Annotated in this window: 58 protein-coding genes and 1 pseudogene (1 of these 59 running past the window's edge); 39 read left to right on the forward strand and 20 right to left on the reverse strand. The window is 70.6% G+C overall.

The window, feature by feature from the left end; genetic code table 11:
* The first annotated feature begins 106 nt into the window (after window positions 1-106).
* The 4 genes from ACIBHX_RS44260 (at window position 107) to ACIBHX_RS44275 (ending at window position 3,735) form a co-directional block, all read left to right on the forward strand.
* Window positions 107-412: a hypothetical protein gene (locus ACIBHX_RS44260; protein WP_397073981.1), complete on the forward strand. Its 306-nt coding sequence runs from the start codon at window positions 107-109 to the stop codon at window positions 410-412.
* Between the two features lie 206 nt (window positions 413-618).
* Window positions 619-1,497, forward strand: a complete 879-nt coding sequence (locus ACIBHX_RS44265; protein ID WP_397073983.1) for a VOC family protein — start codon at window positions 619-621, stop codon at window positions 1,495-1,497.
* 3 nt (window positions 1,498-1,500) lie between these two features.
* Window positions 1,501-2,733, forward strand: a complete 1,233-nt coding sequence (locus ACIBHX_RS44270; RefSeq protein WP_397073985.1) for a carboxylesterase family protein — start codon at window positions 1,501-1,503, stop codon at window positions 2,731-2,733.
* A 21-nt stretch (window positions 2,734-2,754) separates the two neighbouring features.
* Complete coding sequence (locus ACIBHX_RS44275; protein ID WP_397073987.1) at window positions 2,755-3,735, forward strand: Lrp/AsnC family transcriptional regulator; 981 nt, start codon at window positions 2,755-2,757, stop codon at window positions 3,733-3,735.
* A 246-nt stretch (window positions 3,736-3,981) separates the two neighbouring features.
* Here ACIBHX_RS44275 and ACIBHX_RS44280 read toward each other — a convergent pair whose 3' ends face one another.
* Complete coding sequence (locus ACIBHX_RS44280) at window positions 3,982-4,317, reverse strand: hypothetical protein (protein ID WP_397073988.1); 336 nt, start codon at window positions 4,315-4,317, stop codon at window positions 3,982-3,984.
* Between the two features lie 197 nt (window positions 4,318-4,514).
* Window positions 4,515-5,090, reverse strand: coding sequence for a TetR/AcrR family transcriptional regulator (locus ACIBHX_RS44285; RefSeq protein ID WP_397073990.1), 576 nt, complete (start codon window positions 5,088-5,090; stop codon window positions 4,515-4,517).
* Between the two features lie 75 nt (window positions 5,091-5,165).
* Between ACIBHX_RS44285 and ACIBHX_RS44290 the strand changes: the two genes are divergently transcribed.
* Together ACIBHX_RS44290 and ACIBHX_RS44295 are read left to right on the forward strand one after the other, a co-directional pair.
* On the forward strand, window positions 5,166-6,122 hold the full coding sequence (locus tag ACIBHX_RS44290) for an alpha/beta hydrolase (protein ID WP_397073991.1): 957 nt from the start codon (window positions 5,166-5,168) through the stop codon (window positions 6,120-6,122).
* 344 nt (window positions 6,123-6,466) lie between these two features.
* Window positions 6,467-6,952: a hemerythrin domain-containing protein gene (locus ACIBHX_RS44295; RefSeq protein WP_397073993.1), complete on the forward strand. Its 486-nt coding sequence runs from the start codon at window positions 6,467-6,469 to the stop codon at window positions 6,950-6,952.
* Window positions 6,953-7,186: 234 nt separating this feature from the next.
* On the opposite strand, the gene ACIBHX_RS44300 is transcribed toward ACIBHX_RS44295, so the two are convergent.
* The 5 genes from ACIBHX_RS44300 to ACIBHX_RS44320 form a co-directional block, all read right to left on the reverse strand.
* Window positions 7,187-7,516: a hypothetical protein gene (locus ACIBHX_RS44300; RefSeq protein WP_397073995.1), complete on the reverse strand. Its 330-nt coding sequence runs from the start codon at window positions 7,514-7,516 to the stop codon at window positions 7,187-7,189.
* Between the two features lie 246 nt (window positions 7,517-7,762).
* Entirely contained in the window at window positions 7,763-8,605 is an 843-nt protein-coding gene (locus ACIBHX_RS44305) for a fumarylacetoacetate hydrolase family protein (RefSeq protein WP_397073997.1), read from the reverse strand.
* Complete coding sequence (locus ACIBHX_RS44310; RefSeq protein ID WP_397073998.1) at window positions 8,598-9,494, reverse strand: 3,4-dihydroxyphenylacetate 2,3-dioxygenase; 897 nt, start codon at window positions 9,492-9,494, stop codon at window positions 8,598-8,600. The genes ACIBHX_RS44305 and ACIBHX_RS44310 overlap by 8 nt, the downstream gene beginning before the upstream one ends.
* The gene (locus ACIBHX_RS44315) at window positions 9,482-10,906 is read right to left on the reverse strand and encodes an aldehyde dehydrogenase (protein WP_397073999.1); all 1,425 of its coding nucleotides are present in this window, start codon (window positions 10,904-10,906) and stop codon (window positions 9,482-9,484) included. The genes ACIBHX_RS44310 and ACIBHX_RS44315 overlap by 13 nt, the downstream gene beginning before the upstream one ends.
* Window positions 10,903-11,709 carry an acetoacetate decarboxylase family protein gene (locus ACIBHX_RS44320; RefSeq protein WP_397074000.1) on the reverse strand — a complete coding sequence of 269 codons (807 nt, stop codon included), beginning with the start codon at window positions 11,707-11,709 and terminating at the stop codon, window positions 10,903-10,905. The genes ACIBHX_RS44315 and ACIBHX_RS44320 overlap by 4 nt, the downstream gene beginning before the upstream one ends.
* A 98-nt stretch (window positions 11,710-11,807) precedes the next feature.
* On the opposite strand from ACIBHX_RS44320, the gene ACIBHX_RS44325 reads away from it, so the two are divergent.
* Together ACIBHX_RS44325 and ACIBHX_RS44330 are read left to right on the forward strand one after the other, a co-directional pair.
* A complete protein-coding gene (locus ACIBHX_RS44325; protein ID WP_397074001.1) occupies window positions 11,808-13,115 on the forward strand; it encodes a glutamine synthetase family protein in 1,308 nt (435 codons plus the stop codon).
* Window positions 13,093-14,319, forward strand: a complete 1,227-nt coding sequence (locus tag ACIBHX_RS44330; RefSeq protein WP_397074002.1) for a cytochrome P450 — start codon at window positions 13,093-13,095, stop codon at window positions 14,317-14,319. Before ACIBHX_RS44325 ends, ACIBHX_RS44330 begins: the two co-directional genes overlap by 23 nt.
* Before the next feature lies 1 nt (window position 14,320).
* On the opposite strand, the gene ACIBHX_RS44335 is transcribed toward ACIBHX_RS44330, so the two are convergent.
* Window positions 14,321-14,824 (reverse strand): MarR family winged helix-turn-helix transcriptional regulator, encoded by a 504-nt coding sequence (locus ACIBHX_RS44335; protein ID WP_397074003.1) that lies wholly within the window; start codon window positions 14,822-14,824, stop codon window positions 14,321-14,323.
* Between the two features lie 155 nt (window positions 14,825-14,979).
* Here ACIBHX_RS44335 and ACIBHX_RS44340 point away from each other — a divergent pair, with 155 nt between their 5' ends.
* Window positions 14,980-15,900 carry a TIGR03619 family F420-dependent LLM class oxidoreductase gene (locus ACIBHX_RS44340; RefSeq protein WP_397074004.1) on the forward strand — a complete coding sequence of 307 codons (921 nt, stop codon included), beginning with the start codon at window positions 14,980-14,982 and terminating at the stop codon, window positions 15,898-15,900.
* Here ACIBHX_RS44340 and ACIBHX_RS44345 read toward each other — a convergent pair.
* Complete coding sequence (locus tag ACIBHX_RS44345; RefSeq protein ID WP_397074005.1) at window positions 15,897-16,079, reverse strand: hypothetical protein; 183 nt, start codon at window positions 16,077-16,079, stop codon at window positions 15,897-15,899. The genes ACIBHX_RS44340 and ACIBHX_RS44345 overlap by 4 nt on opposite strands.
* A 67-nt stretch (window positions 16,080-16,146) precedes the next feature.
* On the opposite strand from ACIBHX_RS44345, the gene ACIBHX_RS44350 reads away from it, so the two are divergent.
* Window positions 16,147-16,968, forward strand: coding sequence for an SDR family NAD(P)-dependent oxidoreductase (locus ACIBHX_RS44350; RefSeq protein ID WP_397074007.1), 822 nt, complete (start codon window positions 16,147-16,149; stop codon window positions 16,966-16,968).
* A 6-nt stretch (window positions 16,969-16,974) separates the two neighbouring features.
* Here the strand turns inward: ACIBHX_RS44350 and ACIBHX_RS44355 are convergent, their stop codons facing one another.
* Entirely contained in the window at window positions 16,975-17,481 is a 507-nt protein-coding gene (locus ACIBHX_RS44355) for a GNAT family N-acetyltransferase (RefSeq protein ID WP_397074009.1), read from the reverse strand.
* Between the two features lie 76 nt (window positions 17,482-17,557).
* Window positions 17,558-17,731 carry an aldehyde dehydrogenase family protein gene (locus tag ACIBHX_RS44360; RefSeq protein ID WP_397074010.1) on the reverse strand — a complete coding sequence of 58 codons (174 nt, stop codon included), beginning with the start codon at window positions 17,729-17,731 and terminating at the stop codon, window positions 17,558-17,560.
* Between ACIBHX_RS44360 and ACIBHX_RS44365 the strand changes: the two genes are divergently transcribed.
* From ACIBHX_RS44365 to ACIBHX_RS44380, 4 genes and pseudogenes are all read left to right on the forward strand, one after another.
* On the forward strand, window positions 17,715-18,035 hold the full coding sequence (locus ACIBHX_RS44365) for an aldehyde dehydrogenase family protein (protein WP_397074012.1): 321 nt from the start codon (window positions 17,715-17,717) through the stop codon (window positions 18,033-18,035). The genes ACIBHX_RS44360 and ACIBHX_RS44365 overlap by 17 nt on opposite strands.
* A pseudogene (locus tag ACIBHX_RS44370) lies at window positions 18,035-18,415 on the forward strand (3,4-dihydroxyphenylacetate 2,3-dioxygenase); the annotation flags it as partial. The gene ACIBHX_RS44365 and the pseudogene ACIBHX_RS44370, both read left to right, overlap by 1 nt.
* Window positions 18,416-18,471: 56 nt before the next feature.
* Window positions 18,472-18,717, forward strand: coding sequence for a hypothetical protein (locus ACIBHX_RS44375; protein ID WP_397074189.1), 246 nt, complete (start codon window positions 18,472-18,474; stop codon window positions 18,715-18,717).
* 92 nt (window positions 18,718-18,809) lie between these two features.
* Complete coding sequence (locus ACIBHX_RS44380; protein WP_397074013.1) at window positions 18,810-19,478, forward strand: GntR family transcriptional regulator; 669 nt, start codon at window positions 18,810-18,812, stop codon at window positions 19,476-19,478.
* Window positions 19,479-19,675: 197 nt separating this feature from the next.
* On the opposite strand, the gene ACIBHX_RS44385 is transcribed toward ACIBHX_RS44380, so the two are convergent.
* The 3 genes from ACIBHX_RS44385 to ACIBHX_RS44395 form a co-directional block, all read right to left on the reverse strand.
* Window positions 19,676-20,068, reverse strand: coding sequence for a DUF6345 domain-containing protein (locus ACIBHX_RS44385; RefSeq protein ID WP_397074184.1), 393 nt, complete (start codon window positions 20,066-20,068; stop codon window positions 19,676-19,678).
* Window positions 20,069-20,078: 10 nt separating this feature from the next.
* Entirely contained in the window at window positions 20,079-20,411 is a 333-nt protein-coding gene (locus tag ACIBHX_RS44390; RefSeq protein WP_397074015.1) for a hypothetical protein, read from the reverse strand.
* Window positions 20,412-20,537: 126 nt separating this feature from the next.
* Entirely contained in the window at window positions 20,538-21,713 is a 1,176-nt protein-coding gene (locus ACIBHX_RS44395; RefSeq protein WP_397074017.1) for an MFS transporter, read from the reverse strand.
* A 63-nt stretch (window positions 21,714-21,776) separates the two neighbouring features.
* Here ACIBHX_RS44395 and ACIBHX_RS44400 point away from each other — a divergent pair, with 63 nt between their 5' ends.
* Genes ACIBHX_RS44400 through boxB form a run of 4 tightly spaced genes read left to right on the forward strand, consistent with a single transcriptional unit; the run spans window position 21,777 to window position 26,439 of the window.
* Window positions 21,777-22,703: a LysR substrate-binding domain-containing protein gene (locus ACIBHX_RS44400; RefSeq protein ID WP_397074019.1), complete on the forward strand. Its 927-nt coding sequence runs from the start codon at window positions 21,777-21,779 to the stop codon at window positions 22,701-22,703.
* Window positions 22,700-23,443, forward strand: a complete 744-nt coding sequence (locus tag ACIBHX_RS44405; protein ID WP_397074021.1) for an NUDIX domain-containing protein — start codon at window positions 22,700-22,702, stop codon at window positions 23,441-23,443. Before ACIBHX_RS44400 ends, ACIBHX_RS44405 begins: the two co-directional genes overlap by 4 nt.
* Before the next feature lie 31 nt (window positions 23,444-23,474).
* The gene (boxC, locus tag ACIBHX_RS44410) at window positions 23,475-25,034 is read left to right on the forward strand and encodes a 2,3-epoxybenzoyl-CoA dihydrolase (RefSeq protein ID WP_397074023.1); all 1,560 of its coding nucleotides are present in this window, start codon (window positions 23,475-23,477) and stop codon (window positions 25,032-25,034) included.
* Window positions 25,035-25,038: 4 nt separating this feature from the next.
* Window positions 25,039-26,439 carry a benzoyl-CoA 2,3-epoxidase subunit BoxB gene (gene boxB / locus ACIBHX_RS44415; protein ID WP_397074025.1) on the forward strand — a complete coding sequence of 467 codons (1,401 nt, stop codon included), beginning with the start codon at window positions 25,039-25,041 and terminating at the stop codon, window positions 26,437-26,439.
* A gap of 75 nt (window positions 26,440-26,514) precedes the next feature.
* Here boxB and ACIBHX_RS44420 read toward each other — a convergent pair whose 3' ends face one another.
* On the reverse strand, window positions 26,515-26,766 hold the full coding sequence (locus ACIBHX_RS44420; RefSeq protein ID WP_397074027.1) for a hypothetical protein: 252 nt from the start codon (window positions 26,764-26,766) through the stop codon (window positions 26,515-26,517).
* 380 nt (window positions 26,767-27,146) lie between these two features.
* Between ACIBHX_RS44420 and ACIBHX_RS44425 the strand changes: the two genes are divergently transcribed.
* The 4 genes from ACIBHX_RS44425 to ACIBHX_RS44440 are packed head-to-tail and all read left to right on the forward strand — an operon-like array spanning window position 27,147 to window position 31,469.
* Window positions 27,147-28,193, forward strand: coding sequence for a hypothetical protein (locus ACIBHX_RS44425; RefSeq protein WP_397074029.1), 1,047 nt, complete (start codon window positions 27,147-27,149; stop codon window positions 28,191-28,193).
* Window positions 28,184-29,353, forward strand: a complete 1,170-nt coding sequence (locus ACIBHX_RS44430) for a hypothetical protein (protein ID WP_397074031.1) — start codon at window positions 28,184-28,186, stop codon at window positions 29,351-29,353. The genes ACIBHX_RS44425 and ACIBHX_RS44430 overlap by 10 nt, the downstream gene beginning before the upstream one ends.
* 56 nt (window positions 29,354-29,409) lie before the next feature.
* A complete protein-coding gene (locus ACIBHX_RS44435) occupies window positions 29,410-29,949 on the forward strand; it encodes a GNAT family N-acetyltransferase (RefSeq protein WP_397074186.1) in 540 nt (179 codons plus the stop codon).
* Window positions 29,950-29,960: 11 nt separating this feature from the next.
* On the forward strand, window positions 29,961-31,469 hold the full coding sequence (locus ACIBHX_RS44440) for an acyl-CoA synthetase (protein WP_397074033.1): 1,509 nt from the start codon (window positions 29,961-29,963) through the stop codon (window positions 31,467-31,469).
* Here ACIBHX_RS44440 and ACIBHX_RS44445 read toward each other — a convergent pair.
* Window positions 31,466-32,980, reverse strand: a complete 1,515-nt coding sequence (locus ACIBHX_RS44445; RefSeq protein WP_397074035.1) for a benzoate-CoA ligase family protein — start codon at window positions 32,978-32,980, stop codon at window positions 31,466-31,468. The two genes, ACIBHX_RS44440 and ACIBHX_RS44445, sit on opposite strands and share 4 nt — an antisense overlap.
* Window positions 32,981-33,060: 80 nt before the next feature.
* Here ACIBHX_RS44445 and ACIBHX_RS44450 point away from each other — a divergent pair, with 80 nt between their 5' ends.
* Both ACIBHX_RS44450 and ACIBHX_RS44455 read left to right on the forward strand, forming a co-directional pair.
* Window positions 33,061-33,861, forward strand: coding sequence for a PaaX family transcriptional regulator C-terminal domain-containing protein (locus tag ACIBHX_RS44450; protein ID WP_397074037.1), 801 nt, complete (start codon window positions 33,061-33,063; stop codon window positions 33,859-33,861).
* A gap of 17 nt (window positions 33,862-33,878) precedes the next feature.
* Window positions 33,879-34,064: a hypothetical protein gene (locus ACIBHX_RS44455; RefSeq protein WP_397074038.1), complete on the forward strand. Its 186-nt coding sequence runs from the start codon at window positions 33,879-33,881 to the stop codon at window positions 34,062-34,064.
* A gap of 62 nt (window positions 34,065-34,126) precedes the next feature.
* Here ACIBHX_RS44455 and ACIBHX_RS44460 read toward each other — a convergent pair whose 3' ends face one another.
* Together ACIBHX_RS44460 and ACIBHX_RS44465 are read right to left on the reverse strand one after the other, a co-directional pair.
* Window positions 34,127-35,077 carry an adenylate/guanylate cyclase domain-containing protein gene (locus tag ACIBHX_RS44460; protein WP_397074039.1) on the reverse strand — a complete coding sequence of 317 codons (951 nt, stop codon included), beginning with the start codon at window positions 35,075-35,077 and terminating at the stop codon, window positions 34,127-34,129.
* Between the two features lie 40 nt (window positions 35,078-35,117).
* Window positions 35,118-35,873 (reverse strand): FadR/GntR family transcriptional regulator, encoded by a 756-nt coding sequence (locus ACIBHX_RS44465; protein WP_397074041.1) that lies wholly within the window; start codon window positions 35,871-35,873, stop codon window positions 35,118-35,120.
* A 91-nt stretch (window positions 35,874-35,964) separates the two neighbouring features.
* Between ACIBHX_RS44465 and ACIBHX_RS44470 the strand changes: the two genes are divergently transcribed.
* The 10 genes from ACIBHX_RS44470 to ACIBHX_RS44515 all read left to right on the forward strand — a co-directional run bounded on the left by ACIBHX_RS44470 (window position 35,965) and on the right by ACIBHX_RS44515 (window position 47,033).
* Window positions 35,965-37,458 (forward strand): ABC transporter substrate-binding protein, encoded by a 1,494-nt coding sequence (locus tag ACIBHX_RS44470; RefSeq protein ID WP_397074043.1) that lies wholly within the window; start codon window positions 35,965-35,967, stop codon window positions 37,456-37,458.
* Complete coding sequence (locus ACIBHX_RS44475) at window positions 37,455-38,393, forward strand: ABC transporter permease (RefSeq protein WP_397074044.1); 939 nt, start codon at window positions 37,455-37,457, stop codon at window positions 38,391-38,393. Before ACIBHX_RS44470 ends, ACIBHX_RS44475 begins: the two co-directional genes overlap by 4 nt.
* Entirely contained in the window at window positions 38,390-39,223 is an 834-nt protein-coding gene (locus ACIBHX_RS44480; protein WP_397074046.1) for an ABC transporter permease, read from the forward strand. The genes ACIBHX_RS44475 and ACIBHX_RS44480 overlap by 4 nt, the downstream gene beginning before the upstream one ends.
* On the forward strand, window positions 39,210-40,124 hold the full coding sequence (locus ACIBHX_RS44485) for an ABC transporter ATP-binding protein (protein ID WP_397074048.1): 915 nt from the start codon (window positions 39,210-39,212) through the stop codon (window positions 40,122-40,124). Before ACIBHX_RS44480 ends, ACIBHX_RS44485 begins: the two co-directional genes overlap by 14 nt.
* Window positions 40,093-40,905 (forward strand): ATP-binding cassette domain-containing protein, encoded by an 813-nt coding sequence (locus ACIBHX_RS44490; protein ID WP_397074050.1) that lies wholly within the window; start codon window positions 40,093-40,095, stop codon window positions 40,903-40,905. Before ACIBHX_RS44485 ends, ACIBHX_RS44490 begins: the two co-directional genes overlap by 32 nt.
* Window positions 40,902-42,077, forward strand: coding sequence for a M20 family metallopeptidase (locus ACIBHX_RS44495; RefSeq protein WP_397074051.1), 1,176 nt, complete (start codon window positions 40,902-40,904; stop codon window positions 42,075-42,077). Before ACIBHX_RS44490 ends, ACIBHX_RS44495 begins: the two co-directional genes overlap by 4 nt.
* Complete coding sequence (locus ACIBHX_RS44500; protein WP_397074053.1) at window positions 42,074-43,111, forward strand: P1 family peptidase; 1,038 nt, start codon at window positions 42,074-42,076, stop codon at window positions 43,109-43,111. Before ACIBHX_RS44495 ends, ACIBHX_RS44500 begins: the two co-directional genes overlap by 4 nt.
* Window positions 43,108-44,544, forward strand: coding sequence for an aldehyde dehydrogenase family protein (locus ACIBHX_RS44505; protein ID WP_397074054.1), 1,437 nt, complete (start codon window positions 43,108-43,110; stop codon window positions 44,542-44,544). The genes ACIBHX_RS44500 and ACIBHX_RS44505 overlap by 4 nt, the downstream gene beginning before the upstream one ends.
* A gap of 144 nt (window positions 44,545-44,688) precedes the next feature.
* Window positions 44,689-45,450 carry an SDR family NAD(P)-dependent oxidoreductase gene (locus ACIBHX_RS44510; protein ID WP_397074056.1) on the forward strand — a complete coding sequence of 254 codons (762 nt, stop codon included), beginning with the start codon at window positions 44,689-44,691 and terminating at the stop codon, window positions 45,448-45,450.
* A 98-nt stretch (window positions 45,451-45,548) separates the two neighbouring features.
* Window positions 45,549-47,033: a carbohydrate binding domain-containing protein gene (locus ACIBHX_RS44515; RefSeq protein ID WP_397074058.1), complete on the forward strand. Its 1,485-nt coding sequence runs from the start codon at window positions 45,549-45,551 to the stop codon at window positions 47,031-47,033.
* Here ACIBHX_RS44515 and ACIBHX_RS44520 read toward each other — a convergent pair.
* The gene (locus ACIBHX_RS44520) at window positions 47,020-50,049 is read right to left on the reverse strand and encodes a chondroitinase family polysaccharide lyase (protein ID WP_397074059.1); all 3,030 of its coding nucleotides are present in this window, start codon (window positions 50,047-50,049) and stop codon (window positions 47,020-47,022) included. The genes ACIBHX_RS44515 and ACIBHX_RS44520 overlap by 14 nt on opposite strands.
* A gap of 71 nt (window positions 50,050-50,120) precedes the next feature.
* Here ACIBHX_RS44520 and selD point away from each other — a divergent pair, with 71 nt between their 5' ends.
* Window positions 50,121-51,113 (forward strand): selenide, water dikinase SelD, encoded by a 993-nt coding sequence (gene selD / locus ACIBHX_RS44525; RefSeq protein WP_397074061.1) that lies wholly within the window; start codon window positions 50,121-50,123, stop codon window positions 51,111-51,113.
* Between the two features lie 10 nt (window positions 51,114-51,123).
* Here selD and ACIBHX_RS44530 read toward each other — a convergent pair whose 3' ends face one another.
* Window positions 51,124-51,537: an organic hydroperoxide resistance protein gene (locus ACIBHX_RS44530; RefSeq protein ID WP_397074063.1), complete on the reverse strand. Its 414-nt coding sequence runs from the start codon at window positions 51,535-51,537 to the stop codon at window positions 51,124-51,126.
* A 79-nt stretch (window positions 51,538-51,616) separates the two neighbouring features.
* Between ACIBHX_RS44530 and ACIBHX_RS44535 the strand changes: the two genes are divergently transcribed.
* The 4 genes from ACIBHX_RS44535 to ACIBHX_RS44550 form a co-directional block, all read left to right on the forward strand.
* Window positions 51,617-52,150, forward strand: a complete 534-nt coding sequence (locus tag ACIBHX_RS44535; RefSeq protein WP_397074064.1) for a TetR/AcrR family transcriptional regulator — start codon at window positions 51,617-51,619, stop codon at window positions 52,148-52,150.
* Between the two features lie 295 nt (window positions 52,151-52,445).
* Window positions 52,446-53,336: an AEC family transporter gene (locus ACIBHX_RS44540; RefSeq protein WP_397074065.1), complete on the forward strand. Its 891-nt coding sequence runs from the start codon at window positions 52,446-52,448 to the stop codon at window positions 53,334-53,336.
* 19 nt (window positions 53,337-53,355) lie between these two features.
* Window positions 53,356-53,523 (forward strand): methyltransferase family protein, encoded by a 168-nt coding sequence (locus ACIBHX_RS44545; protein WP_397074067.1) that lies wholly within the window; start codon window positions 53,356-53,358, stop codon window positions 53,521-53,523.
* Between the two features lie 181 nt (window positions 53,524-53,704).
* Window positions 53,705-54,623, forward strand: partial view of a hypothetical protein gene (locus tag ACIBHX_RS44550; protein WP_397074068.1) — the start only. The gene runs 2,999 nt beyond the window's last position; the window shows 919 of its 3,918 coding nt (coding positions 1-919); its start codon is at window positions 53,705-53,707; the stop codon falls past the right edge of the window.

Here is a 54,623-nt window from a genome sequence, read left to right on the forward strand (position 1 = left end):
CATCCGCACAGCTTGGCGCACACGCGCCGTCCAGAGCATCCGCCGGACGGCGCGTCACATCACAACGAGGCAAACATTGCCTGATGCGGCACTAGAGGCCCGGCGCGTGCAACGGAACACCGACGAGTTGCTCGCCGAGCCGGCACCGATGTTCGCCCGGGTCGAGCCCCGCCTGCAGGCCGCCAAGTACATCCGTGCCGTCATGTCCGACCTGCCCAAACGCAACGGATGGACGATCGCCGAGCACGATGGGGACCGCTCGCCTGCCCCCACCCTGCGGCTGCTGAACCGGGCCCGCTGGGACACCGCCAACGCCATCAGCGTGGTGCGCCGCTTCGCCGTTGCCCGCGGTCGTCCTGGCGGGTTTCGGGATCGGCCCGGGCCTGCTCGATGTGTATCACCTCGGAGCTGATCGTGGCGTCCGACAGGCCGGCAGCCGCGGGCCATCTCCGGAGCCTCCGATGCCACCGAATTCCAGACGCCCTGACGAACTCGAAGCGCGACAACAAGCGCATGGTCTGCGATGGATTCCAACACTGCATGTCGTGATATGTCGGAATCCATCATTCAGATCTCGGTAGCTGGAATGAACTCCAGCTCAAAAGCAGTCTGTGAGGCATGACCGATCGCGACATCGACAGGATCGACCACTCCGTTCTCTACACCACCGACATGGACACCACCGCGCGGACGTACGAGCGGCTTGGCTTCACGCTCAGCCCACTGTCCATGCATATGGGCTCCGATCGCCCCGGCAGCGAGCGTAAGCCGATGGGGGCCGGCAACCGGTGTGCCCTGTTTGGCCGGACGTACCTGGAGCTGCTCGGTCTGTTCGGGGATGGCTCGGTCGACCCGTGGAACATCCGCCCGCTGATCGCCCAGTACGAGGGCCTGCACGGGTGTTCGTTCGGCTGCGGCGACGCCGAGACCGTCGAGAAGCGGCTGCGCGAGACAGGGTTGTCGTCGTCCGGGGTGCTGCCGTTGCAACGGGACGTGGAGACCCCTGACGGTGTGGCGACGGCGCGGTTCCAGGCGGTTCACCTCGACCGCGCGCTCACCCCGGAAGGCCTGATCCACATAGCGCGCCACCTGACGCCCGAACTGATCCACCAGCCCCGCTACCTGGAGCACGCCAATGGCGCCACCCACCTGCACAGTGTGCTGCTGGTGGTGGATGACGCCGAACTGGAGGCCACCGTCGCCCGCTACGCTCGCACCCTGGGCACCGGGCCGGTCGCCGAGGGGCTCCGCCACATCCTTCCCCTCACGGTGGGTCAGATGGAGATCGTCGCGGTCTCCGCTTTCGGGGAGGTCCTGCCCGGCGAGCCGGTGCCCGCGCTGCCGTACCTTGCAGGGCAGGCCGTCGCTGTCAAGAACGTCAGTACAGCCCGTGCCCTGGTGGAAGGCAACGGCTTCACCGTCCGCGAGCTGTCGGGCGGGTTCTTCGTCGGTGCCCGCGAGGCCTGCGGTGCGGCAATCGCCTTTCTGGAGGTCTGAAAGATGACCATCCTTGTTCATGCGCCCGCCGGCGCACTGCGCGGTGTTTCCACCGGAACGGTCACGGCGTTTCTCGGTATCCCGTACGGCAGCGCCGGGCGATTCGCCGCGCCGCGACAGGCTCCCGCCTGGGAGGGGGTGCGGGACGCCGATCGGCCGGGTCAGGCGGCCCCGCAGCATTCCTCCCGGTTGGAACGGGTCATGGGGCCGGGCAGCGGTCTCGTCCAGGATGAGGACTGCCTGTCCCTGAACGTCTGGACTCCGGGCGGCGCCGGGCTGCCGGTGCTGGTCTGGCTGCACGGTGGCGGTTTCTCCAGCGGTTCGGGCGCGGAAGCCTGGTACAACGGCGCCCTGCTGGCCGAGCGCGGCCGGATGGTGGTCGTCACGGTCAACTACCGGCTGGGCGCCCTGGGATATCTGTACCTGTCGCCGGAGTTCGGCCCGGCCAACCTCGGCCTGCTCGACCAGATCGCCGCGTTGGGCTGGGTACTGGAGAACATCGCCGCGTTCGGCGGCGACCCCGGTCGCGTCACGCTGGCCGGTCAGTCCGCCGGGGCGCTGTCCGCGCTCGCACTGTTGGGCCATCCGGCCGGTGCCGGCCTGTTCCAGCAGGTCATCATGCAGAGCACGCCGACCGGGGTCCGACCGTACGGCCAGCGGGAGGCGACCGAGATCGGCCGACGTCTACTGGAGATCCTCGGCCTGCACCCCGACGAAGCGGGGCAACTGCGGACCCTGCCGGTCTCCCGCCTGCTGGCCGCCCAAGGAGAGCTCGCACGGCGCATGGCTGCGCCGTTCACGGTGACCCCACCCTTCCAACTGGTCGCCGACAGCGGCGTGCCCGCCGACCTGCTCGCCGAGGCCTCTGGCGACATGCCCATGCTGATCGGCACCACACGCGAGGAGGCCTGGGCGTTCTTCCCCGGCGCCCCGGCGGATGTGACCGGGCGGCTCTTCGGCGACGGCAGTCTGCAACTGGCCCAGCAGGCCCGTTCGTCCTTCGCCTACCAGTTCGATTGGTCGTCGCCCGGCAGCGCGTTCGGCGCCTGCCACTGCATCGAACTGCCCTTCGTGTTCGGCGACCTGAGCGCCTGGCATGCAGCACCGATGCTGGCCGGCGCTGACCCCACCGACTTACGGCGGCTGATGGAGGAGGTGCAGCGGGCCTGGACGGACTTCGTCCACACTGCCTCGCCCGGCTGGCCATCGTTCCCGCACGTCAGGCACTTCGCCTAGGGTCCGATTACCCTGACGCGGGTGAGTTCCCTGGTCCTGGACGAGCTCGACCGCTCGATCGTCCACGCACTGCACATCGACGGGCGCGCGCCCTTCAGCCGCATCGCGTCGGTGTTGAGCGTGTCCGATCAGACGGTCGCACGGCGTTATCGCAGACTTCGGTCTGCCGGATCACTCAAGGTGGTCGGCCTGCCGAACGCTCGACGGCTGGGCTGGGTGGAGTGGTTCGTCCGGATCCAGGCGACACCCGACGCGGCGGTGCCCGTCGCCGACGCACTGGCTCGCAGGCCGGACACCTCCTGGGTCTGCCTCACCTCCGGCGGTACAGAGATCGTCTGTGTCACTCGGGCGCGCAGTGCCCACGAACGCGACGCGCTGCTGCTCGGACAACTGCCCAGGACACCGCGAGTTACCGGTGTCACGGCGCACTGCCTGCTACGCACGTTCGCAGGCGGTCCGTCCGGCTGGCACGGCAGAGCCGACTCGCTCACCCCCGATCAGGTCGGTGCCCTCGCCCCCGAACCACCCCACCACTCACTGGAACAGGTCTTCCTGCAGGAAGGCGACGAACAGCTGCTGGCCATCCTGGCCCGCGACGGCCGCACAACCTACCCCGATATCGCCAAAGCGACCGGCTGGTCGGAGATGACGGCCAAACGAAGACTGGCGCAGCTACGCCGGCGCGGCGCGCTCTTCTTCGACGTGGACATCGATCCGGTGCTGCTGGGATTCGAGACGCTAGCCATACTCTGGCTGACCGCTGATCCGGCCCAGATGCGCCCGACAGCCGAGGCCATCGCCGCGCATCCCGATGTGGCCTTCGCCGCCGCCACCACCGGCCCGACCAACCTACTGGTCTTCGTCGCCTGCCGCGATGTGGATGCACTGTACGACTTCCTTGAGCGCGGAATAGGAAGCCTGCCGGGAATCCGCCAGTTGGAGAGCGCACCCGTCATCCGCAACAGCAAGCGTGTCGGTGCGGCCCAGACACCCGGTCCATGAGCCAGAAACGCCGCGTCCCCCGCCATGCTCCGCCCGCGACGGGCAAACCAATGACTCCACAGGGTTGAGCCGGTGCCGGATAGACCAACCGCCGTGGCAAGGTCGGTGAGCCGGACCGGGCCGGGGAGCATCCGTGGCAGTACCTCCATGGCGGCTGTCAGCCCGGGGTTACATCGAGCGGGGGAAGCGCTCCAGCCCTCGACGAGCGCCGCCGGCGTTTGCGTTTGAGGAGATGGCGGCAGCATGTCATGGGCGGCGGCGATCCAGTCGTCCGCGCGGGGCGCCGGAGAGCTCGTCTGCCAGGCGGCGGGCTGGAGCGCTGTCCGAGTCGAGATAGAGCATGGTGGCAATGGCGTCGGCATCGCCATGCACGGCGTGCGGGGTGCGGGTGGGGATGACCGCGGTCCGGAACGGTCGGCGGGTGCCGTGGGCGTCGGACAGTTCGACGTGCCCCGCGGTCACGATGGGGACCTGCACCGCGGCGTGGGCGTGGGCGTCGGTGGTGCCCACAGAGCCGGCGAAGGCGAGCCAGCCGGGTCGCAGCATGGTGCTGCCCCGCCACGTTTCCGTGGGCGTGGTCATGGCAACGCTCCGGCGGAGGTGGATTGAGGCGGCTCGATCGCCTGCTCGATGGTCATGTGATCCAGAGCGTCCCGTACTACCCCGTCGGGGTTTACGGTGGTGGCCAGGGTGACGCCCACGTCGGCGAGTGGTGTCGCCTTCACCGGGCGGGCCGGGCAGGCCAGGCCGTCGACCTGGTCGAACGGAAGCCGCGAGGTCTAGGTCAGACCGGCACCGTCGTCGAAGTGCAGCAGAACCATCTCGACCAGTGCGGCGACGTCGGCGTCGACCATCGGCTCGCCGGTCATGCCCATCCGGTGGAGCAGGGTTCCGACGACGGCGTCGATGAAGAACAGGACCCGGTTCTCCGGCTCGCCGAGCGCTTCCTGGAGCGTGAGCCGGTACGGGTCCTGCAAGCGCGTGGACAGCACCTCGCGCAGGGCCGGATCGCTGACGGCGTCACTGAACACACCTGCGAACGCGTCGCCCACCCCCGGCTCGCTGATCTTCGCTGCGATCCAGTGGATGGCCGAAGACATGAGCTCGGCCCGGCTGGTGCCCTCCAGCGGCACCGGGCCGAACGCGTCCAGGAGGCAGTCCACGATCAGCGCGCCCTTGGACGGCCAGCGACGGTAGATCGTCGTCTTCGCGACGCCGGCCGCGGCGGCGATGCGGTCGACGGTGGCACGCGCGTAGCCGAGCTCCTGGACCGTGCTCAGCGTCGCGGCGAAGACCACGTCGTTGACGCCGGAGCGCGGGCGACCGGGTGGTCTGGCGGATGTGGCCGATGTCATACCTACACGATACCCATTTCCGCTACCTTGAGTATCGATACCTCCGGTAGTGAAACTGTCTGACGAGGAGAAGACATGAGCGAGGTCACCAATACGGAGTCGTGGCGGCAGGCCCCGGGAGGGGAGCCGGACTGGTTGGCGATGACGGCCGAGGAACTGGTCGCGTACCGCGACGCGGAGAACCGCAGGCGGGCGTCCCCTGAGGCCCGGGCGATCACCGGGTTTCCGGATCCCGGCGCCGCGATCCAGTGGCAGGAGGTGGCGCTGCCCGGCCGCGAGCTTCAGGTCCGGGTGTACCGGCCGTCGCATGGGCGCGACGACCTGCCACTCGTGCTCCACGTGCACGGAGGCGGGTTCGTGGGTACAGCGGTGCAGTGCGACTGGGTCAACAGCCACCTCGCCGCCCAGCTGCCCGCGGTCGTCGTCTCCGTCGAGCACCGCCTCCTCGACCCGGAGACTCCGCTGTCGGCGGCCGTGGACGACGCCTGGGACGTGCTCCGGCACGTGGGGCAGCACGCCGCGCAGTGGGGTGTCGACCCGGGGCGGACCGCGGTCTTCGGCGAGAGCTGCGGCGCGTTGATCAGCGCCCTGGCCGCGATCCGGGCCAAAGCGGCCGGCCTGCACCTCAAGGCGCAGGTGCTGGTCAACCCCGCTGTCGATGTGACCGAGACGATGTTCGACCACGCCTCGTTCACCGAGCACGCGCACACCCCCACCCTCACCGTGCCGGTGCTGCGGCTGTTCCACCGGTTCGCTGTTCCACCGGGAACCGATCCTCGTGCACTGTCGCCGCTGTATGCCGACGACCTGAACGGGCTGGCCCCAGCGCTCGTGGTGGTGCCGACCGCTGATCCGCTGGCCGATCACGGCCGCGCTTACGCCGAACGACTGCGAGCGGCCGGGACGCCCGCCAGGCTCACCGAATACCCCGGAGTGGGTCACGCGTTCCTCAGCATGCCGGGGGTGGTGCCGCAGGCGAAGGCCGCGGGGGCGGAGATCCTCGAGTTCCTCCGAGAGGCACTCTCCGGGTGACGGGTTTCGGCCTGCCGGTTTGTGTTGGACATCGTTGCCGCCACGGACGAGATGACTGCGGGTTGATCGACACAGCCGGTGGGCCGACCCGGGAATAGGATCGTCGGCTCCACCACGGACGCCCGACCCGGCCGCCTCCGAAGTCGTATCGTTCCCGGTCCACGCGGACGACCTCGCCGGCATGCGATCTTGTCGCGCATCCCATGAGCGGTCGAGTCGTCGCGGGGACACCGGGCGGCCGATCCCTTCAAACCGCTACAGAGCCGAAAACCCCGGTATCTCCTGGTCTTTGGACCCTACGAGTAACCGAAACCAAACCCGCCGACAGCGTGAGGAACCCTCCGATGCCCAACCAGCCGCACACCGCCACCACCGCCGACCACTCCCGACTGACCGCCTTCGGCGACCATCTGATCGCCCTTCACGACGATCTCCGCCGCGACATCGCCGCCCTGCGCAAGGAAGCATCACAGCTCCCCGCCGACGGCGACAACCTCGACCCGCTCGTCCTGCCCGAACGGCTCCACAGCCACTGTCTGTCCTTCTGCGAGGCACTGGACGCCCACCACACCACCGAGGACCAGTCGATCTTCCCCTTCCTGGCCCAGGAACATCCCGAACTGTCCGAGGTGCTGGACCGTCTAGCCTCCGACCACCGCACCATGGCGACCCTCCTGACCGACCTCCGCAAACTCGCCGCAACCCCCTCCGCCCCCGACTTCCACGCGGATCTGGAACGCCTGTCGGTCGAACTCCTCACCCACCTCGACCGCGAGGAGCACTACCTCGTCCCGGTCCTCAACTCCCTGACGCACTTTCCCGGACACTGACGTGCCACCGGCTCGCCACGCAGCTGCGGCAGCCCGTCAGCGAGCAAGCTCCGACCAGGCGGTGAGGTAGGCCGGTCGGCCCGGCCACCATTGGGAGCCGGTGCAGGGCAGGCCGCCCGTGCGGCTGCACGACTCCGCCATGGGGCCGCCTCGCTGATACTGGCCGCCGGAGTCGATCTGAAGGTCGTGCAAGGATCTTTTATCGGCTAATCCCTCTCCACGGGGTGGAAGTACCTACAGGTCTGCGTAGGTCGCCACTTGATCCTCACGAGGAGGCCGGATGTCCGCCTTCATTCCCCACCTCGACAGCCGGATGTCATCAACGGTCCGGAACCGCTCGTCGCCGTCCACGAGGCCCGGAGCGACGACCGGTTCGTCGTAGGAGCTCCGGCATCGGCGTACGAGCTGGTCCTGGCCGAGCCACAGCCGCCACTCCACCGGGAGCTTCGCGTACTTACCGGTAGGTCTGGTGTTGAGCGGGATCCGGACCTCGGGGTTCACCTTGTACAGTTCGCCCAGGGTGATCCGGCCCTGATAGAGGGTGGTGCGCACTTTGTCGTACATCCCTGCCGGACGCTTGACGGCGGCCGTCGCCAGGACGGCCTTTCGCGAAGCGCGGTCACGGACCCGGGGGTGGGCTCCCGAGGGGCATCCACCTGGCCACGGTCTCGGGTGGGCGTTAAAAGTCAAGAGCGCCCGAGCGATAGCGAGGTCCTTTCATCAGGGTGGGCTCCCGGGGAGCAACCACCTGGGCACGGTCTTGGGCGGGCGTTCAGAGTCAAGAGCGCCCGGGCGATGGCGAGGGTCTTTTCAGTGGGGTGGGCGGATGCCGCGGTGTTCCCAGTCGCCGCCGAGGGCGGTGGAGAGGACCTGCTCCGAGGCGGTCGGCTGGGCGCCGTACTCCTGGGGGATGGGGGTGGGGCCCTCGACCACGTGGTTGGTGAGGGTGCCCAGGCCCTCGACCTCCACCTGCACCACGTCGCCAGGCTCGACGGGGCGGGAGTTGGCCGGGGTTCCCGACAGCAGGACGTCGCCGGGGTTGAGGGTGATGGTGCGGGCGATGTCGGCGACCAGGTAGTGCATGTCCCAGGTCATCTCGTCCGTCGAGCCGTCCTGGGCCACGACGCCGTTGACGTAGGTTCTGATGCGCCTGCCGCGGAAGTCCCAGTCGTCCACCAGCCCGGGACCCAGCGGGCACAGCGTGTCGGAGCCCTTGACCCGCAGCATCGACCCGGCGTCCGTGTCGCGGAAGTCGTGCAGGCCGAAGTCGTTGCCGATGGTGTACCCGGCGATGTACGCGCCCGCCTCGGCGGGTGTGATGCCGCGTGCCGTACGGCCGATGACGATCGCCACCTCGCCCTCGTAGTTGAGGTAGGAGCACCCTGCCGGCCGAACCACCGCGCCCCCGTGGGCGTTCAGCGAAGACGTGGGCTTGTGGAAATACGTGGGCGCCGCGGGCAGGCGAGCCTGGAACTCCGAAACCCGGCTGCGGTGGTTCAGATGCACCGCGACGATCTTGGTGGGCTCGCAGGGCGGCAGGTGCACGGCCTCGTCCACGGCAACGGTCCGGCCGTCACCGCCGACGAGCACGTCACCTTCGCGCCGCATCGGAGTGACGGCGCCGTCGAGCAGGATCCTGCGGTACTCAGGCATGGGTCTCCTTCGGCGCGGGGAAGCCGCCCTCCGGGCGGTCGAACCACAGGTGGGCCTGCCCGGTTCCGACGGAGTTCTCGTAGGAGCCGAACAGCCGCCCGCGCGCCATGCACGACTCCTCGCCAAGCGCCCCCAGCATCATGAGGTAGTGCCCGAAGCCCGCCTCGGGGCGGTACTTCATGAACTCCGGCATGGTGGCCAGCACCCGCGCGTGGTCCCCGGCCTCCAGCCAGGCGATCCGCTCCAGGTCTGCCGCGCGGGCCTGCGGCGTGCGGATGTGCGCCGGGTCGGAGGACTCGTGCGCGCGCAGCTCCCGTAGCGGCCAGAACGTGTGCGACATCGCCCCCGAGGCGATCAGCAGCACCCGCCGGTCGCTGTCGCGGATCGCCTCCCCGAGCGCCCGCCCCAGCCGCAGGTGGTCCTCCGCGTCGCCCGTCTGGCACACCCCGATCGACAGCCACGGCCGCTCCGGCACGCCCAGGTAGGTCCACAGGTTGACCGTCGCGTAGTGGACCGGCAGGTAGGGGTCGTCGATCGCGGTGATCCACGTCCCGTGCCGCTCGGCCCGCGCCTCGATCATCCGCGCCAGCCCAGGATCCCCCGGGAAGTCGTACGGCATGCGGCACATCCCGCGCGGCAGCTCGTCGGAGGTGAACAGCCCGGCCCTGCGCGCCTGGGCGGCCACCACGAACTCGACGGTCGTGGCCCAGTGCGAGTCCAGCACGACCACCGTGTCGTAGGAGCCGGAGTCGAACACCTCGGCCCGCAGCCGGCGCAGCCCGGTGACCAGGCTGATCTCGCGGCCCTCGTTCAGCTCCCGCCGGGTCTGCTCCGGCAGCACGATCGTGGGCACGTGGGCCAGCAGGCCCGCCCCGATCACCTCGCCCATGGCGCGCTCACGGTGTTCTTGACGTCGCAGTAGAAGTCGAAGCTCCAGTCGCCGCCCTCGCGGCCGACCCCCGACCGGCGGGCGCCGCCGAAGGGGGCCCGCAGGTCGCGGACGAAGAAGCAGTTCACCCAGACCGTGCCCGCCACCAGGCAGGCGGAGACGCGCTCGGCCCGCGCGGGAGAACCGGTGACCAGGGTGGCGGCCAGGCCGTAGTCGGTGGAGTTGGCCATCGCGACCGCCTCCTCCTCGTCGGCGAACGTCTGCAGCGTCAGCACGGGACCGAAGACCTCCTCAGTGAGGATCTCGCTGCCGGGCTTGGTGCCGGTCAGCAGTGTCGGTTGGTAGTAGAGGCCGCCGAGGTCCCGGTTGGGGCCGCCGCCGAGCACCGGGGAGGCGCCTTCCGCGACGGCACGCCGTACGAAGGCGTCGATCTTGTCGAACTGGCGGGGGTGGATCTGCGGGCCGAGGTCGGTGTCCGGATCGCGCGGGTCGCCCTGGCGCAGCGCGGACGCCCTGGCCAGGAAGCGTTCCTGGAAGTCCGCGGCCACGGACTCCTCGACCAGCAGGCGGACGGCGGCCAGGCACACCTGCCCGGCGTTGTCGTACTGCTCCACGGCCAGGTCGGCGGCCAGGTCCAGGTCGCTGTCCGCGAACACCAGCAGCGGCGACTTGCCGCCCAGCTCGAGCGACAGCGGGGTGAGGTTGGGCGCGGCCGAGGCGGCGATCGTCCTGGCCGTGGCGACCGAGCCGGTGAAGCTGATCCTGCGCACCCCGGGGTGCCCGGTCAGCGACGGCCCGACCTCGGCGCCGTATCCCTGGACCACGTTGAAGACCCCGTCCGGCAGGCCCGCCTCGGCCGTGATGTCCGCCAGCAGCGAGGCGGTCAGCGGGCTCCACTCGGCGGGCTTGAGCACCACCGTGTTCCCCGCCGCCAGGGCCGGCGCGATCTTCCACGTGGCCAGCATCAACGGCGCGTTCCACGGCGTGATCAGTACGGCGACGCCGGCCGGATCCCAGCTGACGTGGTTGGCGTGCCCGCGGGTGTCGAAGTCGTCGCGCCCCAGCCCGAGCAGCCAGTCGGCGAAGAAGCGGAAGTTGTGCGCCACCCTCGGCATGACGCCGCGCAAGTGCGAGCGCAGCAGCGCGCCGTTGTCGGTGGTCTCCACCATGGCCAGCTCCCGCGTGCGGCGCTCGACCCCGTCGGCGATGGCGTGCAGCAGCCGAGCCCGCTCCTCGCGCGAGGTCCGCGCCCAGGCGGGGAACGCGTCCGCCGCCGCCCTGACCGCCAACGCGGCCTCGTCAATGCCGCCCCTGGCCACGTGGGCGAGCACGCTGCCGTCGATGGGGGAGTGGTCCTCGAAGCGTTCGGCGGAGGGCACGCGCTCGCCGCCTATCCAGTGGTCGACGTTCATGAGCCCTCCGCTTCGCTGGTGCCCGACTCCAGCAGCGCGCCGCCGTTCCACGTCACCCCTAGCTGCCGGTAGTAGCCGCCGACGACCTCCTCCACGGTCAGCGCCGCCAGCTCCTCGGTGGGCGCCTCGAACAGCTCGAGCGTGGCCTGTCCCGCCCAGGCCTGCCCGCCCTCGAACGACTCCGCCCCGCTGGAGATCAGCTCGTCCAGCGCCAGCCCCCCGCCAGGGGCGATCGACGGCAGCCAGCGGTGGTGGGCCATCGGGTGGGCGTTGACGAACCCGTTGTGCGGGCTCGGGCCGCTCAGCCGTACCACCGCCTGGGCCAGGCGCCGGTCGGCGGCGGCCAGCGTGGCGCCGAGCGCGCCGCCCGCGGCCAGGCGTGGGGCGGCCTGGCCGTAGGGGTGCGGGCGGGTCAGGTGGATCGAGCCGAGCTTCTTCGGATAGCCCTGGTGCAGCCCGCGCACCAGCGCGAAGTCCTTGTCCACCCAGATGTAGACGCACCTGGAGTACACGCGGTCCCGGTAGGAGCAGCGGATCACGACGAAGCACTCCTTGTACTGCGCGCGCACCGGGTCGAGGAGCTCCTCACCCGAGTCCGAGCAGGACTGCCAGTCGGCCCAGATGATCGCGACCGCGCCGGGATCGTCAGGGGCCAAACCGAGTGGCGGCGGCAGCAGCTCGGCCACTCTGGCGGGGTCGGTCCTGTACTCGACGGTGAGCAGGTCGCCCGAGTAGTGCCACGGTGGCGGGGGGATCAGCGATGCGCGGCCCGTCGCCGACTTGGGGGTGAAGAAACCGTGCACAACCTCTCCAGTTCATTTGGATCCTTACGATATGCGGAGGGGGTTGTTCGCGGCTATATGCCTGCGTAATGTTTGTGGCCAAATGAGAGGAGATGCCGGTGAGCGCGGACACCGTCGAGCGCCTGCGGCAGGCGGGCGTGGACGTCGTGAGGATCTGCTACCCCGACCTCATCGGCGTCGAACGCGGCAAGGACGTCCTGCTCGACTCCCTTCCCGAAGTGGCCGAGCACGGGCTGTCGTTCTGCCAGGCGGCCTACTACACCTCGCCCCAGGCGGACGTGGTCCCGGTGCCCGGCGGCCTCGACCGCGGGCTTCCCGATATCACGATAAAACCGGACTTAGCCACGGTGAAGGAGCTTCCGTGGGAGCCAGGCGTCGCGCACTGTCTGGGCGACGCCTACCTGCCCGGCGGGCGGCCGTTCCTGGAGGAGCCCAGGGCCGTGCTCAGGGCCGCCATCGCCCGGCTGGCCGAGCTGGGGCTGGCCGGGGTGGTCGGGCCCGAGCTGGAGTACTTCCTGTTGGAGCCCGACGGCTCCCGCTACGACGGCGGACCGGGCAACGCCTACATCGTCGGCAACAAGGGTGACAAGTCCGGGCACCTGCTGCGGACCATGCGGTCGCTGAAGTGGCTCGGTGTCACGATGGGCAACCACGAGTTCAGCCCCGGTCAGTTCGAGATCAACCTGCGCCACGGCGAGCCGCTGGACGCCGCTGACCGGGCGTTCCGGCTGAAGACGGCCGTCAAGGAGCTGGCCAGGGCCGACGGGCTGAACGCCACGTTCATGGCCAGGCCCTTCAACGATGAGGGCGGCTCGGGCTTCCACGTCCACCTGTCGTGCGAGGGGCCCGACGGGGTCAACGTGTTCGCCGACGCGGCCGCGCCGTACCAGCTGTCCGAGCAGGCCATGCACGCCATCGGCGGCGTGATCGCGCACGCGCCCGCGCTGGCGGCGCTGCTCAACCCGACGATCAACTCCTACAAGCGGTTCGGCCCCGACAGCCTGGCCCCCTGGCTGAACGACTGGGGGCTGGACAATCGCAGCGCCATGCTGCGGGTGCCGCCCGAGCGCGGCGCCGCGACCCGGCTGGAGGTACGGCTGGGCGACGCCTCCGCCAATCCCTACCTCGGCATCGCGGGCCTGCTCGCGGTCGTGTATCTGGGCATCAGGGACAAAGCTGAGCCGCCGGAGCCCCTCGACGGCTACGGCTACGACCCGGCCAGGGCGGCGGTGCTGCCGATGTCGCTGCCCGCCGCGCTGGACGCCCTGGAGGCCGACACCGAGCTGACCGGGGTGCTGGGCAAGGAGTTCACGGCGGCGTTCCTCGCCTACAAGCGGGATGAGGTGCAGCGCTTCTCCCGTTACGTCACCGATTGGGAGTTCCGTGAGTACGCCTACCATCTGTGACCTGGCCGACCCCGCGAACTTCCTGGACGGCGTCACGCCGTGGCGCACCTTCGACGTGCTGCGGGCCGAAGATCCGCTGCACTGGCAGGACGAGGGCGAGCATGGCAGCGGCTTCTGGTCGGTCACCCGGCACGCCGACATCGTGGCCGTGGCGAGCGACCCGGAGACGTTCACCTCCGAGGGGTTCACGAACCTGGAGGAGGTGGACGCGCGGCAGGCGGAGATCAGGCGCTCGATGCTGGAGACCGACGGGCGGCGGCACCTGGCGCTGCGTCGCCTGCTGCAGCGGGACTTCACTCCCAAGGCCGTGGCCGGCTACGAGGTCTTCCTCCGCGGCCTGGCCGCCCTCACCGTCGATAGGCTGAAAAATCAGGACAAATTCGACTTCGTGCGGGAGATCGCGGCGGACTTCCCGATCAACGTGCTGGCCCGGATGCTCGGCCTCTCCGACACCCAGCAGCTGATCGACTGGGGCAACCAGATCATCGAGAACACCAACCCGGACAAGCTCTCCGATTCCGAGCAGTACCGGGACCTGCCCTTCCGCAGCCCCGCCTCGCTCGAGGTCTTCGAGTACGGCAGGCGGCTCGCCAGGCAGCGGCGCGGCGGCGACGGCACGGACCTGGTCAGCAAGCTGGTCAACCAGACCCCGCTGGACGGCATCCCGCTGTCGGAGCGCGACTTCGACAACTACTTCCTGCTGCTGGTCGTGGCGGGCAACGAGACGACCAGGCACGCGATCTCGCACGCCATGCTGGCCCTCATCGACCACCCCGGCCAGGCAGACCTCCTGCGCCGGGACCCGTCCCTGATGCCGACGGCGGTGGAGGAGTTCCTGCGCTGGGCCTCGCCCGTCTACCACTTCCGCCGCACCGCCACCCGCGACGTCGTCATGCACGGCAGGACGATCAGGCGCGGCGACAAGGTGGTCATGTGGTTCGCCTCGGGCAACAGGGACGAGCGCGTCTTCCCCGACCCCTACCGGTTCGACGTGACGCGCCCGCGCAACGACCACCTGGCCTTCGGCAAGGGCGGCCCGCACTACTGCCTCGGTGCCGGCCTGGCCAAGCTGGAGCTGCGGGTCCTGTTCGAGGAACTGCTGCCGCGGGTGCAGGGGATCCAGCTGGCCGGCGAGGTGCGGCGGGTTCGGTCGAACTTCGTCAACGGCATCAAAGAGCTGCCGTGCCGAACACCAGGACGTTGACTCAGCGGTCGACGCTCTCCAGGTGCTCGAGCACGCGGCGCAGCGAGGCCGCCAGCTCGCGCCGCTGCTCGCCGTCGAGCTCCTTGACCACGAAGGCCTCCTGCCGGTTGAAGTCGGGGAACAGGTCCCGCATCAGCCGCTCCCCGGTCGCGGTGAGCGACAGCATGACCCGCCGCCGGTCCGTCGAGTGAGTGGATCGGCGCAGGTAGCGGTAGGACTCCAGGGTCTTCACCACGCCGGTCAGCGTGCCCTTGGAGATGCCCGCCTCGGCGGCCACGTGCCTGGTCTCGCTCTCGCCCCAGATCCACACCACCCACATCACGACGAACCCGGTCCAGGTCAGCCCGGTGTCGCGCAGCACCGTCCGCTCCAGATGGTTGCGGATCGCGGAGGAGGCCCGGTAGATGTGCGAGACCGCCCACATGGCCTCGAAGTCGATGTTCATCTCGCCGAGCCGCCGGCCGATGGCCTCCTCGGTCTGCCGCAGCGTGTGGTGTCCGGTCACTGATACATCGTATGGGACCGAACGGTTCACTCCGTATGTGCTACGGCTGATGCCCTAGAAGCGATCATGGCGCGAGCCCTTTGTTCGATCGTACGGTTCCGAACGACATACGGCAAGGACTGTACATAGGCTGGTCGTTTGGATACGAATTTGTTGTGCCGATACCACGTATGCAGCTCGTGCTGTCCGAGAACTGGACGATGACCCGCGATCTCCCCGCGCTGGTGCGCTGGGCGCGGGAGGCGGAGCACGCCGGGTTCGATTCCGTGATGATCAGCGAGCACGTCGTGCTGGGGCCCGACGCCGGAGCCGCCGGGCGGATGGCCAATCCGCGCGAGTACGCCCTGCCCGGCAACCAGGATCCGTTCACGCCGTGGCCGCACTCGCTCACGCTGCTGGCGGCCATCGCCTCGGTCACCTCCCGGCTGCGCCTGGCGGCGGCGGGGGTGCTGGCGCCGCTGCGGCATCCGCTGGTGCTCGCCCGCGAGCTCGGGACCCTGGACCTGCTCTCTGAAGGGCGGCTGATCGTGCTGCCCACGGTGAGCTGGAGCCGGGACGAGTACGCCGCCTTGGGGGTGTCCTTCGCCGATCGGGGGCGGCTGCTTGATGAGCATCTGGAGATCTGGTCCCTGCTGTGGGGGCCGTCGCCGGTGTCCTACGACGGCGCGTTCTATTCCTTCAAGGACGTCTACTTCGAGCCGAAGGCGTATCGGCCGACCGGGCCCGTGCTCTGGTTCGGCGGCGCGGGCATGAGCTCGCACCTGCTGCGGCGGCTGGTGCGGTGGGGGAGCGGCTTCAATCCCCTCGGGTATCCGGGTGCCGCCGACATGCGGGCGCTGGCTTCCGGGCTGACCGCGCACGGACGGACTCTGTCGGAAATAGAGCTCGTTGGAGGAACTCGCGCGAAATTTCCGGACAGTGACTCGTGTGCGCCTCTGGAGGCCGCGCTGGAGCACATCCCTCAGCGCATGGCCGAGGGATACACCACCTTCTGCATCAAGCCCTCCCAGTTCATCGACGACCCGGCGAAGGTCGGCGAGTTCTGCCGCGAGGTGATGCGCCGGGTCTCGTGCTAGAGCGCCTCCCTGACCAGGGCCGTGTCCGTGAACTGCTCGAAACGGCGGGCGACGCCGTCCTCCAGGTGCCACACGTGGGCGAAGCGGGCGCGCATGTACCTGCCCGTCGCCCTGTACGTGCCGACGACCACGATCACGTCGCCGCCGTCGACGTTCCACCCTGCGGGGCGATCGCTCATGGTGCCACCTTCCTCCATGAAGTCGTCTATGAAGTCATATATTTTCTATTGCAAAGGAGGAGTGCCGATGAGGCTCCACGGCAAGGTCGCGCTCATCACCGGCGCGGGCACGGGCATCGGTGCCGCCACGGCCCACCGCTTCGCCGCCGAGGGCGCCCAGGTCTTCCTGACCGGCCGCCGTCCCGGGCCTCTGGAAGAGGTGGCGCTCGAAATCGAGAAAGCGACCGCGGTCAATGCGGGCGCTTCATGGCCTGTCGTCGCGACGTTCGCCGCCGACATGGCCGTCACGGGGCAGGCACGCGCGGCCGTCGCCGCCTGCCTGGAGCGCTTCGGACGGCTGGACGTCCTGGTGGCCAACGCGGGAGGTCACGGCGGGGAGGCCGTCGCGGACACCGGTGACGAGTCCTGGCAGGAGGCCCTGCACGCCAACCTCAACACCTGCTTCGTGACCTGCCGCGAGGCGCTCCCGGCGCTGATCGACGCCCGGGGCGGCATCGTCATCGTCTCCTCGATCGCCGGCCTCGCCGCCGGCCCCGCCGTATCCGGATATGTCACCACCAAGCACGCCCTCATCGGCCTCACCCGCTCGATCGCCCGCGACTACGGCCCCTCAGGCGTCCGCGCGAACTGCCTGTGCCCCGGCTGGGTCATCACGCCCATGGCCGACGACCAGATGGACTTCCTCGTCGAACGCGACGGCATCACCCGGGAGGAGGCCTACGCCCTCGTCACCAAGGACGTCCCTCTCCGCCGCCCCGCCACCCCCGAGGAGATCGCCGCGATCTGCCTCTTCCTGGCCTCGGACGAAAGCGCCATCATGACCGGCTCGGTAGTGGTGGCAGACGGCGGCGCCACCGCCGTAGACCTCCCCACCCTCCCCTTCACCTAATGGGAGCTACCGGGGACTCGCACCCGGCTGTCGCACCATGTAGACGTCGATGGGGTCCTGAAGCTCCACGATGAACCCGTGGCGCTCGTACAGTCGCCGGGCCGCGCTGCCCTGCAGGACATTCAGGCGGACGAGCACGCCGTCGGCGTCGATCTGCTTCAACAGCGTTCGCAGGACAGCCGATCCGAGCCCCCGGCCCTGGAGGCCAGGAGCGAGATAGAAATGCTCCAGCCACCGCCCGTCCTCGGCCGGGCGCACAGTGACGCACCCCGCGAAGGCGCCATCGGCCACGATGACCGACGTGTACTGCGAGGAGAAGGAATCCCGCAGCCGCTGCCGGACCCGATGCTCGTCGAACCGTCCCAACCGCTCCAGGTCCGGACGCATCACCGTTGCCCGCAGCTCCGCGATCGCCCCGACATCCGCCGGCTCAGCAGAACGCAGCACCCATTCCACGGGCCGACCCGACTCGATCCCCGGCGCCACCCCGTCCGCCCTCGCACTCGTATCCATGGCCGGAGTATCTCAATCGCCCGCTGTGACCACGCACGCAGCAGGAGGCCGGTGGCCTCGTGCGGTGGTTGGGGGGTCAGGTGGGGAGGGGGTCGGTGGCCATGTGGATGACGTGGGGTTCGGTGTAGACGTCGATGCTGTGGCGGCCGCCCTCGCGGCCGAGGCCGCTGGATTTGACGCCACCGAAGGGCGTGCGGAGGTCGCGGAGTGTTCCACGGGGTGATGAGCCGACCATGTTCGGCGACGTCACCGACGAGATGGCCATCGCCCGCGAGGAGGTCTTCGGCACGGTCATCCCGGTGCTCGCCTACGACGACCCGGACGAGATCGCCGGGCGGGCCAACGGGCTGGAGTACGGCCTGGCCGCCTCGATCTGGACCGACGACCTGTCCACCGCGCACCGGCTGGCCGCCGGCATCCGCGCCGGAGCCGTCTTCATCAACATGATCCACGTCCCCGACGCGGCCACCAGCTGGGGACGCGAGATGGGACCGTACGCCATCGACGCCCACACCGAGGTCACGGGCGTCTGGACGCACCTGGGAGGCGCCTGATGGGTGAGCTCGTCCTCGCCGCCAAGATCACACACGTGCCGTCGATCTGGCTGTCCATCCAGCCGGGAAAGCACTTCGGCATCCGCAGGCCGGCCGAGCTGGCGCTCACCGAGATCGGCCGCAGGGCACGGGAGCGCGGAGCCGACACGTTCCTGATCGCCGACACCCACTGGATGAACAGCATCGGCTTCCACCTGAACGGCAGGCGCCGCCACCGCGGCTCCTTCGCCAGCCACGAGCTGCCGCACTTCATCCACGACCTGGAGTACGACTACCCGGGCGACCCCGACCTGGCCGAGCTGGTCAGGCAGGAGATCGTCGCCGGCGGGCAGAAGGCCCTGGTGTACGACTACCGCGACCTCGGCCTGGAATACGCGACGCTGGTGCCGATGTACTTCATGAACGCCGAGTCCGACATCCGGATCCTGCCGATCGGGTGCAACATCTACTCCTCCATCCAGGAGAAACCGCCGAGTTCCTCGACCTGCTGCCCGACTACAACCAGCGGTGCACGGGCGAGGGCGCGATGGCCGACACGGCGATGCTCTTCGGCCTGCTCGGCTGGCGCTTCCACACCGGGATGGGTGAGCAGCACTGCCCGTATCTCGGCTCGACGGGCACCGGCCAGGTGGTCGTGGACTTCACGATCCCGCTGTCAGATACGATCGAAAATCATATCTGAACGTCAACGGCGAGCTGTTCGCCACGAGCCATCTCCAACCGGGTCCGGATTCTTACCCGCACCGAAGTGCCGGGTTTCCTGCGGAGGTTTTGGTGAGCACCACGAAGAAGCGGGCCATAGGGGGCTCCAAGGCTGAGATCAGCTACGAGCTGCTGCGCTCCCGCATCCTCGACGGCACCTACGGGCCCGGCTACCGCCTGGTCATGGACCAGCTCGCGCGTGAGACGGGTGTGAGCACGATCCCGCTGCGCGAGGCCGTACGGCGCCTGCAGTCCGACGGGTTGGTCGAGGTGGTGCGCAACATCGGCGCCCGGGTCGCGGTGTTCGACTCAGTACAGGTCGAGCACACGCTGAACGTGCTGGCGCGGCTGGAGGGTTACGCCACGGCGATCTGCGCACCGCGCATGAACGCCGCGCAGATTCAGGAGACGCGTGAGATCAACGCGCGGATGAAGTCGGCACTGGAGGAGTTCGACCCGACGTCGTTCACGGCGCTCAACAGGGAGTTCCACTTCTCGCTGTACCGGCACTGCCCCGATGAGCACCTCAACGCGCTGCTGGAGTCGGAGTGGGCGCGGCTGGACCACATGCGGCGCTCCAGCTTCACGTACGTGCCAGGGCGGGCGCGCAAGTCGGTGGAGGAGCACGACCACCTGCTCGAACTCATCGAGTCCGGGGCGGACGCGGACGTGATCGAGGAGGCGGCCCGCGCCCACAAGATCGCCACCGCCTCGGCCCTCCACAACGCCCGCCCCTCCTGACGGCGCCAGGGCACCTTGGTGACGAGGACTTTGACAGTTGAACGGCGTTTCATGCTGCGGGGAGGCGGGCCTGTGCCATTCGCTGGTCCAGGTGCTGTTCGATGGACGCGACGGCGGCAGTGAGTCCGGGCGGGGCGGGTCGGGGACGAGCTGGCCCCCTTCTGGGCGGACGCCGAGATGGTCGACCCCGGAGGGCCCTAACAGGTCGTCCACATCGCCGCGAGCGTCGTCGGCGACGTCGGGTCGGCGGACACGGAGCCGTGCCCCCACAGGTGGTCGCCGGACGGGTCGGCGCCGTTGCGCGCCACCCACATGCCGCCCACCCAGACGGTCGGCCCGTCAGGCGCCCCCGCGCCGTTCGTGCTCGGCTGCGTCTCCTGCCCGGTGCGCAGCCACGCGCTCAGCAAGGGCGTCCCCTGCTTGGCGTACGTGGTCAGCTTGGCGCCCTCGTCGACCCAGATGTCGTCGTTGCGCCGCCAGTCGGACTCCCAGGCGTTGGCCTCACCCCAGTTGAAGTTGACCAGCCAGCCGTCGGCCGCCAGCCCGTCGACGAAGCCCTGCGCGTCCTGCTGAGCCAGCGACCCGCCGATCCACCGCCGCCTACGACCGGGAAGTTCCCGATCTCGATGGGAAGTTCACCTGCACGTCAAGCGCGTGATCCTCGCGGCGTCCCGAGGTCTGCAGCGCCAGCTTGGTGCCGCCCACGGTGGGCCTGCCCACCCGGAACGGCTCGTCCTGCCTGAACTCCGGCAGCAGTCGGTGCTCGCGCGCGATCTTGATGGCTTGCTCGACGGCCTCCTCGTCGCTGGGGAGGGACAGGCGGGCCTGCGGGTTCCACAGCCGGCTTTCGTCGGCGGCGAAGCATGGGAAGTGTCGCCATGGGATCCATCTCTCCGTGGGGCGACTGGAACTGGAAGGGGACCGCGCTGTCATGCGCGGCCGCTGAGTCACCCCTATGCCCGCCCGGCCGCGGTGGCAATGCCCCACACCGCTGCATGGAGGTACGGTTACCGGACGCCTCCATGGCTCGGAGGGAGAGCCGGGCGGTGTACCGACCGCTCAGCCGGCCAGGCGGGACGAGCGGGCGGTGGCCAGGACCGCGACCACGCCCGCGAGCAGCCAGGAGGCGGACAGCGCGATCAGCCACGACCAGCCGAAGCGGCCGTACACGGCGGTGCCGATCGTGCCGCCCGCACCGCTGCCCAGGTAGTACAGCAGCGTGTACAGGCCCGCGGCGCGCCCGCGCGCCCCCGGCGGCGCCTCGGCCGCCACCCACGCGTTCGCCACCGCGTGCGCGGCGAAGAACCCGGCGGTCAGCACGGCGAAGCCGGCCACCACAGCGGGCAGCGCCAGGGAAAGCGTCAGCGCGGTGCCCGCCGCCGTCGCCAGCAGCGCCACGACCAGCGCTCTGGCCCGGCCGAGGCGGGCCACCAGGCGGCCGGCCGCCGCCGATGACGCGGTGCCGGTGGCGTAGGCCAGGAACACCATCGACGCCGCGGCAGGCGTCAGTTCGAACGGGGTGGCGGTGAGCCGGAACCCGGCCGCGTTGTAGATCGCCACGAACGCGCCCATGCCGAGCACCCCCACGGTGTACGGCGCCGCCAGCCGCGCCCAGGCACGCGCGCCCGCCTCCCGCCGCTCGGGCTCCGGCGGGGCGTGCCGTACGGGAAGGGTGGCGGGCAGGGTGATGGCGGTGAAGCAGGCGAAGGCCAGCGCCACGGCCGCGACCAGCACCAGCGCGCCGCGCCAGCCCAGGGGACCAGCCGCGAAGCCGACGCCGAGGCGGCCCAGCATGCCGCCCACCGAGTTCCCGGCGATCATGGCGCCCACCGCGGAGGCCAGCCGTACCGGGCCGAGCTGGTCGGCGAGGTAGGCGGCCGCGACGCCGGGGAAGCCGGCGATCGCCACGCCCTGCAGGGCCCGCAGCACCAGCAGCGCAGGATACGAGGGCGCGAACGGCAGCAGCAGGCCGAGCAGCGCCGAAGCGAGCACCGAGCAGACGATCACCAGCCGCCGGTCCACCCGCTCCGACAGCGCCGCCACCGGCAGCACGGCCACCGCCAGCGCGGTCGTGGCCACGCCCACCGCCAGCGACGCGCGGCCGGGATCGAGGCCGTAGGACGCGGCCAGCTGGGGCAGGACCGGCTGGGGCGCGTACAGCAGGGCAAAGGTGGACACGCCGGCCGCGGCGACCGCCACGCTCACCCGCCGGGTGTCGACTTCGAGGGCAACCACTCTGCAAAAGCTAAGCTCGGCTAACAAATACGTCCAATGCGGGTATATGCGATAATTCATGCTGTGACGTATGAATACCAGGTCACGGCCAAGCTGGCGCCCGCACTGGCGCTGCTGGCCGCCGTCGGCGAGACCGGCCACGTCACCCGCGCGGCCGAGCTGCTCGGCATCCCGCAGCCGACCGCCAGCCGCCGCCTGGCGGCGCTCGCCGAGGTCGTCGGGGCGCCGCTGGTGCTGCCCGACGGCCGCGGCGTCCGGCTGACCAGGGCGGGCAAGGCGCTGGCCGATTCGGCCTCGCGCGCGATGTCCGTCGTCGCGGGCGGCGTTCGGGAGGTGCGCGAGGAGATCGACCCCGGCAGCGGCCGCGTCGTGCTGGGGTTCCTGCACCTGCTCGGGCGGGCGCTGGTGCCGTCGCTGATCCGCGGCTTCCGCGAGCGCAACCCCGGCGTGCGCTTCACGCTCGTGCAGGGCTCCCGGCAGGACATGCTGGAGCGCCTGCGCGACGGCGAGCTCGACCTGGTGCTCGTCGCGCCGCCCCCGGACGACGATCTGGCACTGGCCGCCGCCCCGCTGGCCGAGCAGGAGCTGCGCCTGTCCGTCCCGCGCGGCCACCGCCTGGCCACGCGCGACCGGGTACGGCTGGCCGACCTGGAGGGCGAGGACCTGGTCACGCTGGAACACGGCTACGGCCTGCGGCAGATCATCGACGACCTGTGCGCCGAGGCGGGATTCGAGCCCAGGATCGCCTTCGAGAGCCAGGAGTCGGAGACCGTGCGTGGGCTGGTCGCCGCCGGGTTCGGGGTGGCGCTGCTGCCCCACGTCGGCGCCGTGCGATCCCCCGGCGTGGTGGACGTGCCGCTGGAGCCCCCGGTCTACCGGCAGATCGGGCTGAGCTGGCCCGCCGCGGACCGGCTCACGCCCGTGGTCCGCTCGTTCCGCGATCATGTACTGCGAACTGTCGGCGGCGACCGGCAGACTCGGGTGTCATGACCGACCAAGGACTGGCGAGGGTGCTGGGCGACGTGGCCGCTGAGCGGGCGGCGCAGGACGCGCGCTGGGGCGTGCAGGAGTTCCCCGACGGCACGGGAGGCGACGGCACGGCGGCCGCCGCCGACGCCGCCAAGCGGCAGGTGGGCGAGGCGTACGCGGCCGGCGAGCTGACCTGGCGCGACGTGCTGCACGAAGAGGTGCTCGAGGCCTTCGCCGAGGCCGATCCCGGACGGCTGCGGGCCGAGTTGATCCAGGTGGCGGCGGTGGCCGTCAAGTGGGTCCAGGCGCTCGACCGCCGCCCGGTCAAGCAGCGCTTCCGGGTGATCGTGGACGTCCACGTGCTGCTCGTCCGCGACGGCCGGGTCCTGCTGGGCAGGCGCGCCGGCACCGGCTACGGCGACGGCATGTGGCACCTGCCCTCCGGGCACCTGGAGGAGGGCGAGTCCGTGGTCGATGCGGCCTGCAGGGAGGCCCGCGAGGAGGTGGGCGTCGTCATCGAGCCGGGCGACCTGGCCTTCGCCCACGTGATGCACCGGGCGCCCGAGCGGGTCGGCCTGTTCTTCGTGGCGCGGAAGTGGACCGGCGAGCCGTACAACGCGGAGCCCGGCAAGTGCGCGGAGCTGGGCTGGTGGCCGCTGGAGGAGCTGCCCGCCGACACCATCGACTACCCGGCCGCCGCACTCAGGCACGTCGCCATGAGCGAGCCGTTCGCACTGCACGAATGGTCTACAAAGACTTGACGGCACGATAGCTCACTGTTGAACTTGGGGTATGGCCGAGGTTTCCTTCGACACCGATCCCGGTCGATACCGGCACCTGCGCCTGGAGTTCGACGGCGAGGTCGCCACGATCGTGCTCGCGGTCGACGAGTCCGGCGGCATCGCGCCCGGCTACGACCTCAAGCTCAACTCCTATGACCTGGGCGTCGACATCGAGCTGCACGACGCGGTGCAGCGGCTGCGGTTCGAGCATCCGCAGGTGCGCGCGGTCGTCCTGACCGGCGGCCTGGACAGGGTGTTCTGCGCGGGCGCCAACATCCGCATGCTCGCCGGGTCCTCGCACGCCTGGAAGGTCAACTTCTGCAAGTTCACCAACGAGACGCGCTGCGCCATCGAGGACGCCACCCTGCACTCCGGCCAGACCTACCTCGCGGCCGTCAACGGCACCGCGGCCGGTGGCGGCTACGAGCTGGCGCTGGCCTGCGAACGCATCATCCTGGTCGACGACGGCTCCACCGCTGTGTCGCTGCCCGAGGTGCCGCTGCTCGGCGTGCTGCCGGGCACCGGCGGGCTCACCCGCGTCACCGACAAGCGCCGCGTCCGCCGCGACCTGGCCGACGCCTTCGCCACCAGCCCCGAGGGCGTGCGCGGACAGCGCGCCGTCGCGTGGGGCCTGGCAGACGAGGCCGTCCCGCGCAGCCGCTTCGCCGAGGCCGTACGGCAGGCCGCCACGCACGCCGCCGCCCGCTCCACCCGCCCCGCGGGCGAGGCGATCCGGCTCACGCCGATCACCGCCTACTCCACCGTCGAGGCCGCCAAGGGCGACGGGATCGTCACGATCACCGTGCACGGCCCGCGCGACGAGCCCCACCCGGCGCCTTCGGTGGACACCGACTCGTGGTTCCTGCGGATGACCCGCGAGCTGGACGACCTGATCCTCCGGCTGCGCACCGACGAGCCGTCCCTGGGCACGTGGGTGATCAGGACCCAGGGGGATCCCGCATTGGTCGCGCGGCACGATCCGGATGCGGAACGCCTGCCGTACAGCGAGATGCGGCACTTCTTCAAGCGCACGCTGAAGCGGCTCGACGTGACCAGCCGCAGCCTCATCGCGCTCGTCGAGCCCGGCAGCTGCTTCGCCGGGCCGCTGCTGGAGCTGGCGCTGGCCTGCGACCGGCAGTACATGCTCGACGACCCGGACGTCACGATCACGCTCACCGACGCCAACTTCGGCAGGTACCCGATGGGGAACGGCCTGTCCAGGCTGGCCTCCAGGAACCTGGACAAGCTCGAGCCGGAGGCCGGGCGGCCCATCGGCGCCCAGGAGGCGCTGGAGCTCGGGCTGGTCACCTTCGCCCCCGACGACCTCGACTGGGACGACGAGATCCGCATCGCCCTGGAGGAACGCGCCGCGCTCAGCCCGGACGCCCTGACGGGACTGGAGGCCAACCTGCGCTTCGCCGGGCCGGAGACCATGGAGACCAAGATCTTCGCCCGCCTGGCCGCCTGGCAGAACTGGATCTTCAACCGCCCCAACGCCTCCGGCCCCGACGGCGCCCTGCGCCGCTACGGCACCGGCCGGCGCCCGGACTACGACCGAACAAGGGTGTGACGGCATGTCGATCGACTACAGCGAGCGCATCCCGAACAACGTCGACCTCGCCGACGACCGGCGGCTGCGGCGGGCGCTGGAGTCGTGGCAGCCGCGCTTCCTGCAGTGGTGGGGCGAGATGGGGCCCGCGCTGCCCACCCAGGACGTCTACCTGCGCACCGCCGTGGCCGTCGGCCGCGAGGGATGGGCGCACTTCGACCACGTGGCGCTGCCCGACTACCGGTGGGGCATCTTCCTGGCCGAGCCCGACCCCGACCGGCGCATCGGCTTCGGGCAGAACAAGGGGCGGCCCGTCTGGCAGCAGGTGCCCGGCGAGTACCGGGCCGAGCTGCAACGGCTCATCGTCGTGCAGGGCGACACCGAGCCCGCCAGCGTCGAGCAGCAGCGCCGGCTCGGCCTGACCGCGCCCAGCCTGTACGACCTGCGCAACCTCTTCCAGGTCAACGTCGAGGAGGGGCGGCACCTGTGGGCCATGGTCTACCTGCTGCACGCCTACTTCGGGCGCAGCGGGCGGGACGAGGCGGAGGCGCTGCTGCTGCGCAACTCGGGCAGCGAGGACTCGCCGCGCATCCTGGGTGCCTTCAACGAGGAGACGCCCGACTGGCTGTCGTTCTTCATGTTCACCTACTTCACCGACAGGGACGGCAAGTACCAGCTCGGCACGCTGAAGGAGTCGGCCTTCGATCCGCTCAGCCGTACCTGCGAGTTCATGCTGAAGGAGGAGGCGCACCACATGTTCGTGGGCACCACCGGGGTGGACCGGGTGGTGGAGCGGGCGGCCCAGGTGATGCGCGAGCACGACACCGACGACATCCAGAAATATGGGGCCATCCCGCTGGACGTCATCCAGAAGTACATCAACTTCCACTACACCGTGAGCCTGGACCTCTTCGGCGGCGAAACCTCCACGAACGTGGCCAACTACTACACCGCCGGGCTCAAGGGCCGCTGGCAGGAGGCCCGCCGCGCCGACGACCACGTCCTGACCTCGTCGTCGGCCACCATCCAGCAGGTCAGGGACGGCCGGCTGGTGGAGGTCGAGATCCCCGCTCTGACGGCGCTCAACGCCGACCTCCGCACGGAGTACGTCGCCGACTGCCTCACCGGCGTGAACCGGTGGAACCGCATCCTCGGCGGCCTCGGCACGCTCTACCTGCCGCACGTCGCCTTCAACCGCCAGGTCGGCGCCTTCGCCGGCCACCACGTCACCCCGTCCGGCCGCATCGTCGACGGGGCCACCTGGGAGGCGCAGCGGGGCGACTGGCTCCCCACCCCCGCGGACAAGGCCTTCGTCCGGTCCCTGATGCGTCCGGTCCACCAACCCGGCAAGATCGCCGCCTGGCTCGCGCCGCCCCGCAACGGCATCAACGGCCGCCCCTTCGACTACGAGTACGTCCACTTCTAGAACCTCGAGCGTTTTGCCAGGGACGAAGGCGCGGGGGGAGATGGGCGCGTGGGCGCCCATCTCGGGGGGAGAGGCCTACAGGGGGCCGATGGTGAGGAAGACCTGCGCGATGATCGCGATGGCGGTGGCGCCGAAGGCGGCGACGGCGATCACGACGAGCAGGAGGCGGAGCAAGGTCGACACGACCTTGGTCACTTGGCGCAGGGCGAAGACGAGCGCCCAGAACGCCACTGCGGCGAAGAGGCCGAGGACGCCGCGCGCCGCGCTGACGCCCTCGGGACTGGCCAGCGCCATTGCCAGCCCGGAGTGAAGGACTAATGTGGTCATAGAGGTTCCCGGTGTTCGACGCGCCGATGGTGGCCTTGACGAGTGCGGGCACTCCTGGTGATCGTTGGTCCGATCCGGGAGTGCCTGCCCGTGTGAGGGGGTGCCTGCCCGCGTCTGGTGCGAAGGCTGCGGCGGTCCGCGTGAGAGTTTCATGGTGAACCTTCACTGAATCTTCAGTTCAACTACAGCTCTTATCTGAAGTAGAGGATTCCCTGGATCCCGCGCGGAAAACCCGCCATGCAAGGGCTTCCGGCGCTAGAGTGAGTCGGCCGGGCGCACACGACCTGTCGCACCTGGTCAAAATAGTGCTCGCATCTGAGCATCAGTAGAGGTCTACTTAGATACTGAAGTTCAGATGAAGGGTGTAGACGATGGAGCCGATGGACGACGGAGTCCGGGCTCTGGCGCGACGGCTACGAGAGCTGCGCACCGGGCGCTGGGCCGACGTCAAGATCACCCAACCCATGCTGGGCCAGGCACTCGGCGGCGCCAAGGGCCCGCTGAGCGTGGCGTTGATCTCCTCGTGGGAGTCCGACGTCCACCCCAAGATCCCGCCCAACGCCCGGCTCGAGGGCTACGCGACGCTGTTCTGCACCGACCGGTCGCTGCAGGGCGGCAGGCTGCGCATGCTGGCCGAGGACGAGCTCGCCCCCGACGAACTGCTGGCCCGCGACCGGCTCAGGGACGAGCTGCTGGCACTGCGCTCGGCCGCGCTCGGCCAGCCGGTGCGCGACGCTCCCGCCGAGGGGCTGTGGCACTTCCCCGACGGCAAGCCGATCCGGCTGATCTGCGCCCAGCTGCCGCCCAAGATGCTGCGCCGCATGCCGTACGTCGATCCCGACGACCCCGACTACGTCGAGCTGTACACCTACGCCGACCTGGACGCGCTGCTTGAGCTGTTCGGGCACATCCGCGCGGTCAATCCCGCCAGCGAGGTGCGCATCCGCAAGGCCGGCGCGCGGCCGCTGGCGGCCGACGACTACACCACCCACCTGGTGCTGCTCGGCGGCGTCGACTGGAACGCGGTGACCCGCAGCGTCCTGGAGCAGCTGTCGCTGCCGGTCGAGCAGGTCAGCGACTGGGACAGCGAGAAGGGACCGTACTTCCTGGCCGGCGGCGAGCGCCACTACCCGGCGCTGCGCGACGGCAAGCTGCACGAGGACGTCGCCCTCTTCTACCGCGGCGTCAGCCCCCTCAACCGCAAGCGCACCCTGACGATCTGCAACGGCATGTACGGCCGCGGCACCTACGGAGCCGTGCGCGCGCTCACCGACAGCCGCTTCCGCGACAGGAACACGGCCTACCTGCACAGCCGCTTCCCCGAGGAGGAGTCCTTCGGCCTCGTCACCCGCGTGCCGGTGTTCGAGGGCGCCGTGATCACCCCCGACTGGACCGACCCGGAATCCCGGCTGTTCGAATGGCCATGATCGAGTCCGCCCACCACCGCGGATCGCACCGCCACCTGCTCGCCGCCCACGACGCGCCGGAGAGCGACGATCCGATCGACGCGATCATCGTGCCGACGGTACGGCCGGCTGTCTACCTCAAGCACGCCGTCTCCCAGGCCAGGAAGCTCGGCTGCCCGCTGATCGCCCTGGCCAGCGGGCGGTACTACCAGCAGGGCTTCCACGACCTGCGCAGGGCCTGCGAACCCGACACCGAGGTGCACGCCCTGATCGTGGCCGACCCGGCGGACCTGGCGCTGCCGGCGCTGCGGACCTCGACCGTGCCGCCGCCCGAGCTGCGGCGCGGCACCGACACCGCGGCCAAGCGCAACCTCGGGCTGGTGCTGGCCAGGCGGCTCGGCTGGCGGCGCGTGATCTTCCTCGACGACGACATCTCCGTGCCCGCTCCCGGCGACCTGAGGAAGGCCGCAGGGCTGCTCGGGACCTACAGCGCCGTCGGGCTGTCGGTGGGCGGCTTCCCGGACAACTCGGTCGCCTGCCACGCCTTCCGCGCGGTCGGCGGGCACCAGGAGACGTTCGTGGGCGGCGGCGCCCTCGCCATCGACGCCGGACATGTCTCGTTTTTTCCGGACATCTATAACGAGGACTGGTTCTACCTGCTGGAAGACGACGGGCTCCGGCAGCTGGCGGTGACCGGGGCGGTCAAGCAGCATCCCTACGATCCGTTCCGCACAGTCGAGCGCGCCAAGAGCGAGGAGTTCGGCGACGTGCTGGCCGAGGGCGTCTTCTGGCTGCTCGACGAGGGCAGGAGCCCGCACGAGGCCGACCTGGAGCACTGGCGCAAGTTCCTGGGAAGGCGGGCCATGTTCCTGCGCGACATCCTCGCCGAGATCCCCGGCTGCCCGGCCGACCCGGGCGAGAAGGCGCGCATGGCCGCCGCGCTGCGGGCCGCGCTGCGCCGCCACGAGCTCATCACGCCGGAGCTGTGCGTCCGCTACCTGCGGGCCTGGCGTGCCGACCGCGAGACGTGGCGCGACTTCGTCGCCCGCCTGCGCCCAGCCTCCTCCGTCGAGGGTGCGATGGAGCGGCTCACGCTCAAGGGCAGGCCCAGGCTGGCCGCCCTGCATCTGGCCGGCCGTACGAATCTGACAAAGAAGCTGGAGCCGTTGGGCGGGTCCTGACAGACTTGCCGCCCAGAGGTTGTGACACCTCGATTTATCGCACGATCGTGAGTGTTATGCGTCATGTCCGCATTCGGACGGCTTTAGAGCAGGACCTGCCGGCCCTGGTGACCGCGCTCGACCAGGAGCCGTACTTCGCGCACCAGCTGGCCAGGCAGCGCGCCGGCCACGGCCTGCTGCTCGTGGCCTGGCAGGCGTTCACCCCGGTGGGCGACGTCTACCTGTGGCTCGACGCGGCCGAGGAGCCCGAGCTGCGCGACCGCCTGCCCGGAGTGCCCCTGCTCACCCACCTCGAGGTCGCCCCGGACCACCGTAACCAGCGCATCGGCACCGAGCTGGTCCGCGCCGCCGAGGCACACCTGCGCGAGCTCGGCCACGAGAAGGTCGCGCTGGGCGTCGACTTGGACAACCCCCGCGTGTGCCGCCTCTACCGGCGCCTGGGCTACGTCGAGTGGCCGTACCCGCCGATCCGCACGACGCGCGACGTCTTCCTGCCCGGTGGCGGCATCGAACGGCAGGCCGACGCCTGCCGCATCCTGGTCAAGGAGCTGCGGACGATGGGGCTAGGATCACCGAATATCGTTCGGCACACGTGACGGAGGCCGCCATGACGACCCGCCAGCACGCCATCGGCGACCTGCTGCGCCGCACCGCCGCCCGCCATCCGGGCAAGCTCGCGCTGGTGTACGGCGAGCGCCGCCGGACCTACGCCGAGCTGGACGACGAGGTCGAGCGGATGGCCAACGCGCTGGCCGGGCGCGGCGTGGCCAAGGGCGACAGGTTCGCCCTGTTCAGCCACAACAACGATGACTTCGTGCTGGCCTACTTCGCGCTGGCGCGGCTGGGCGCGATCTCCGTGCCGATCAACTTCATGCTCGGCCCCGACGAGGTGGCCTACATCCTGGAGCACTCCGGTGCCATAGGCATCCTGGCCGAGGACGCCCTCGTCCCGGTCGCAAGCCAGGCCGTTTCCGGAAATATCCGGATCAAGGGGGTGATCGGTGAGGCGGACGGCTGGGAGCCGGTCACCGCGTGGCGCAGCGACGCCGAACGCCCCCAGGTGGAGATCGCCGACGACGACCCCATCCAGATCATGTACACCAGCGGCACCGAGTCCCGCCCCAAGGGCGCCACCCTGTCCAGCCGCAGCCTGATCGCCCAGTACGTGACCTGCCTGGTCGACGGCGAGATGGGCCACGACGACGTGGAGGTCCACTCGCTGCCGCTCTACCACTGCGCGCAGCTGCACTGCTTCCTCACGCCCGGCGTCTACGTGGGTGCCACGAACATCGTCCTGGACAAGGCGGACCCGGCCGCGATCCTGGAGACGATCGAGCGCGAGCGGGCCACGAAGCTGTTCTGCCCGCCCACGGTCTGGATCGCCCTGCTGCGCCACCCGGACTTCGACAGGCGCGACCTGTCGTCGCTGCGCAAGGGCTACTACGGCGCCTCGATCATGCCGGTCGAGGTGCTCAAGGAGATCGCCGCCCGGCTGCCGCAGACGAGGCTGTTCAACTTCTACGGCCAGACCGAGATGGCCCCGGTGGCCACGATCCTGGGCCCGGACGAGCAGCTGACCAGGCTCGGCTCGGCGGGCCGCGCGGCGCTCAACGTCGAGACCCGCATCGTCGACGACGAGGACAGGCCGGTCGGTCCCGGCGTCGTGGGCGAGATCGTGCACCGCAGCCCACACGCGATGCTGGGCTACTGGAACGACCAGGAAAAGACGGCCGAGGCCTTCCGCGGCGGCTGGTTCCACAGCGGCGACCTGGGCGTCATGGACGCCGACGGCTACCTGTCGGTGGTCGACAGGAAGAAGGACATGATCAAGACCGGCGGCGAGAACGTGGCGAGCCGCGAGGTCGAGGAGGCCATCTACCAGCACCCGGCGGTCGCCGAGGCCGCCGTCTTCGGCGTGCCGGACTCCAGGTGGATCGAGGCGGTCACGGCCGTCGTGGTGCTGCGCGACGGCGCGGCCCTGACCGGCGACGAGCTGATCTCCTTCCTGCGCGGACGGCTGGCGCCGTTCAAGGTGCCCAAGTCCGTCCGCTTCGCGGGCGGGCTGCCCAAGAACGCCAGCGGCAAGGTGCTCAAGCGGGAACTGCGCGGCGCCTAGTCCGGCTTGCCGAGCAGGTCGGCGGCCAGCTCCCTGATCGCCACCCGGCGGATCTTGCCGGTGGCGGTCTTCGGCAGCTCCTCGACCACCAGCACCTCGCGGGGCCGCTTGAACGCGGCCAGTCCCTCGCGGCAGAACGCGACCAGCTCGGCGGCCTCCACGGTGTGCCCGGCGGCGGGGACGACGCAGGCGACCGGCTTCTCCAGCCCGTCGGCGTCGGTGTAGGCCACGACCGCGCACTCGGCGACCGCGGGATGCTCCAGGAGCCTGGCCTCGACCTCCATCGGCGACACCCAGATGCCGCCCGCCTTGATCATGTCGTTGGAGCGGCCCAGGCAGGTGTAGTAGCCGTCCTCCGAGCGCACGTAGGTGTCGCCGGTGCGCAGCCACTCGCCCTGGAACACCTGGCGTGTGGTGGCCGTGCGGCACCAGTAGCCGGTGGCGATCGACTCGCCGCGCACGTACAGGTGGCCGGGTTCGCCGTCCCTGACCGGTGCGCCCAGGTCGTCCAGGAGCTTGGCCTGGTATCCCGGCACGACGGTTCCCGTGCTGCCTGGCCGTACCTGACCTGGACGGTTGGAGATGAAGATGTGCAGCGCCTCGGTCGAGCCGAGGCCGTCGATGATGTCCACGCCGAAGCGGGTGGTGAAGCGGCGGTAGATCTCGGCGGGGAGCGCTTCGCCGGCCGACACGGCCAGCCGTACGCAGGAGAAGGCGTCGGCGGGGGCGGTGGTGGCCAGCAGCGCGGCGAAGAAGGCCGGGCCCGCGTAGAAGAGCGTCGGCGCGTCGGCGCGCACCCGGGCGAGCACGCCGCCGGGCGTGGGGCGGGCCGGGTCGAGGATCGCGGTGGCGCCGGCCGACAGCGGGAAGAACAGCGAGTTGCCCAGGCCGTAGGCGAAGAACAGGCGCGCGACCGAGAAGCAGCGGTCGTCCTGCCTGATGCCGAGCACCTGGCCGGCGTAGGTCTCGCAGACGTCCCTGATCGAGCCGTGCCGGTGCATGGCCGCCTTCGGCACGCCGGTCGTGCCCGAGGTGTACAGCCATAACGCCGGCGAGTCCGGCCAGGTGTCGTACGGCGCGGCCGTTCCCTCCGCCATCAGGTCCGCCCAGGAGGCGGCGGTGATCAGGGTCTCGGCCTCGGGGGCGTACGGCAGGGCGCCGCGGACGACCGCCTCGAACTCCTCCGTGGCGATCACCACCCTGGCCCTGGCGTCGCGGATGAGCGCGCCCAGCTCGGCGGCGTTGTACATGGTCGACACGGGCACCGCGACCGCGCCAAGCCGCATCGCGGCCAGGATCGCGACCAGCGTCTCCGGGCGGTCGGACATGACCATGAGCACGCGTTCCTCGGGCCGCACGCCGATCGAGCGCAGCCCCGCGGCGAACGCGGCGACCTGCTCGGCGAGTTCGGCGTAGGTGAGGGACCCGGCGGGGCCGGTGACCGCGAGATGGCCGCCGCGACCGGCGTCGAGCTGGCGATCCACGAGATAGACGCTGGCGTTGAACGACATCGCCGTCACCCCAATTCCTCGGGTAGACAAATCTTCTACACAGAATTGATGGGCCGTCAATGACTTGTAGCATTGATTGCGTGAGTGCGCGATCGCTGCTGCTGACGGTCCTGGGCGAGTACGTGCTGCCGCAGGACGGGCCCGCGTGGACCTCGACGCTGCTGCACGTGCTCGGCGGGCTGGGCGTGGAGGCGAAGTCGGCCCGCCAGGCCCTGTCGCGCACGGCGGCGGACGGTTGGCTGGCGGCCGAGCGGTCGGGGCGGCGGGTCCGCTGGGCGCTCACGCCTCGCGGGCGGGAGCTGCTGAGCGAGGGGGCGCAGCGCATCTACGCCTTCGGCCGCGACGGGCAGGCGTGGGACGGCCGCTGGGTGGTGCTGGTCACCAGCGTGCCCGAGTCCCGCCGGGAGCTGCGCCACCAGCTGCGCACCCGGCTCACCTGGGCCGGCTTCGGCAGCCCGGCCCCCGGGGTGTGGGTGAGCCCGCACGCCTCACGCGAGGCGGAGGCCAAGCAGGTCGTGGAGAGCCTCGGCCTGGAGGCGTACTCCTTCAACGGCCCCTACGCGGGCATCGGCTCGGAGCGCACGCTGGTCGAGCAGGCCTGGCACCTCGGGGAGCTGTCGGGGCACTACCAGGACTTCATCCAGAGCTTCGCCGGCATGCGCCCGCCGTCCGGCGAGGCGGTCATGCTGGCGCAGATCCGGCTGGTGCACGCCTGGCGGCACTTCCCCATGCTCGATCCGCGCCTGCCGCTGGAGCTCCTCCCGCCGGACTGGATCGGCGTCCGCGCCGCCAACGTCTTCCACGACCTGCACGAGTCCTGGCACATCCCCGCCCAGACCCAATGGACCACCCTCTACGACAGCGAGATCAGGCGCCGGTAGGAGGCGAGGCGGTCCTCGTGGGAGTAGGTGTTCATGGTGATGAGGAGCTCGTCGGCGCCCGTGGCGTCGAGGAGGGCGTCCAGCGCGAGCGACACCTGCGCGGCAGCGCCGCCTCCTCCGCCGTCTCGCCGACCGCGACGTTGACCGCCACGACGACGTACGGCCGGCCCGCCCACCCCGAAGGCCTGAACCCCGACCAGTAGCGGGTGATCGCCTCGAGCGCGCCGGCGACGGCAGTCACGTAGCAGTGCAACAACCGGGAGGGCTAGGGATTCCTGGTCACCCGGAACGGCGCCAGCTCGCCCAGCCCCCGGACGGTGAGCCGGTCCACCGCCCGCAGCGCGAAGGCACGGTCGTCCTCCAGCTCCTCGGCCAGCGCGGGATCCGCCAGTACCGAGCCCGGCAGCGCGAGCGCCGTCAGCCGGCTGGCCAGGTTCACCGTGGTGCCGAACACGTCGCCCATCCGGCCGATCACCGGCCCCATCGCCAGGCCCACCCGCAGCTCCGGCATGCCCCGCACCTTGGCGTGCAGCTCGATCAGCCGCAGCCCGATCTCCGCCGCGTCGTGCGCCTTGCCCGACACGAACAGCACCGAGTCGCCCAGCGTCTTGACCACCCGGCCGCCGCACCCGGTGACCACGTCGGCCGAGCGCCCCTCGAAGCTGTCGACCAGCCCGGCCAGCTCCGTCTCGCTGATCTGCCTGCTCAGCCGAGTGAACCCGACCAGATCGGCGAACCCGACCGCCAGCAGGACGGCGGACTTCTCCTGGTCCACCATGCGCCCCGCCGAGACGGCCAGCTGCCTGCGCCAGGCGTAGACCAGCAGGCGTTCCAGATCGGGCAGCACCCGCCGCGCCCGCCGCGCCCAGGCCCGCGGCCGCTCGGCCAGCGGCACGCCCGCCAGGTCCAGCGCCTCAGCGCCCAGCTGCGCCTGCGACTCGGCCAGCCGCGTCGTGGCCCGGCCCAACGAGCGGGCCATCAGCAGCACGTGCTCCTCGTCGTAGACGCCGTCGGTGACCATGCCGACCAGCGTCCTCAGCGCCTCGACGTCGGAGTCGGTGAACTCCACCGCGTCGTCGGGCACGTTGGCGAACCCCAGCGCCCGCCAGAACCTGCGCGCACGGTACACCGGCACCCCGGCCATGTCGGCGACCTGGTGGCTCGTGTACCGGCGATGCTCCCGCAGGAACACCTCCGCCAGCCCATCCGGCTCCACGGCCGCAACATAACACCCGGATCACCCGAAAGATGTACGGCTAGTCCACCAGCAGCGCCGCCACCGCGTCCCGCTCCTCCTGCGGGACGTAGCCCACGTAGTAGTCGTACATGGTCTGCCGGGACAGGCGGGCCGCCAGCGGGCCGTCGCCCGCGCGGACGGCGGCGAGCACCTCCTCGTGGTGGCGGATGCTCTGCCGCATCAGCGCCACCCGGTCGGGCGCCTGCGCGATCCTCTCGGCGACCAGGCCGAGCACGATCGAGCGGACCACGTCCGTGCAGATCTGGATGAGCTTGTTCCCGCTCGCCCGCGCCACCGCGTCGTGGAAGGCCACGTCGGCGGCGCTGAACTCGTCGTAGCCGACGTCGACCGTCTCGCGCATGCGGGCGATCGCCGCGTCCATCTCCGCCAGCTCCGCCTCGGTCCGCAACCTGGCCGCCAGCAGGTTGGCCGAGGAGTCCAGCACCATCCGGAACTGCACCAGCTCGCCCAGCGACAGCTCGTCCACCCGGGCCAGCGTGGTCATCGACTTGTGCAGCGCGGCGGGGGAGAAGGGCTGCACCTCGGCCCCGTGCGGGTCGCCGGGACGCGACCGCACCAGGCCCCTGGCCTGCAGCACCCGCAGCGCCTCACGCACGGTGGAGCGACTCACCGAGAACTGCGCCATCAGTTCGCGCTCGCTCGGCAGCCGCTCGCCCGGAGACAGCGCGCCGGACTCGATCGCCTCCTCGACCTGCTCGACGATGCGCTCGTACGCCCGCACGGTCCGGACCGGCTCGAAACGCGGACCACCCATGGTAAAAGCCCCCTTGACCTGAGCCGTCGCGGACTGGCAATGTGCGTAGCCTACTGGTCGGACCAGTGCACTAGCCAGGAGGCAGCAAGGTATGAGGCGCATTGGAACCTGGATCGCTGTGGGCGGTCTCCTGATGGGGGTGGCCGCCTGCGGCGGCGGCTCCACTGGCTCCACCGGCCAGAGCACCTCGAAGGCGCAGCAGCTGTCGGTCGGATTCGTGGCCGAGCCCGCCAACCTCGACTTCACCTCGACCGAGGGCGCCGCGATCCCGCAGGCGCTGCTGGTCAACGTCTACGAGGGCCTGGTCAAGCTGGACCAGGACGGCAAGATCCAGCCGCTGCTCGCCGAGAAGTGGGATGTCTCGGCCGACCGCAAGACCTACACCTTCAACCTGCGCAAGGGCGTCACGTTCAGCGACGGCAAGCCGTTCACCGCCGACGACGTGATCTTCTCCCTCAACCGGGTCAAGACCGACTGGAAGCTGAAGATCAAGGCCCAGCTCGACGTCATCGACAAGGTCGACAAGGACGACGACCAGACCGCGATCATCACGCTCAAGCACCCGAGCAACGGCTTCCTGTACTCGATGGCCACCAGGCTCGGCGCGATGTTCAGCCGCACCGGCGTCTCCGACCTGGCCAACAAGCCGATCGGCACCGGCCCGTACACGCTGGGCAGCTGGAAGCGCGGCGCCTCGATCCAGCTGACGGCCAACCCCTCCTACTGGGGCACCAAGCCGGCGCTGTCGCCGATCACGCTGAAGTACTTCAAGGACGCCACGGCGATGAACAACGCGCTGCTGACCGGCGGCATCGACGTCATCTCCAGCGTCCAGGCCCCCGAGTCGCTGCAGCAGTTCAGCGACCCCAACCGCTTCCAGACGGTCGAGGGCACCACCAACGGCGAGGTCGTGCTGTCGTTGAACAACGCCCGCCCGCCCTTCAGCGACAAGAAGGTACGGCAGGCCGTCCGCTACGCCATCGACCACAAGGCGCTCATCGACACGGCGTGGGCCGGGCGCGGCCAGCCGATCGGGTCCATGGTCCCGCCGACCGACCCCTGGTACGAGGACAGGACCGGCGACTACCCCTACGACCAGGCCAAGGCCAAGCAGCTGCTGGGCGGCAAGACCTACAACGTCAAGATGCGCATCCCCAACCTGCCCTACGCGGTGGCCAGCGCCCAGGTGGTCAAGTCGCAGCTCGCGCAGGTGGGCATCAACGCCGACATCGAGCCGCTGGAGTTCCCGGCCCGCTGGCTGGACGTGGTGTTCAAGCAGGGCGACTACGACATGTCCATCATCAACCACGTCGAGCCCCGCGACATGGGGATCTTTGCCGACAAGTCGTACTACTTCCACTACGACAACCCCGCGTTCGGCAAGCTCCTCGCCCAGGCCGACGAAGGCAGCGAGCAGCAGCAGGTCGACGACCTGAAGCAGGCGGCCAAGCTGCTGTCCGACGACGCCGCGGCCGACTGGCTGTTCCTCTTCCCCAACCTGATCGTCGCCAAGAAGGACGTGACCGGGCTGCCGAAGAACGCCATCGCCGAATCCTTCGACTTCACCGGGCTCGCCAAGCAGTGATCCTGTATCTCCTCAAGCGGCTGGCCGTGCTCCTGGCGAGCACGGCGGTCGCCGGTGTGGTGGTCTTCGCCTTCATGGCGCTGCTGCCGGGAGACCCCGCCGAGATCGCGCTGGGCGTCAACGCGACCCCGGAGGCGGTCGCGGCGCTGCGCAAGCAGTTCGGCACCGACCGGCCGGCCCTGAGCCAGTTCCTCGACTGGTTCGGCGGCCTGCTGCACGGCGACTTCGGCGTCTCCTACGTCACCCAGTCGCCGATCGGCCCGCAGATCAGCGAGCGCCTGGGCGTCACCATGGTGCTGGTGCTCGGCGGCATGGTGATCGCGCTGCTCATCGCGGTCCCCGCGGGCACGTTCGCGGCCGTCCACCACCGCAACCCGCTCGGCGCGGCGATCAGCGCGGCCAGCCAGGTCGGCATCGCGATCCCCGCCTTCCTGGCCGGCATCCTGCTGGTGTTCGTGTTCGCGGTGAAGGCGCAGGCGCTGCCGTCAGGCGGCTACGTCGCCTTCACCGAGGACCCGGCGCAGTGGCTGCTGAGCCTGCTGCTGCCGTGGCTGTCGCTCGGGCTCGTGCAGGGCGCGGTGCTCACCCGGTACGTCCGCTCCTCCGTGCTCGACGTGATGCGCGAGGACTACGTGCGCACGGCCCGCGCCAAGGGGCGCGGCAGGATGGGCGCGCTGTGGCGGCACGGGCTGCGCAACGCCTCCGTGCCCGTGGTGACCGTGCTCGGACTGCAACTGGCCACGCTGCTGATCGGCGCGGTCGTCGTCGAGCGGGTGTTCGTCATCCCCGGGCTCGGCGACCTGCTGCTCAACGGCGTCGCCTCCCGTGACCTGCTGCTCGTACAAGGGGTGGTGATGGTGCTCGTGGTCGCGGTGCTGCTGATCAACTTCGTGGTCGACGTGGCCTACCACGCGCTGGATCCGAGGTTGCGATGAGGGGCCGCGTCAACGCCGGCCTGATCGCCGGGGGAGCGCTGGTCGGCATCGTGGTGATCGCCGCGCTGCTGTCGTTCGTGTGGACGCCGCACGACCCGACGCTGGTCGACGCCGCGCGGAAGCTGCGCGAGCCGGGCGGCGGCTACCTGCTCGGCGCCGACAAGTTCGGCCGCGACACGCTCAGCCAGCTCATGGTGGGCGCCCGCACCACCCTGTACGTGGGCATCGTGGCGGTCGGCATCGCCGCACTGATCGGCACCCCGCTGGGCATGGTCGCCGGGATGAGGTCGCAGGGCTGGCTGTCCGAGCTGATCATGCGGGTCAACGACCTCGTGTTCGCCTTCCCCGCGCTGCTGCTGGCCGTGATGCTGGGCGCCGTCTACGGGGCCGGGACGCTGACCGCGATGATCGCGATCGGCGTGGCCACGGTGCCGGCGTTCGCGCGCATCGGGCGGGCGGCGACCATGCAGGTCATGGTCACCGACTACATCCTGGCCGCGCGCGCCGCGGGGCGTTCGCGGGCGGCGATAGCCGTACGGCACGTGCTGCCCAACATCAGCTCGATGCTGATCGTGCAGGCGTCGGTGTCGTTCGCGATCGCGATCCTGGCCGAGGCGGCGCTGTCCTTCCTCGGCTTCGGCACCCGGCCGCCGACCCCGTCATGGGGGCGGATGCTGCAGGAGTCGCAGGAACTGCTGTTCTCCACACCGCGGTTGGCGCTGTGGCCTGGCCTGGCGATCGCGCTGGCCGTGCTCGGGTTCAACCTGCTCGGCGACGGCCTGCGCGACTTCCTCGACCCCAAGCTCAGGAGGATCCGTGCTGAGCGTTGAGGGCCTGACCGTCAGGTCCGACGGCGTCCCATTGGTGTCCGACATTTCGCTAAATATCGGACCGGGCGAGCGGGTCGGCCTCATCGGCGAGTCGGGATCCGGCAAGTCGCTGACGGCGCTGTCACTCATGGGGCTGCTCCCTGAGGGTGTCACCGCTTCCGGCAAAGCCGAAATATCCGGCACCCCGCTGGTCGGCGTCCCGGAGAAGCAGGTCAAGTCGCTGCGCGGGCAGAAGATCTCGATGGTCTTCCAGGAGCCGATGACCGCGCTCAACCCGCTCATGCGCGTCGGCGCCCAGGTCGCCGAGGTCATGACTCTGCACGGCAGGCCGCGCGAGGACGCCAGGGCACGCGCCGTCGAGCTGTTCGAGCGGGTACGGCTGCCGCACCCCGCCCAGATCGCGCGCTCCTACCCGCACCAGCTGTCCGGCGGCCAGCGCCAGCGCGTCATGCTCGCCATCGCCCTGGCCAACGAGCCCGACCTGCTCATCTGCGACGAGCCCACCACCGCGCTCGACGTCACCGTGCAGAAGCAGATGCTCGACCTGATCGCCGAGGTCGCGCCCGCGCTGCTGTTCATCACGCACGACCTGGCCGTCGTCGCCTCCGTCTGCGAACGCGTCCTGGTCATGTACGGCGGGCGCATCGTCGAGTCGGGCCCCATGCGCGAGGTGTTCACCAGGCCCCGCCACCGCTACACCGAGGGCCTGCTGGCCGCCTCGAAGATGGCCCCGCGCGGCACCCGCCTGCCCACGATCAAGGGCAGCGTCCCCGCCGCGGGCCACTTCCCCGAAGGGTGCGTCTTCCGCACCCGCTGCCCGCACTCCTCCCCGGAGTGCGAGACCGAACCGGAGCTGACGGGAGACGGCCATGCCTACGCCTGCTGGCACCCCGGCGAATGAGCCGGTGATCGAGGCCACGGACCTCGTCAGGACCTACAGGAGGCCGCGGACCTCGCTCACCAGGCAGGGTGAGGCGGTGCAGGCGCTCAAGGGCGTCTCACTCAGCATCGCCAAGGGCGAGCGGTTCGGCATCGTCGGCGAGTCGGGCTCGGGCAAGTCCACCCTGCTGCGCCTGCTGTGCGGGCTCGACCGGCCGACCAGCGGGTCGATCAGGTTCGACGGGCAGGAGATCGCCGGGCTCCCCGAGCGGCGGCTGCGCTTCCTGCGGGAGAACCTGCAGATCGTCTTCCAGGACCCGATGAGCTCGCTCGACCCGCGGATGAAGGTGCGCGACCTGGTCGCCGAGCCGCTGGTCTCGCTCGGCCAGCCGGTCGGCGGCCGGGTCGCCGAGCTGCTGGAGGCGGTCGGCCTACCCGCCTCGGCCGCCGAGCGCTACCCGCACCAGTTCTCCGGCGGGCAGCGCCAGCGCATCGCCATCGCCCGCGCGCTGGCGCCCAAGCCGCAGGTGCTCGTCGCCGACGAGCCGGTCAGCGCCCTGGACGTGTCGGTGCGCGGGCAGATCCTGAACCTGCTCGCCGACCTGGTCGACGAGCTCGGGCTGACGCTGGTCTTCGTCTCCCACGACCTGTCCGTGGTCCGGCACGTGTGCGAGACCGTGGCGGTGATGAACCAGGGCGAGATCGTCGAGACAGGACCGGTGGACGAGGTGTGGGCCTCGCCCCGCCACCCGTACACGCAGACCTTGCTCCAGGCCGTACCGACTCTGGAGGGATTGTTGTGATCGAGGTCGATGCCGCGGGAGTCGTCGAGTTCACCCAGGCCCTGGTGCGCATCCCCAGCACCAACGACCCCGCGCGCGGGCGCAACGAGCAGCCCGCCGCGGACCTGGTTCTTGAAAAGATGCGTTCTTGGGGGTGGGAGCCACAGGTCTATGAAGCCGCACCCGGGCGCCCTAACGTGGTGGCCGTGGTCGAGGGCGGGCTGCCCGGGCCGACGCTGATGTTCGAGGGTCACACCGACGTGGTGACCGAGGGCGACCTGTCGGAGTGGACCGTCGACCCGTTCGGTGGGGAGATCAGCGACGGCAAGCTGTGGGGGCGCGGCAGCGCCGACATGAAGTCCGGGCTGGCGGCCACCCTGTACGCCACCCGGGCGTTGCAACTGGCTGGACCGTTCCCGGGCCGGATCAAGGTGTGTGCGTTGGCCGACGAGGAGGGCCTGATGATCGGCGCCCACCACTTCGTCGACTCGGGCCTGGCCGCCGATGTGGACGGCGCGATCGTGGCCGAGCCCGAGGCGGGCGAGATCTGCGCCGTCGCCAAGGGGGCGCTGCGGCTGCGGGTGGACTTCACCGGCAAGATGGCGCACGGCGCGATGCCGCAGCATGGGCGCAACCCGATCCAGGCGGTCGGCTCGCTGCTGGTGGCGCTGCGGTCCTATCAGGACGAGCTGCAGAAGCGCTTCCCCGCGCACGAGCACCTGGGCGAGGTGTACGTGACGCCGACCGTGGCGCGGGCGGGCACCGAGGAGCAGGTCAACGTCATCCCCGCGGTGGCCTCCGTCTTCATCGACGTCAGGACCATCCCCGGTGTGTCGCACGACGAGGTGGCCGCGCGGGTCCTGGACCTGGCCGGCTACGACGGGATCTCCGCCGAGGTGTCGGTGCTGGTGGATCGGCCGCCGGTGGACGTGCCCGTGTCCGATCCGCTGATCGTGGCGCTGGCCGGGGCGCACGAGGCGGTCACGGGCTCTCCGGCGGTCTACGGGGGTGTGCCCGGTTCGACCGACGGGACCGTGCTGACGCACTGGGGCGGCATCCCGTCCGTGGTCTACGGCCCTGGCGGGAAGTGGATCGCGCACCAGGCCGACGAGTTCGTGGAGGTCGACGAGATCGTCCGGTGCACCCGGGTGTTCGCCGAGGCCGCCCTGCGCTTCCTGACGAGGTCCGCATGAAGCCCGGGCCCACCAACTCGCTGGTCGACGTCGCCGGGCTGCGGGTGGGGCACGCACACCGGGACGGCGGCGGTTACCGCACCGGCACGACGGTGGTCGTCCCGCCGCCGGAGGGCATGGTGGCCGGGGTGGACGTGCGCGGGGCCGCGCCCGGCACCCGCGAGACCGAGCTGCTCGACCCGCGCAACCTGGTCGAGCGGGTGCACTCCGTCGTGCTCACCGGGGGCAGTGCCTACGGGCTCGACGCCGCGACCGGTGTGATGGGGCGGCTGGCCGACGCCGGGATCGGATTCTCCGTCGCCGGCGGGGTGGTCCCGATCGTGCCCGCCGCCGTCATCTACGACCTCGGCCGCGGCGGCTCGTTCCGCGCCGTGCCCGACGCTGCGCTGGGCGCCGCCGCCTACGACGCGGCCACGGACGCCGCCGATCCCGGCGACGGCATCTCCTTCGCGCCGCCGATGGCGAACGGATCCATCGGCGCGGGGACGGGGGCGGTGGCCGGCGGGCTGGCGGGCGGCATCGGCACAGCCAGCGCCGTACTGCCCGGCGGGGTGACCGTGGCGGCGCTCGCGGTCGTCAACCCGCACGGGTCGGTGCTCGACCCAGGCAGCGGGCGGCTGGCCGGGACCCGGTACGGGCTGCCGGGGGAGTTCGACCATCTCAGGGAGCCGTCGGCCGAGGATTACGCCGCCTGGGCGCCGCCGCAGGCCGGGTCGTTCAACACCACGATCGGGGTGGTGGCCACCGACGTGTCACTGTCGAAGGCGCAGTGCGGCAAACTCGCCGGGGTCGCGCACGACGGCCTGGCCAGGGCCATCAGGCCCGCCCACACGATGGTGGACGGCGACACGATCTTCGGCCTGGCCACGTGCGCGCTCGCCGCTCCCGGGCAGGAGGACTTCCAGGACGTGCTCGCCGCCGCCGCCGACGTGTTCGCCCGCGCCGTGGCGCACGCCGTGCTGGCCGCCACCGGCCGCGAGGACGCGCCCGCCTATCTCGATGTGTTTCCAAGCGCTCAGGGGGAGTTGTCGTGACTTTTCAGCAGGTGTGGCCGTCTGGGCTGCCTGTCGGGGACGGCTGGGTCGAGACCGCCGGATCCACCGACGTGGTCTTCCCCTACGACGGGTCCGTGGTCGCCAAGGCGCCGCTGGGCACCGCCGACCTGGCGGGAAGGGCGCTCGAGGAGGCCCTCGCCGTGGCCAAGGAGATGGCCGCGCTGCCCTCGCACGCCCGCCGCGAGGCGCTGCTCGGCGCGCACGACGCGCTGAAGGCCAGGCGTGAGGAGTTCGAGCGCCTGCTCGTGCTGGAGACCGGCAAGCCGCTGGTTGACTGCAAGGTCGAGGTGGCCAGGACGATCGTCACGCTGGCCACCGCCGCCGAGGAGGTGGCCAGGCTGCATGGGGAGACCGTGCCGCTCGACCTGCTGCCCGCGGGGGAGGGGCTGGTCGGGTTCTGGACGCGGCGGCCGATCGGGGTCGTGGTCGGCATCACCGGGTTCAACTACCCGCTGCTGCTGGCCGCCCACAAGATCGCGCCGGCGGTCGCCGCGGGCTGTCCGGTGATCGTCAAGCCCGCGCCGTCGACGCCGCTGGCCACGCTCTGGTTGGTGCACCTGCTGCGCGAGAGCGGCGCGCTGCCGCCCGCCGCCGTCCAGCTGGTCACCGGCGACGTCGAGGTCGGGCGTCTCCTGGTCGAGGACCGCCGTATCGGCGCGGTCTCCTTCACCGGCTCGGCCGCCGCCGGGCACGCCATCGCGCGCAACGCCGCGCCCACCAAGGTGCTGCTCGAGCTGGGGTCGAACGCCGCGCTCGTGGTCGCGGCCGACGCCGACCTGGAGGCCGCCGCCGACGCCGTCGTCAGGGGCGGGTACTACGCCTCCGGCCAGGCGTGCATCTCCGTGCAGCGGGTGCTGGTGGAGGAGCCGGTCAGGGACGCCTTCCTCGGGCTGCTCGCCGACCGGATGAAGGACGTCGCCGTCGGCGACCCCCGCCTGCCCGGCACCCGCGTCGCCCCGCTCATCGACGAGCGCTCCACGGGCCGCGTCCTGGAGTGGGTCGAAGCCGCCGTGGCCGCAGGGGCCACGCTCGTCACGGGCGGCACCAGGGCCGAGCGGACCATCGCGCCGACCGTGCTCGCCGACGTGCCGGACGGGGCGGCCGCGTGGGACGAGGAGATCTTCGGCCCTGTCGTCTGCGTCCGCACCGTCGCCGACCTGGACCAGGCGCTGGAGACCGTCAACCGTTCACGGTACGGCCTGCACGCCTCCGTCTTCACCCGCTCCCTGGCCACCGCGTTCGCGGCGATCGACACGATCGAGGCCGGCGGCGTCGTGGTCAACGAGGTGCCCGGCTTCCGCGCCGACAACATGCCCTACGGCGGCGTCAAGGACTCGGGCATCGGGCGCGAGGGCCCCCGCTTCGCCATCGAGGAGTTCACGGTCACCCGCATGGCGATCATCCGCCCCTGACGCTACCTACAGCGACACCAAGAGCGGCTCGTCAACTACCGCACGTGCAGCTGAACCCTGACGACCATGGCAAGACCCCGGGGAACATGCGAAACGCGTGAGCGCACCTGGTGTACTGGTCTGACCAGTCGTTAGAGTGCTTGTATGACTTACGAGGGACTGTTCCGGCTGGATGGACGGCGCGCCGTGGTGATCGGGGCCGGGAGCGGGATCGGGCGGGAGGCGGCGCTGGCGCTGGCCGCGCACGGGGCCGAGGTCGTGTGCGCCGATCGGGATCTGCCCGCGGCCGAGGCGACCGCCGCCGCCTGCGGGGGGACAGCCAGGGAGCTCGACGTGCTCGATGCCGGGGCCGTGTCCCGGGTGGCCGCCGAGACCAGCCCGGACGTGCTGGTGTTCACGGCCGCCACGAACGTGCGCAAGCGGCTGCTTGACTACTCCGCCGAGGAGTTCCAGCGGGTCGTCGACCTCAATCTGAAGGCGTCCTTCGATGTCATCCGGGCCTTCGGCGCGGGGATGGTGGAGCGCGGGCGCGGCTCGATCATCGGGTTCGCCTCGATCAGGGCCTCGGTGACCGAGCCAGGCCAGGGGGTCTACTCGGCCACCAAGGCGGGCCTGGTCCAGTTGCTGCGTACGGCTGCCGCCGAGTTCGGGCCGAGCGGGGTGCGGGTGAACGCCGTGGCGCCGGGCGTCGTGGAGACCCCGCTGACCAAGCAGATCAAGGACAACCCCGAATGGTATGACGCCTACGCGGCCAAGAGCGCGCTGGGCAGGTGGGCCCAAGCGGAGGAGATGGCCGGAGCCGTGGTCTACCTGGCCTCCGACGCGGCCAGCTTCGTCACCGGCTCGGTCCTGTACGTCGACGGCGGCTGGACGGCGGTGGACGGCCGCTTCAACCCGCCGAACTGACACCCATACCAGCCGGGGGCACCCGCGCTGGTATGGAATCTTCGTGGACACCAGGACGGCCCGGTTCCGACAATTGGCGCGGAAAGGGTGGTCCGGCCATGAAAAGAACCCTGCTCGCCGTGGCGTTACTGCTGGCCTCCGCGTGGGTCGTCCTGACCCAGGCGGAAGCGCAAGCCGCCAATCTGCTGGAGAACCCCGGCTTCGAGTCCGGAGCCATGGCACCCTGGTCCTGCTCCGGCGGATCCGTGGTCGCGACGCCCGTCCACTCGGGCGCCAGAGCGCTGGCCGGGGCCGCCTCGGGCTCCGACACCGCCCAGTGCACCCAGCAGGTGGCCGTCCGGCCCGGCACGCCGTACACGCTGACGGCCTGGGTCAGGGGCGGCTACGTCTACCTGGGCGTCAACGGCGGCCCGTCGACCTGGACCTCCTCCCAGGAGTACACGCAGCTGAGCGTCACCTTCACCACGGCGGCCGGCCAGACCAGCGCCGTGATCTACCTGCACGGCTGGTACGGCCAGGGCACCTACTACGCCGACGACGTCGGCCTGGACGGACCCGGCCAGCCGCCGACGAGCAGTCCCACCGTGACGCCGACGACAACCCCGACCCCGACGCCGACCTCCACCCCGACGGCGACCACCTGTCCGGTGAAGCCGCGCCCGGCGGGGAAGGTCCTGCAGGGCTACTGGGAGAACTGGGACGGCGCGGCCAACGGCGTGCACCCGCCGCTCGGCTGGATCCCGATCACCGACGCGCGCATCGCCGCCCACGGCTACAACGTGATCAACGCCGCGTTCCCCGTGATCCGCTCCGACGGGACGGCGCTGTGGGAGGACGGCATGGACGCCACCGTCAAGGTGGCCACTCCGGCGGAGATGTGCCAGGCCAAGGCGGCGGGCGCGACGATACTGATGTCCATCGGCGGCGCCGCCGCGGGCATCGACCTCAACTCCAGCGCCGTCGCCGACCGCTTCGTCGCGACGATCGTGCCGATTCTCAGGCAGTACAACTTCGACGGCATCGACATCGACATCGAGACCGGCCTGACGGGCAGCGGCAGCATCGGCACGCTGTCGACGTCCCAGGCCAACCTGATCCGCATCATCGACGGCGTGCTCGCCCAGATGCCCGCCGGGTTCGGCCTGACGATGGCGCCGGAGACGGCCTACGTCACCGGCGGCAGCGTCACCTACGGCTCGATCTGGGGCGCGTACCTGCCGATCATCAAGAAGTACGCCGACAACGGCCGGCTGTGGTGGCTGAACATGCAGTACTACAACGGCAGCATGTACGGCTGCGCCGGCGACTCCTACCAGGCGGGCACGGTCGAGGGCTTCGTCAAGCAGACCACCTGCCTGAACAACGGCCTGACGATCCAGGGCACCACGATCAGGGTCCCGTACGACAAGCAGGTGCCCGGCCTGCCCGCCCAGCCGGGAGCCGGCGGCGGCTACATGTCCCCCGCGCTGGTCAAGCAGAGCTGGAACAGCTTCGGCGGCGCGCTCAAGGGCCTGATGACCTGGTCCGTCAACTGGGACGGCTCGCGCGGCTGGACGTTCGGCGACAACTTCAGGACCCTGTGAGGCGCACCTGGACGGGGCGGCCGTGGACGGTCTCGAACTCGACGACCGTCCGCGAGCCGCTCACCCGTACCGCGCACGGCTGGGACCCGTCGGCACGCCAGCGCCCGTCCAGGGTGACGCGCAGCCGGTGCGGATGGCTGGGACCGGCCAGCCACGGCCGCGACCACGGGCTGTAGTGCCCGACATAGCGCCCGCCCTGGTACTGGTCGTGGTCGATCCCGCCGTAGAGCCGCAGGTCGGGATCGCACACCGCCAGGACCAGGGCGTCGCCCTCCGAGCGGTGGAGCACCAGGCACGGCGTGTCGACCTCGCGCACGAGCCCGTCCAGCGACACCCGCTCGAACACCGCGTAGCCGGTGATCCCGGTCGCGCGGTCGCTGACCACGTGCACGCGCTCGTCCGCCCGCAGCACCCGGTACGGCGCGCGGTCCGGATCCGCCATCGTCTCGGCGAACGCGGCCATCCGCTCGGCGGTGGTGTCGACCACCATGGCGTACTCGTAGCGCGCGTCCCTGGGCGCCGTGCCGTGCGGCAGCCACGCGGTGGCGAAGTCGCCGCTGGTCGGCTCCTCGGTGGCGTTGTTGCGCGAGGACTGGGCCGAGCGGGTCAGCGCCACGTCCTGGCCAGTCGCCACGTAGTAGCCGATGCCCTTGTCGTCGAGCAGCCAGCGCGGCCGCGACATCGCCGAGTACGGGAAGGCGGTCGTGACCTGCCCGTCCACGGTGGTGGGCGCGTTACGGGCGGCGAGCCGGGTCTGGAAGAGCGTGGTCTCGGTGTCGTCGGAGGAGACGTTCGTGATCGCGGTGCCGATCGCGACGATCCGGTCGTCGAACAGGAACACCGACTTGCGGGCCCGGTGCGACCCCTCGTACTTGGGGTGCTCGTGCAGGTCCATGGCGAACATGCCGTTGCGCCCGTCGATGCCGTGCGCGCCGCAGAAGCGGGCGTCGGTGAGGAGCATCTCCTCGATCGCCCCGGTCAGGTCGCCCTTGAGCCGTTCGAGCGGCTTGTGGATCGTGGTCGTGCCCGGGCGTCTGTTCCAGTCCCAGCCGGGCTGGGAGTAGCCGCTGTCGAGGTTGGTGCCGCGGTGGACGACCTGGATCTGGCCGTAGGTGTTGTAGCGGCCGTACCAGTTCGCGCCCACGTAGATCTCGGTGCTCCACAGGTAGCGGTTGTGGCCGCGGACGCTGACCTGCCACTCACCGCGCCGGTGCACGGCCAGTGCCGCGTAGTTCAGCGCCCACGTCCCGTTCGGCGCCGGCTCCGCCGTGACGCCGCGCGCGGCCAGCTGGTCCGCGATCGCCTTCTGCTCGGCGTTCGGTACGGCGGGCAGCAGGCGGAGGAAGGCGGCTCCGATCTCGTCGTCGATCCTGGCCAGCCACTGGAACGGCACGATGGACAGCGCGGTCAGGCCGCTCGGGTTCCGCCCGCTGATGGAGATCGGCCACTGCTGCCCGCCCGCGTAGACCCGCTGGGCCAGCAGCGCACGCTTCAGCCAGCCGTACGACTCCTCGGAGACCGCGAAGGCGCCGCCGCTCATCACGTAGACCAGCGGAGCCAGGCCGGTGAAGCCGTCGCGGACGTAGTCGGGGAAGAAGCCGACGTGGTGGAAGGCGGTGCCGTCGACCTTGATGCCGTCCTGGATGCCGTCGGTGGGCAACAGCGCCCGGTCGAGCCAGTCGCGCAGGGCGCGCAGGTAGGCGACCTGCTCGGCCTCGCCGTCGCGCAGCAGCACCGCGGCCAGCATGCCGCGGAAGGTGGTGTTGAAGATGTCCATCGTGCTGCCGTGGGCCATGCGGAAGTCCCAGCCGCGGAAGATCCTGCCGAGGCCGGTCAGCCACTCCAGGTCGGCGCGGACCTGCTCGAACAGGCCCGCCTCGCGGAGCGCGCCGGCCATGAGGTAGACGGAGTCGTAGTAGCCGCGCGCGTCGTAGCCCAGGTGGTGGATGGTGCCCTGGCAGCTGCCCCTGGTCCAGCCCTGCTCGCGCAGGTGGCCGACGATCTTCATGTAGAGGGCGGCGAGGGCGGGCCGGTCCTGCGGGGCGGCCTGGTGGGCCTGGGCGATCGTCTTCATCAGGTCGGTGCAGGCGCGCAGGGTCACGGGGTTGACGAAGGACTTGAGCTCGGCGGCGATCTCCACGGGGTAGATCTGCGCCTGGTAGGAGTGGACCGGGTGGCCGAGCAGCGCCTCGGTCTGCTTGGTGAGTGCGGGGACGTCCGCCTTGACCTGGCCCGCCAGATACTCGCCGAGGTAGCGGGCGTGCAATGCCCGCAGCGAGGCGAGTTCGTCGGCCGTCGGGGGCGACTTATCCGGATTCTTCGTCTTCAGGAGCTGGTCGAACCTGTAGAGCGCCTGCCAGTGCTGGTTGTCGTACTCGTCGCCCTCAGGGGCGATGTCCGGCAGCTGGTGGTCGCGGCACGGCGCGTCCGGCCGCAGCGGCACGTTCAGCATGAGCTGGTCGAGATGGAGCGTCCCCGCCCGGCGGGGCGCGATGATCCGCACGGTGTCCATGTCCTCGCGCGGGCGCCCGTGCATGTCGTAGGCGTAGCGCACCCACGCGGTGCGCCACCCGGTGAAGCCGAGCCGGAACTCGAACCACAGGTCGGTCCGCTCGCCCCGGCCGAACTCGAACCGCAGCACGTCGTCGACCGGCTCCTGGTTGTGCACCCACACGCAGAACGCGTCGACGAGACCCTGCCAGGCCTGGTCGTCGCCGTACCGATAGGGGTCGGCGGCCCACATCAGCGGTGCCTTGACGGTGATGACGGCACGGCTCGCGTGCTCCCACCGCAGCGACCGGGTCCCGCAGACGGCGACCTGGTCGCCGATCGACAGTCCCTCGCCGGAGAAGTGCGGCGGCACGGCGCTCTCCAGCAGGAACACCGGCGGCTCCATGGCCATGGCCCGCTGCTCCAGATCTCCTGCCGACGCCTTCGCGGGCGCCCACGGGACACCTGCCAGGAAAGCGCTTGCCGCACCACTCGCGAGCAACGACCTACGCGTGATCTCCACCATGGCGATATCCAACGCGAACGACGCGAACCTGTAAATATCCTTCATCGTACCGCCGGGCTTAGAGTGTGATCATGAAGCGCTTGACGCAGTACGCGCAGGGCGGCGGCTGCGCTTGCAAGATCCCCGCGGGGGAACTGGAGCAGGTGCTGGCGGGCCTCGGCCTGGAGCCGCCCGCGGATCCGGCGGGCGAGCTGCTGGTGGGCCTGGAGACGGGCGACGACGCCGCGGCCGTCCGCATCGACGGCGACCGCGCGGTCATCAGCACCGCCGACTTCTTCACCCCGGTCGTCGACGACCCCTACGACTGGGGCAGGATCGCCGCCGCCAACGCGCTGTCCGACGTCTACGCGATGGGCGGCACGCCGCTGGTGGCGCTCAACCTGCTGTGCTGGCCCGCCGAGGCCCTGCCGTACGAGCTGGCGCGCGAGGTGCTGCGGGGCGGCGCGGAGGTGGCGCGCGAGGCGCGGTGTCACGTGGCGGGCGGCCACAGCATCATCGACGTCGAGCCCAAGTACGGCATGGCCGTCACCGGCCTGGCGGACCCGGCGCGGCTGCTGCGCAACAGCTCGGGACGCCCGGGGCTGCCGCTGTCGCTGACCAAGCCACTCGGTCTCGGCGTGCTCAACAACCGGCACAAGGCGACCGGCGAGGTGTTCCCCGAGGCGGTCAGGACGATGGTCACGTTGAACGACGCGGCGAGCCGGGCGGCGCTTGCGGCGGGAGCCGAGTGCGCGACCGACGTGACCGGGTTCGGGCTGCTCGGCCACCTGTTCAAGCTGGCGCGGGCCTCCGGGGTCACCGCCGTGGTCGAGGCGCCGGCCGTGCCCCTGCTGGAGAGCGCGCGCGAGGCGGTCAAGGCCGGCTACGTGCCCGGCGGGTCACGCCGGAACCTGGCCTGGGTGGCCGGCCACACCGAGGCCACCGGCGTGGGCGAGGAGGAGATGTTGCTGCTGGCCGACGCGCAGACCTCAGGCGGACTGCTGGTGGCGGGTGAGATCCCCGGGGCGCCGGTGATCGGCGAGCTCATCGCCCCAGGACCCGTGCCCCTGGTCGTCCGAGGCTGATCACGATCCCTTACTCGATCACCAGGTCGACGGGGATGTTGCCGCGGGTGGCGTTGGAGTAGGGGCAGACCTGGTGGGTGGCCTCGACGAGCTTGCGGCCCGCCTCGCCCTGGAGGTGGTCGGGCAGTTCGACGCGGAGGACGACCGACAGGCCGAAGCGGCCGCCGTCCAGCGGGTTGAGGCCGACCTCCGCGGTGACCGAGGCCTCCGACACGTCGAGCTTCTGGCGCGCGGCGACGAGCTTCATCGCGCTGGCGAAGCACGCCGAGTATCCGACCGCGAAGAGCTGCTCGGGGTTGGTGCCGTTGCCGTCGCCGCCGAGCTCCTTGGGCATGGCCAGCGTGAGGTCGAGCGTGCCGTCGTTGGTCACGGAGTGACCGTCACGGCCGGTGGAGGTGGCGATGGCGGTGTAGATGGCACTCATGTTCTCAAGCCTTCCTAGACAGACCTGTCTGTTTGGTATGAGCCCACGATAGACAGATCTGTCTGGTAAAGTCAATCTCGTGAGCGATGCGCGCCGCCGGCTGCTGGAGACCGCCTCTCGGCTCTTCTACGTCGAGGGCATCCACACCGTGGGCATCGACCGGATCATCGCCGAGGCGGGCGTGGCGAAGGCGACCTTCTACCACCACTTCAAGGCCAAGGACGACCTGGTCGGGGCGTACCTGACCCGGCAGTACGAGATGCAGCGCGAGGCGCTGGAGGCCGCGCCGGGCGACGGCGTGGAGCGCATCAAGATGATCTTCGAGCGGCTGGGGGAGCTGAGCAGGGGTCCCGGGTTCCGTGGGTGCCCGTTCCTCAACGCGGCGGCGGAATTCGCGGATCCCGCGCATCCGGTGCGGGGGATCGTGGACGACTACCGCGACTGGTTCCGCGGGTACATGCGCACGCTCCTCGGCGTGCGGGCCGACGCGGCCGTCAAGGCGGACTTCCTGCTGGTGATGCGGGACGGGGTGGCGGTCAGCGCCGGGCTGGGGGACATGTCCGCCATCCGCAGCGGCATCGACACGGCCCTCGCCACGATCGACAAGCCCTGACCTCCCCAGTCCGTATGGCTAAGGGCGCCAGTCGGGGCGGAGGAGTTCGTATTCGACGTCTCCCTGGTCCGAGCCGTCGATCTTCTCCGGCCAGTCCTCGAAGAAGGTACGGACGTAGCGGAGGCCGCAAGCAGGCCTGGGGCAACGGCTACGCGACGGAGGGCTCGCGGGCCCTCGTCGACCGCGCGTTCCGCGACCTGGGAGCGGACCGCGTCTGGGGCCAGAATGCCGCTCAACGCTACAACGACGGGTGCGGCTGGCAGGCCGCCGGTGGGTGTGAGGTATAGCTAGTGGGGTGTTCGCGGCGTTCATCCCTATCTGGGCACTCACCCTGATCGGTTACGTGGCCGGCCGCTTCCGGCTGATCGGGGAAGACGCCGACCGCGTGCTCGGCGGGTTCGTGTTCCACATCGCGATGCCCGCCGCGCTGTTCACCACCCTGAGCAGGACCCGTTTATCCGTCAGCGGGCCCGGCATCGCCGTGTTCGCCGCCAGCACGGTGATCACGATGTTCGCCGGATACCTGCTCAGCCGCCGCCTCTTCGACCGCAAGCCCGGCGAGTCCCTGCTGGGCGGGATGAGCGCCGGATACGTCAACTCCGCCAACCTCGGCATCCCGGTCGCGTTGCACGTGCTCGGCAACGCCTCCTTCCTGACCGGTGTGCTGCTCTTCCAGGTGCTCGTCGTCACTCCGGTGATCCTGGCGTCTCTGGATTCCGGGCTGCGGCTGCGGCGCCTGGTGACGTTGCCGCTGCGCAACCCGGTCATCCTCGGGCTGGCCGCCGGGGCGGCCTGCTCGATCACGGGCTGGCGCCCGCCTCCCGTGGTGGCGGATCCGCTCGCCCTGCTGGGCGCCGCCGCCGTCCCCACGGCCCTGGTCGCGCTCGGCCTCTCGCTCAACGTCCGGGGTCCCGCCATGGCCGGCCGTACCGAGGTCTTCGCGCTGTCGGCGCTCAAGCTCGCGGGACAGCCGCTGGTGGCCTACGCGCTCGGCGCCCTCATCGCGCTGCCCGCGGCGGATCTGCGCTCGCTGGTGGTCTGCGCCGCCCTGCCCACGGCCCAGAACGTCTACATCTTCGCCCGCGAGTACGGCCAGGCCGAGGCGGTGACCCGCTGGACCGTCCTGGCCGGTACCGCCCTGTCCATGGCCACCCTCGCCGTCGCCGACTGGCTCCTCAGCACCTAGCCGACTGCCGGATCGCGGATTGCTGTTCGGCGACGCCTGGCTGCTGGTGTACGCGGCCGCGCTGGCCGTGCCCGTCTTCTCCTTCGTGCACTGGTACGAGGAGCCCACGCTGCGCCGCAAGTTCGGCGCCGACTACGAGGAGTACATGCGGACCGTCCCCGGATGGTGGCCGCGCTTCAGCCGGTGACCATTGGGGGTCCCATGTCGGGTCCGAGTTGACGGTTTGTGAGGAAGTATGGTCGGCTCGTGACTCATGTTTCTGATGGGATGATTCACACCGCTTCGGGGGAGAACGCTCCATGTTGCGGTTTTCGTGGCACGCCGTGGGCCGCGTGTCCATATCCGCTTTTCTGACAAGCACCGCCTTGGTGGGGGTGCCCGCTGCCGCGCCCGCCGCGCCCGCCGCGGAAACGGGGAAACCGGCGATAACGCCTGCGCCGGCCGTACAGCAGCCGGCGCCGGCGGCGATGAACGTGCCGCTCGAGGCGTCGCTGGCGGCCAGGCCATCGGGGAAGGAGCAGGTCGGGCCGCAGGAGCCCGAGGTGACGATTCCGGCCGGGCCGCAGCTGATCGACCAGATCACCGAGGAGGCCGACGCCAGGCGGAAGAAGCAGGACCGGCTGCTGCCGGACACCTCCCAGGCTGAGCCGCTGACGCTGGGCAAGCCGCTGGCCTCGGTGGTCAAGGCGTTCGAGGCGCTGGGCAAGGCCGCGGGGCCGCTGACCTACCGGCTGTGCGTGCAGAACGCCGACCAGCAGGTCTCATGCTCGATCACCCAGCCGGTCGGCGTGCCCGTGGTCGCCGACGTCACCGGCGACGGCGATGCCGATGTGGCCGCCGACCTGGTGCCCACCGCCAGCCCGGCCGACGGCGAGGTCGGGCTGGGCTTCGCGGTCAGGCGGCTGCCGGGCAGCGACGCCGCGCTGAGGGCGCAGGTCTGGGCCGAGTACGACGGCAAGGTGGCCGTCGGCTTCGACGGGCTCAACCGCGGCGCAGGACTGTCGGGCATGGACTGGGGCTCGTTCACGGTCGACATGGCAGGCAGGAAGGTCAAGGCGAGCGTCAAGCGGACCGATCCGGCCGCGTCGATCGCCGTGATCGCCGGGCTGGTCGGCCGGACCGTGATGAGCCTGCGCCAGTCGCCGGCCACCGAAAAACTGACGGTCTCCGCCGACCTCTCCGCGCCCAGGCTCGACGTGGTCAGTTCGGCCCCGTCCCGGCTGGACGCGCTCGCGGTCAGCGGTCGGCGGTTCACCCAGGCGGTGCTCGACCCGATGCCCACCAGGG

The organism is Nonomuraea sp. NPDC050536 (genome assembly GCF_044457685.1).
GTDB lineage: Bacteria > Actinomycetota > Actinomycetes > Streptosporangiales > Streptosporangiaceae > Nonomuraea.

Excerpts from the sequence above, each read along its gene's own strand:
- ACIBHX_RS44265 (WP_397073983.1), top strand. The coding sequence starts at position 619 with ATGACCGATCGCGACATCGACAGGATCGACCACTCCGTTCTCTACACC.
- ACIBHX_RS44270 (WP_397073985.1), top strand. The coding sequence starts at position 1,501 with ATGACCATCCTTGTTCATGCGCCCGCCGGCGCACTGCGCGGTGTTTCC.
- ACIBHX_RS44280 (WP_397073988.1), bottom strand. The coding sequence starts at position 4,317 with ATGACCACGCCCACGGAAACGTGGCGGGGCAGCACCATGCTGCGACCC.
- ACIBHX_RS44285 (WP_397073990.1), bottom strand. The coding sequence starts at position 5,090 with ATGACATCGGCCACATCCGCCAGACCACCCGGTCGCCCGCGCTCCGGC.
- ACIBHX_RS44290 (WP_397073991.1), top strand. The coding sequence starts at position 5,166 with ATGAGCGAGGTCACCAATACGGAGTCGTGGCGGCAGGCCCCGGGAGGG.
- ACIBHX_RS44295 (WP_397073993.1), top strand. The coding sequence starts at position 6,467 with ATGCCCAACCAGCCGCACACCGCCACCACCGCCGACCACTCCCGACTG.
- ACIBHX_RS44300 (WP_397073995.1), bottom strand. The coding sequence starts at position 7,516 with ATGTACGACAAAGTGCGCACCACCCTCTATCAGGGCCGGATCACCCTG.
- ACIBHX_RS44305 (WP_397073997.1), bottom strand. The coding sequence starts at position 8,605 with ATGCCTGAGTACCGCAGGATCCTGCTCGACGGCGCCGTCACTCCGATG.
- ACIBHX_RS44310 (WP_397073998.1), bottom strand. The coding sequence starts at position 9,494 with ATGGGCGAGGTGATCGGGGCGGGCCTGCTGGCCCACGTGCCCACGATC.
- ACIBHX_RS44315 (WP_397073999.1), bottom strand. The coding sequence starts at position 10,906 with ATGAACGTCGACCACTGGATAGGCGGCGAGCGCGTGCCCTCCGCCGAA.
- ACIBHX_RS44345 (WP_397074005.1), bottom strand. The coding sequence starts at position 16,079 with ATGAGCGATCGCCCCGCAGGGTGGAACGTCGACGGCGGCGACGTGATC.
- ACIBHX_RS44350 (WP_397074007.1), top strand. The coding sequence starts at position 16,147 with ATGAGGCTCCACGGCAAGGTCGCGCTCATCACCGGCGCGGGCACGGGC.
- ACIBHX_RS44355 (WP_397074009.1), bottom strand. The coding sequence starts at position 17,481 with ATGGATACGAGTGCGAGGGCGGACGGGGTGGCGCCGGGGATCGAGTCG.
- ACIBHX_RS44365 (WP_397074012.1), top strand. The coding sequence starts at position 17,715 with ATGTTCGGCGACGTCACCGACGAGATGGCCATCGCCCGCGAGGAGGTC.
- ACIBHX_RS44390 (WP_397074015.1), bottom strand. The coding sequence starts at position 20,411 with ATGACAGCGCGGTCCCCTTCCAGTTCCAGTCGCCCCACGGAGAGATGG.
- ACIBHX_RS44405 (WP_397074021.1), top strand. The coding sequence starts at position 22,700 with ATGACCGACCAAGGACTGGCGAGGGTGCTGGGCGACGTGGCCGCTGAG.
- boxC (WP_397074023.1), top strand. The coding sequence starts at position 23,475 with ATGGCCGAGGTTTCCTTCGACACCGATCCCGGTCGATACCGGCACCTG.
- boxB (WP_397074025.1), top strand. The coding sequence starts at position 25,039 with ATGTCGATCGACTACAGCGAGCGCATCCCGAACAACGTCGACCTCGCC.
- ACIBHX_RS44420 (WP_397074027.1), bottom strand. The coding sequence starts at position 26,766 with ATGACCACATTAGTCCTTCACTCCGGGCTGGCAATGGCGCTGGCCAGT.
- ACIBHX_RS44425 (WP_397074029.1), top strand. The coding sequence starts at position 27,147 with ATGGACGACGGAGTCCGGGCTCTGGCGCGACGGCTACGAGAGCTGCGC.
- ACIBHX_RS44430 (WP_397074031.1), top strand. The coding sequence starts at position 28,184 with ATGGCCATGATCGAGTCCGCCCACCACCGCGGATCGCACCGCCACCTG.
- ACIBHX_RS44435 (WP_397074186.1), top strand. The coding sequence starts at position 29,410 with ATGCGTCATGTCCGCATTCGGACGGCTTTAGAGCAGGACCTGCCGGCC.
- ACIBHX_RS44440 (WP_397074033.1), top strand. The coding sequence starts at position 29,961 with ATGACGACCCGCCAGCACGCCATCGGCGACCTGCTGCGCCGCACCGCC.
- ACIBHX_RS44445 (WP_397074035.1), bottom strand. The coding sequence starts at position 32,980 with ATGTCGTTCAACGCCAGCGTCTATCTCGTGGATCGCCAGCTCGACGCC.
- ACIBHX_RS44465 (WP_397074041.1), bottom strand. The coding sequence starts at position 35,873 with ATGGGTGGTCCGCGTTTCGAGCCGGTCCGGACCGTGCGGGCGTACGAG.
- ACIBHX_RS44470 (WP_397074043.1), top strand. The coding sequence starts at position 35,965 with ATGAGGCGCATTGGAACCTGGATCGCTGTGGGCGGTCTCCTGATGGGG.
- ACIBHX_RS44480 (WP_397074046.1), top strand. The coding sequence starts at position 38,390 with ATGAGGGGCCGCGTCAACGCCGGCCTGATCGCCGGGGGAGCGCTGGTC.
- ACIBHX_RS44490 (WP_397074050.1), top strand. The coding sequence starts at position 40,093 with ATGCCTACGCCTGCTGGCACCCCGGCGAATGAGCCGGTGATCGAGGCC.
- ACIBHX_RS44500 (WP_397074053.1), top strand. The coding sequence starts at position 42,074 with ATGAAGCCCGGGCCCACCAACTCGCTGGTCGACGTCGCCGGGCTGCGG.
- ACIBHX_RS44510 (WP_397074056.1), top strand. The coding sequence starts at position 44,689 with ATGACTTACGAGGGACTGTTCCGGCTGGATGGACGGCGCGCCGTGGTG.
- ACIBHX_RS44515 (WP_397074058.1), top strand. The coding sequence starts at position 45,549 with ATGAAAAGAACCCTGCTCGCCGTGGCGTTACTGCTGGCCTCCGCGTGG.
- ACIBHX_RS44520 (WP_397074059.1), bottom strand. The coding sequence starts at position 50,049 with ATGGTGGAGATCACGCGTAGGTCGTTGCTCGCGAGTGGTGCGGCAAGC.
- selD (WP_397074061.1), top strand. The coding sequence starts at position 50,121 with ATGAAGCGCTTGACGCAGTACGCGCAGGGCGGCGGCTGCGCTTGCAAG.
- ACIBHX_RS44530 (WP_397074063.1), bottom strand. The coding sequence starts at position 51,537 with ATGAGTGCCATCTACACCGCCATCGCCACCTCCACCGGCCGTGACGGT.